The 43617-nt window shown below is 69.1% G+C and carries 45 protein-coding genes and 1 pseudogene (1 of these 46 running past the window's edge); 18 read left to right on the top strand and 28 right to left on the bottom strand.

Annotated features, from left to right (window positions below; genetic code table 11):
* Positions 1–1029 precede the first annotated feature (1029 nt).
* Positions 1030–1431 (top strand): VOC family protein, encoded by a 402-nt coding sequence (locus ITJ67_RS15065; RefSeq protein WP_160074076.1) that lies wholly within the window; start codon positions 1030–1032, stop codon positions 1429–1431.
* 345 nt (positions 1432–1776) lie between these two features.
* Here the strand turns inward: ITJ67_RS15065 and ITJ67_RS15060 are convergent, their stop codons facing one another.
* Positions 1777–3387: an L-lactate permease gene (locus tag ITJ67_RS15060; RefSeq protein WP_194678177.1), complete on the bottom strand. Its 1611-nt coding sequence runs from the start codon at positions 3385–3387 to the stop codon at positions 1777–1779.
* 247 nt (positions 3388–3634) lie between these two features.
* Between ITJ67_RS15060 and ITJ67_RS15055 the strand changes: the two genes are divergently transcribed.
* Positions 3635–4879: a Fic family protein gene (locus ITJ67_RS15055; RefSeq protein ID WP_228502994.1), complete on the top strand. Its 1245-nt coding sequence runs from the start codon at positions 3635–3637 to the stop codon at positions 4877–4879.
* A gap of 52 nt (positions 4880–4931) precedes the next feature.
* Positions 4932–5447 carry an O-acetyl-ADP-ribose deacetylase gene (locus ITJ67_RS15050; RefSeq protein ID WP_194678176.1) on the top strand — a complete coding sequence of 172 codons (516 nt, stop codon included), beginning with the start codon at positions 4932–4934 and terminating at the stop codon, positions 5445–5447.
* Between the two features lie 21 nt (positions 5448–5468).
* Here the strand turns inward: ITJ67_RS15050 and ITJ67_RS15045 are convergent, their stop codons facing one another.
* A complete protein-coding gene (locus tag ITJ67_RS15045) occupies positions 5469–6620 on the bottom strand; it encodes a glycerate kinase (RefSeq protein ID WP_194678175.1) in 1152 nt (383 codons plus the stop codon).
* 101 nt (positions 6621–6721) lie between these two features.
* On the opposite strand from ITJ67_RS15045, the gene ITJ67_RS15040 reads away from it, so the two are divergent.
* The 4 genes from ITJ67_RS15040 (at position 6722) to ITJ67_RS15025 (ending at position 11171) form a co-directional block, all read left to right on the top strand.
* The gene (locus tag ITJ67_RS15040; RefSeq protein WP_160074084.1) at positions 6722–7759 is read left to right on the top strand and encodes a LacI family DNA-binding transcriptional regulator; all 1038 of its coding nucleotides are present in this window, start codon (positions 6722–6724) and stop codon (positions 7757–7759) included.
* A 150-nt stretch (positions 7760–7909) separates the two neighbouring features.
* A complete protein-coding gene (locus tag ITJ67_RS15035) occupies positions 7910–9067 on the top strand; it encodes a Gfo/Idh/MocA family protein (RefSeq protein ID WP_160074086.1) in 1158 nt (385 codons plus the stop codon).
* On the top strand, positions 9064–10287 hold the full coding sequence (locus ITJ67_RS15030) for a dihydrodipicolinate synthase family protein (protein ID WP_194678174.1): 1224 nt from the start codon (positions 9064–9066) through the stop codon (positions 10285–10287). The genes ITJ67_RS15035 and ITJ67_RS15030 overlap by 4 nt, the downstream gene beginning before the upstream one ends.
* Positions 10284–11171: a sugar phosphate isomerase/epimerase family protein gene (locus ITJ67_RS15025; RefSeq protein WP_194678173.1), complete on the top strand. Its 888-nt coding sequence runs from the start codon at positions 10284–10286 to the stop codon at positions 11169–11171. The genes ITJ67_RS15030 and ITJ67_RS15025 overlap by 4 nt, the downstream gene beginning before the upstream one ends.
* Before the next feature lie 232 nt (positions 11172–11403).
* On the opposite strand, the gene ITJ67_RS15020 is transcribed toward ITJ67_RS15025, so the two are convergent.
* The 3 genes from ITJ67_RS15020 to ITJ67_RS15010 all read right to left on the bottom strand — a co-directional run bounded on the left by ITJ67_RS15020 (position 11404) and on the right by ITJ67_RS15010 (position 14185).
* Positions 11404–12228, bottom strand: coding sequence for an ABC transporter ATP-binding protein (locus ITJ67_RS15020; RefSeq protein WP_160074092.1), 825 nt, complete (start codon positions 12226–12228; stop codon positions 11404–11406).
* A complete protein-coding gene (locus ITJ67_RS15015; RefSeq protein ID WP_194678172.1) occupies positions 12225–13274 on the bottom strand; it encodes an ABC transporter substrate-binding protein in 1050 nt (349 codons plus the stop codon). The genes ITJ67_RS15020 and ITJ67_RS15015 overlap by 4 nt, the downstream gene beginning before the upstream one ends.
* Before the next feature lie 62 nt (positions 13275–13336).
* Complete coding sequence (locus ITJ67_RS15010; protein ID WP_194678171.1) at positions 13337–14185, bottom strand: ABC transporter permease; 849 nt, start codon at positions 14183–14185, stop codon at positions 13337–13339.
* 238 nt (positions 14186–14423) lie between these two features.
* Between ITJ67_RS15010 and ITJ67_RS15005 the strand changes: the two genes are divergently transcribed.
* Entirely contained in the window at positions 14424–15716 is a 1293-nt protein-coding gene (locus ITJ67_RS15005) for an NAD(P)/FAD-dependent oxidoreductase (RefSeq protein WP_194678170.1), read from the top strand.
* 99 nt (positions 15717–15815) lie between these two features.
* Here ITJ67_RS15005 and ITJ67_RS15000 read toward each other — a convergent pair whose 3' ends face one another.
* From ITJ67_RS15000 to ITJ67_RS14990, 3 genes are all read right to left on the bottom strand, one after another.
* Entirely contained in the window at positions 15816–15998 is a 183-nt protein-coding gene (locus tag ITJ67_RS15000; protein ID WP_194678169.1) for an antitoxin, read from the bottom strand.
* A gap of 102 nt (positions 15999–16100) precedes the next feature.
* Positions 16101–16865, bottom strand: coding sequence for an NADPH-dependent F420 reductase (locus tag ITJ67_RS14995; RefSeq protein ID WP_194678168.1), 765 nt, complete (start codon positions 16863–16865; stop codon positions 16101–16103).
* Entirely contained in the window at positions 16858–17946 is a 1089-nt protein-coding gene (locus tag ITJ67_RS14990; protein WP_194678167.1) for an LLM class flavin-dependent oxidoreductase, read from the bottom strand. The genes ITJ67_RS14995 and ITJ67_RS14990 overlap by 8 nt, the downstream gene beginning before the upstream one ends.
* Positions 17947–18041: 95 nt before the next feature.
* Between ITJ67_RS14990 and ITJ67_RS14985 the strand changes: the two genes are divergently transcribed.
* From ITJ67_RS14985 to ITJ67_RS14965, 5 genes are read left to right on the top strand one after another with little or no spacing between them, the layout of a single operon-like run.
* On the top strand, positions 18042–18533 hold the full coding sequence (locus tag ITJ67_RS14985; protein WP_194678166.1) for a MarR family winged helix-turn-helix transcriptional regulator: 492 nt from the start codon (positions 18042–18044) through the stop codon (positions 18531–18533).
* The gene (locus ITJ67_RS14980) at positions 18526–19668 is read left to right on the top strand and encodes an NAD(P)-binding domain-containing protein (protein ID WP_323741479.1); all 1143 of its coding nucleotides are present in this window, start codon (positions 18526–18528) and stop codon (positions 19666–19668) included. Before ITJ67_RS14985 ends, ITJ67_RS14980 begins: the two co-directional genes overlap by 8 nt.
* 37 nt (positions 19669–19705) lie before the next feature.
* Positions 19706–19894, top strand: coding sequence for a hypothetical protein (locus ITJ67_RS14975; RefSeq protein WP_194678165.1), 189 nt, complete (start codon positions 19706–19708; stop codon positions 19892–19894).
* 40 nt (positions 19895–19934) lie between these two features.
* Entirely contained in the window at positions 19935–20237 is a 303-nt protein-coding gene (locus tag ITJ67_RS14970) for a cupin (protein WP_194678164.1), read from the top strand.
* A 22-nt stretch (positions 20238–20259) separates the two neighbouring features.
* The gene (locus ITJ67_RS14965) at positions 20260–20862 is read left to right on the top strand and encodes an LppP/LprE family lipoprotein (RefSeq protein WP_194678163.1); all 603 of its coding nucleotides are present in this window, start codon (positions 20260–20262) and stop codon (positions 20860–20862) included.
* Here the strand turns inward: ITJ67_RS14965 and ITJ67_RS14960 are convergent.
* The 3 genes from ITJ67_RS14960 to ITJ67_RS14950 all read right to left on the bottom strand — a co-directional run bounded on the left by ITJ67_RS14960 (position 20859) and on the right by ITJ67_RS14950 (position 23066).
* Complete coding sequence (locus ITJ67_RS14960) at positions 20859–21278, bottom strand: SdpI family protein (protein ID WP_194678162.1); 420 nt, start codon at positions 21276–21278, stop codon at positions 20859–20861. The two genes, ITJ67_RS14965 and ITJ67_RS14960, sit on opposite strands and share 4 nt — an antisense overlap.
* A 412-nt stretch (positions 21279–21690) precedes the next feature.
* Complete coding sequence (locus ITJ67_RS14955; RefSeq protein WP_194678161.1) at positions 21691–22476, bottom strand: SDR family oxidoreductase; 786 nt, start codon at positions 22474–22476, stop codon at positions 21691–21693.
* The gene (locus ITJ67_RS14950; RefSeq protein ID WP_194678160.1) at positions 22473–23066 is read right to left on the bottom strand and encodes a TetR/AcrR family transcriptional regulator; all 594 of its coding nucleotides are present in this window, start codon (positions 23064–23066) and stop codon (positions 22473–22475) included. The genes ITJ67_RS14955 and ITJ67_RS14950 overlap by 4 nt, the downstream gene beginning before the upstream one ends.
* A 149-nt stretch (positions 23067–23215) precedes the next feature.
* On the opposite strand from ITJ67_RS14950, the gene ITJ67_RS14945 reads away from it, so the two are divergent.
* Positions 23216–23581 carry a zinc ribbon domain-containing protein YjdM gene (locus ITJ67_RS14945; RefSeq protein ID WP_160074445.1) on the top strand — a complete coding sequence of 122 codons (366 nt, stop codon included), beginning with the start codon at positions 23216–23218 and terminating at the stop codon, positions 23579–23581.
* A gap of 16 nt (positions 23582–23597) precedes the next feature.
* Here the strand turns inward: ITJ67_RS14945 and ITJ67_RS14940 are convergent, their stop codons facing one another.
* The 4 genes from ITJ67_RS14940 to ITJ67_RS14925 form a co-directional block, all read right to left on the bottom strand.
* The gene (locus tag ITJ67_RS14940) at positions 23598–24680 is read right to left on the bottom strand and encodes a PLP-dependent cysteine synthase family protein (protein ID WP_194678159.1); all 1083 of its coding nucleotides are present in this window, start codon (positions 24678–24680) and stop codon (positions 23598–23600) included.
* 109 nt (positions 24681–24789) lie between these two features.
* Positions 24790–25560 carry an ABC transporter ATP-binding protein gene (locus ITJ67_RS14935; RefSeq protein ID WP_104240539.1) on the bottom strand — a complete coding sequence of 257 codons (771 nt, stop codon included), beginning with the start codon at positions 25558–25560 and terminating at the stop codon, positions 24790–24792.
* The gene (locus ITJ67_RS14930) at positions 25560–26399 is read right to left on the bottom strand and encodes an ABC transporter permease (protein WP_104240538.1); all 840 of its coding nucleotides are present in this window, start codon (positions 26397–26399) and stop codon (positions 25560–25562) included. Before ITJ67_RS14930 ends, ITJ67_RS14935 begins: the two co-directional genes overlap by 1 nt.
* Before the next feature lie 86 nt (positions 26400–26485).
* Entirely contained in the window at positions 26486–27490 is a 1005-nt protein-coding gene (locus ITJ67_RS14925) for an ABC transporter substrate-binding protein (protein WP_194678158.1), read from the bottom strand.
* A gap of 207 nt (positions 27491–27697) precedes the next feature.
* Here ITJ67_RS14925 and ITJ67_RS14920 point away from each other — a divergent pair, with 207 nt between their 5' ends.
* Complete coding sequence (locus ITJ67_RS14920) at positions 27698–29326, top strand: amidohydrolase (protein WP_194678157.1); 1629 nt, start codon at positions 27698–27700, stop codon at positions 29324–29326.
* Here the strand turns inward: ITJ67_RS14920 and ITJ67_RS14915 are convergent.
* From ITJ67_RS14915 to ITJ67_RS14875, 9 genes and pseudogenes are all read right to left on the bottom strand, one after another.
* On the bottom strand, positions 29311–30252 hold the full coding sequence (locus tag ITJ67_RS14915) for a LysR family transcriptional regulator (RefSeq protein ID WP_194678156.1): 942 nt from the start codon (positions 30250–30252) through the stop codon (positions 29311–29313). The genes ITJ67_RS14920 and ITJ67_RS14915 overlap by 16 nt on opposite strands.
* 192 nt (positions 30253–30444) lie before the next feature.
* The gene (locus ITJ67_RS14910; protein ID WP_194678155.1) at positions 30445–31404 is read right to left on the bottom strand and encodes an ADP-ribosylglycohydrolase family protein; all 960 of its coding nucleotides are present in this window, start codon (positions 31402–31404) and stop codon (positions 30445–30447) included.
* 64 nt (positions 31405–31468) lie between these two features.
* Positions 31469–31723, bottom strand: a pseudogene (locus tag ITJ67_RS14905) (2-deoxyribose-5-phosphate aldolase); the annotation flags it as partial.
* Between the two features lie 79 nt (positions 31724–31802).
* On the bottom strand, positions 31803–32894 hold the full coding sequence (locus ITJ67_RS14900) for a zinc-binding dehydrogenase (protein WP_194678154.1): 1092 nt from the start codon (positions 32892–32894) through the stop codon (positions 31803–31805).
* 24 nt (positions 32895–32918) lie between these two features.
* Complete coding sequence (locus ITJ67_RS14895; RefSeq protein WP_194678153.1) at positions 32919–33536, bottom strand: TetR/AcrR family transcriptional regulator; 618 nt, start codon at positions 33534–33536, stop codon at positions 32919–32921.
* A gap of 412 nt (positions 33537–33948) precedes the next feature.
* Entirely contained in the window at positions 33949–34788 is an 840-nt protein-coding gene (locus tag ITJ67_RS14890) for a DUF4352 domain-containing protein (RefSeq protein WP_194678152.1), read from the bottom strand.
* A 96-nt stretch (positions 34789–34884) separates the two neighbouring features.
* On the bottom strand, positions 34885–36336 hold the full coding sequence (locus tag ITJ67_RS14885) for an APC family permease (RefSeq protein ID WP_228502991.1): 1452 nt from the start codon (positions 36334–36336) through the stop codon (positions 34885–34887).
* Positions 36337–36466: 130 nt separating this feature from the next.
* Positions 36467–38131 (bottom strand): DNA/RNA helicase domain-containing protein, encoded by a 1665-nt coding sequence (locus ITJ67_RS14880; RefSeq protein WP_323741478.1) that lies wholly within the window; start codon positions 38129–38131, stop codon positions 36467–36469.
* 79 nt (positions 38132–38210) lie between these two features.
* Positions 38211–38531 (bottom strand): nucleotide pyrophosphohydrolase, encoded by a 321-nt coding sequence (locus ITJ67_RS14875; RefSeq protein ID WP_323741477.1) that lies wholly within the window; start codon positions 38529–38531, stop codon positions 38211–38213.
* A 406-nt stretch (positions 38532–38937) separates the two neighbouring features.
* On the opposite strand from ITJ67_RS14875, the gene ITJ67_RS14870 reads away from it, so the two are divergent.
* Both ITJ67_RS14870 and ITJ67_RS14865 read left to right on the top strand, forming a co-directional pair.
* Complete coding sequence (locus ITJ67_RS14870) at positions 38938–40182, top strand: MFS transporter (protein ID WP_194678150.1); 1245 nt, start codon at positions 38938–38940, stop codon at positions 40180–40182.
* Complete coding sequence (locus ITJ67_RS14865; protein WP_194678149.1) at positions 40179–40955, top strand: MerR family transcriptional regulator; 777 nt, start codon at positions 40179–40181, stop codon at positions 40953–40955. Before ITJ67_RS14870 ends, ITJ67_RS14865 begins: the two co-directional genes overlap by 4 nt.
* Positions 40956–40962: 7 nt before the next feature.
* Here ITJ67_RS14865 and ITJ67_RS14860 read toward each other — a convergent pair whose 3' ends face one another.
* On the bottom strand, positions 40963–41493 hold the full coding sequence (locus ITJ67_RS14860; RefSeq protein WP_160074465.1) for a hypothetical protein: 531 nt from the start codon (positions 41491–41493) through the stop codon (positions 40963–40965).
* Positions 41494–41619: 126 nt separating this feature from the next.
* The gene (locus ITJ67_RS14855) at positions 41620–42165 is read right to left on the bottom strand and encodes an RNA polymerase sigma factor (RefSeq protein ID WP_194678148.1); all 546 of its coding nucleotides are present in this window, start codon (positions 42163–42165) and stop codon (positions 41620–41622) included.
* 337 nt (positions 42166–42502) lie between these two features.
* On the opposite strand from ITJ67_RS14855, the gene ITJ67_RS14850 reads away from it, so the two are divergent.
* Positions 42503–42673 carry a hypothetical protein gene (locus tag ITJ67_RS14850; protein ID WP_160074469.1) on the top strand — a complete coding sequence of 57 codons (171 nt, stop codon included), beginning with the start codon at positions 42503–42505 and terminating at the stop codon, positions 42671–42673.
* Positions 42674–42799: 126 nt separating this feature from the next.
* On the opposite strand, the gene ITJ67_RS14845 is transcribed toward ITJ67_RS14850, so the two are convergent.
* On the bottom strand, positions 42800–43498 hold the full coding sequence (locus ITJ67_RS14845) for a class F sortase (RefSeq protein ID WP_323741476.1): 699 nt from the start codon (positions 43496–43498) through the stop codon (positions 42800–42802).
* Positions 43495–43617, bottom strand: the 3' portion of a protein-coding gene (locus tag ITJ67_RS14840; protein ID WP_194678147.1) for a CHRD domain-containing protein. 600 nt of this gene lie beyond the right edge of the window; 123 of the gene's 723 nt are visible here — the last part of the coding sequence; its start codon lies beyond the right edge, outside the window; its stop codon occupies positions 43495–43497. The genes ITJ67_RS14845 and ITJ67_RS14840 overlap by 4 nt, the downstream gene beginning before the upstream one ends.

The following is a 43617-nucleotide window of genomic DNA, read 5'->3' as shown; positions in this document are numbered from 1 at the left end:
TGTGGCGAACCGCACCCGCGGACTCCTGGGTGCCGGTTCGCCACAGCTGTGTCTGCGGGCACCTGCGTCTGCGGCGGCTGTCTCTGCGGGTACCTGTGTCTGCGGGCGACCCCCGCTCGCGGCCCCTCCCTCGACCTCTCCCTCCCTCTCCCTGCACCAAAGTTGTGGGCAGGTGCGCTCGCCAAGCACCGCAACCGCACTTCGCCACACCTCTGCCCGCGAAGCCCGCCGCTCGAAGCCCGCCGCTCGGGACCCGCCGCTCCGGCTCCCGTGCCACTCGGGTTCCCGTGCCACTGCGCCTCCCGTGCATCTCCGGCTCCCCTGCCGCTCGGGCTCCCGTGCCACTCCGCCTCCCAGATTCTCGGCACTCGAACTCTCTCGCGGCCCCTCCCTCGCTCACTGTCCCGGCACGAGAGTTGTGGGCAAGTGCGGTCGCGAAGCACCGCAACCGCACTTGGCCACACCTCTGCCCGCGAAGCCCTCCGCTCGAAGCCCGCCGCTCGGGACCCGCCGCTCCGGCCCCCGGGCCGCTCAGGCTCCCGGCTTCTCGCCACTCGAGCTCTCCCGCGCGGTCTTTCTCAGCCCCTCCCTAGGCCCCTCCTTCGCGGCCCCTCGCTCGCTGTCCCGGCACCAAAGTTGTGGGTAAGTGCGCTCGCGAAGCACCGCAGCCGCACTTCGCCACACCTCTGCCGGCGAAGCCCTCCGCTCGGAGGCCGCATCTCGGGCCCCCGCTCGGGCCCCCGGATTCCCGCCATTCGAGCTCTCCCTCTCAGCCTCTCTCGACCCTCCCTAGGCCCCTCCCTCTCGGCCTTTCGCGCTCTCGGCCTTCCTCGCTCCCGTTCGCGCTCCCCACTGTCGCGACACCAGAGTTGTGGGCAAGTGCGCACGCGAAGCACCGCAAACGCACCTGGCCACACTTCTGCCGGCGAAGCCCGCCGCTCGGAGGCCGCATCCCGGTGCTTCCCAGCGGGACCGGCGTTAGATGGATGGCGGAGCGCGCAGCCCCGACGCGCGCAGGAATGAGCGACGATGCCCACCTTCACGAACATCCATCACCTCGCGGTGACCGTCCGCGACCTCGAGACGAGCGTCGCCTTCTACGAGCAGGTCTTCGGCTTCGCCCCGGCGACCGAGATCGACGACGAATCGCTGCACCGCAAGCTGTTCGCACTGCCGGGCGGCACGAACCTGGGGCTCACGCAGCACGACGGCGGCACCGACAGGGCGAGTGGCGGAGGGTTCTCGCCGTTCTCGCCGGGACTCGATCACATCGGGCTCACCGTCGAGAGCCGTGACGAACTCGAGGCGTGGGCGAGCCACCTGAGCGAGCACGGTATCGAGCACAGCGGCATCGTCGAGGCGCCGTATGGCTACGCGCTGAGCTTCAAGGACCCCGACCAGATCGCGCTGGAGTTCTTCGTCTCGAAGTAGGTGCCGCGCTGGCGCCTCCGGCGACAGCTTCCCCCGCAGAAAGTTGTGGCTTGGTGCACCTGCTGAGCACCGCAACCGCACCAAGCCACAACGCTGCGCACGGCCCGCCCCGGCCCGGCACACGCCGACCGACACGCACCCAACCGCACACCGAAACCAGCTCGCCCCGCAGCGCACCGCGGCGGACAATGCCCTGCGCATCCTGCGTCCCTGCGCACCCGGCACCATCGCAGAGTTGTGGCAAAGCGCTCCTCGCCTGCTCCGCAACCGCATCAAGCCACAACACTTCGTGCGTCCCGGCGCGTCCCGGCGCGTCCCGGCACGCGCCAGACGGCGCCGGCGCGCTCAGGAGGGCAGCAGCATCGAGAGGGTGTAGCTCCAGACGCAGATGAAGGCGAGCATCCCGAGGCTGTAGCCGATGGAGCTGCGGAGGATCTCCCCCTCCCGCCCGGAGAGACCGACTGCGCCCGCGGCGATGGCGATCGACTGCGGCGAGACGACCTTCGCCGTCGTGCCACCTGCCGTGTTGGCGGCGACGAGCAGCGAGGGCGCGACGCCGATGCGTCCGGCCGTCGCGACCTGCAGGGGCCCGAAGAGAGTGTTGTTGTTGACGACCGAGCCGGTGAGGAAGACGCCGAGCCACCCGATGATGGGCGCGAGGAGCGGGAAGACGGGGCCGACGGCCGCGAGCGCGCTGCCGATGCTCGCGGAGCCACCCGAGTAGTTCGCGATGTTCGCGAGCACGAGGATGAGCGCGATGAGCACCAGCGCCTGCCAGAGCTCGCGGAACGTGGCGGCGAGCTGCCCCCACAGGTCCGCGGCCTTGAGGCTCGGCGTCGTGAGGAACGACACGATGACGGCGAGCAGGATGGCGGTGCCGGTGGCGCTGATGGGGGCGAAGTCCCAGGTGGTCGCGACGGGGTCACCGCTCGAGAGCGCGATCTCACCGGTGAGACCCGGAATCGGGAACTTGATGACCGCGGCGGCGAGCGGCCCGTCGACGGCGAAGAGCTGCTTGAACGCGGGGATGCTCCACACGAGGATGAGGCCCGTGAGGATGTAGAAGGGGCTCCAGGCGACCGCGATCTCGCGCACGCTGTGACGTTCCACGGCCGGCGCCTCACCTCCGCCTTCGCGGAAGATGCGCTTCGGCTGCCAGACGCGGCCGAACACGAAGAGCGCGAGCATCGCCGCGAGGCCCGAGCCGAGGTCGGCGAGCTCCGGTCCGAGGAACCACAGCACGGACGCCTGCACGCCGCTGAAGACGACGCTCACAACGAGGGTCGCCGGCCAGGTCTCGCGGAGGCCGCGCCAGCCGTCGAGGATCATGACGAGCAGGAACGGCACGAGGAATGTGAGGGGCTGCAGGAGCAGCATCATCATGCGGGACATCTCGAGCACCTCGACGCCGGCCACCTGCGCGCCGACGATCACGGGAATGCCGATCGCTCCGTAGGCTCCCGCCGCGACGTTCGCGACGAGGGACAGCATGGCGGCCTTCACCGGCTTGAAGCCGAGCTGCACGAGGAGGGCCGCGCAGATCGCGATCGGCACCCCGAAGCCCGCCGCGCCCTCGAGGAACGCGCCGAACGCGAAGCTGATGAGCAGCACCTGGATGCGCTGGTCTGGAGAGATGCCCGAGATGGAGGCGCGGATCACGTCGAAGCGTCCGCTCGCGACGGCGAGGCGATACAGCCAGACCGCCATGACGATGATGTACGCGATGGGCCAGATGGCGGTGAGGACGCCGAGGAGCCCCGACCCGGCGACGGCGGTCCCCGGCATCCCGAACGCGACGAGCGCGACGAGGATCTCGGCGACGACGGCGATGCTGGCGGCGAGCATCCCCTTCATCTTGAGCGCCGTGAGGCAGATGAAGAAGATGGCGATCGGGATCACGGCGACGAGCGCCGACAGCCAGGGATTTCCGAACGGGTCGATGTCCTGCATCCACATGAGAAGCTCCGTCCATCGTGAGGTCGAGAGCGCTGGGGAGCGTGCGCTGGTCTCTGCTCGTCACAGTAGCGGGCATGGGTCTCGCGGGGCGAGCGTTTCGCCGGCGAAGTGCCGCCCGAACTTCTTTCGGTGCCTCGCACTGTTCGGGGGACCGAGGGACGCACAAGTGCGGCCGGGACAGTTTGCGCTGTCACTGCGATCCGCGGTTAGTGACACTTCCTGGCAGAAGTGTTACTAAGGTTGGGGCATGCCAACATCTGCGGGCGATGCGAACGAGCCGATGCTCGCCATTCCGGCGGTCGGCGTGGCGCTGCACAACTGGCGCCCGTCGGACCCCCGCCTGTTCTCACGTTCCGAGCTGAAGCGCCAGACGGGTGCGTACTCGTCGGCGATACCGACGCGACTCGCAGATTGGTCCCCCACGCTCACGAGCGAGCTCGGAGCAGACCTTGAAGATGCCAGTCGAGCCCTGAGCGACTTCGATCGCCATGCGTCGCTCGTCCTCGGCACGGAGAACACCGCTCTGGCCTCGATGGCGGCGATCCTGCTCCGCACGGAGAGCGCGTCGAGTTCACAGATCGAGAACCTCACCGTGAGTGCCAGACAGCTCGCCCTGGCTGAGATCGGCGCAGGCACCTCCCCGAACTCGCGGACGGTCATCGGCAACGTCCGCGCGATGGAGGCCGCCGTCACGCTGACAGAGCCCCTGTCCGTTGGCACGATCCTGACGATGCATCGCGAGCTGCTCGCGCATCAGCAGGGCATGGAGGCGCACGCGGGCCTCCTGCGCGAGGAGTTGGTCTGGATCGGGAAGGGAAACGCGGGCCCGCGCGAGGCTGACTTCGTGGCCCCGCAACCGGAGCTCGTCCCGCCAGCACTCGATGACCTGCTCCTCTTCGCCGACCGCGCCGACCTGCCCGCGTTGCTGCAGATCGCCGTGGCGCACGCGCAGTTCGAGACGATCCATCCGTTCGTCGATGGGAACGGCCGCACAGGACGCGCCCTCGTGCAGGTCATGCTGCGCGCCAGCGGGATCGCGTCGCACACCACCGTGCCCTTGTCGGCAGGCCTCCTGACCGACCTCAATCGCTACTTCGCGGCACTTGGCGCGTTCCGAGACGGCGACGCCAGTCCGATCGTCCGCACCTTCACTCAGGCTGCGAGGTTCGGCGCCGCGGCGGGTGGGGACCTCGTCGACGCGCTGCGCGCCGAGCTGGCGGCCTCTCGCGAGCTCCTGGCGGGCGTCCGCCCGCAGGCCTCGGCGCTGCGGCTGCTGCCATTGCTCGTCGGGCAGCCGATCGTCGACTCCGCGTTCGTGCAGAGGGCACTTGCTGTGGATGCAGTCACCGCCAATCGCGCCCTTGCTCTGCTGACCGACCGCGGGGTCCTCACCGAGCGCACCGGCAGACGCCGGGGACGGGTCTGGCAGCATTCCGGAATGCTGGGCGCCCTGGACGAGTTCGCGACGGGCATTCGCCGCGCCCGGCGCTGAGCTGTCACCGCATCCACCGTTTCTCTCGACGCTCCTGCGACAGACTGCTCTCATGAGGCGAATCGAGGCAGTTCTCGGAGACATCACGGAGCAGGCCGTCGACGCGGTCGTGAACGCGGCGAACAACGGGATGCGCGGGGGCGGCGGGGTCGACGGCGCCATCCACCGTGCGGGCGGGCCCGCGGTGCTCCGCGACTGCGTGGCCAGGTTCCCGGGCGGCCTTGCGACCGGGGATGCGGGATACACGACCGCCGGCGAGCTGCCAGCACGATGGGTCATCCACACCGTCGGGCCCGACTACGGCTCGGGCCAGCGCGATCGCACGCTGCTCACCTCCTGCTACGGGCGCTCGCTCGAGGTCGCCGACGAGCTCGGCGCCACCTCGGTCGCGTTCCCTCTCGTCAGCGCCGGCATCTACGCATGGCCGCTCGAGGACGCGATCGCCGCCGCCGTCGACACCATCGCGAGCTCGGGGTCGCAGGTCCAGGAAGTGCGCATCGTCGTGCGCGACCCCGAGATCCTCGCCCGAGTGGAGCGCGAGCTCCGAGATCGCGCCGCTGACGTCTGACGCCCTTCCCGGGCAGGTGGGTCAGAACTCGAGCGTGCCCGCCATCCGCTCCCCCGCGACCTCGACCCAGTCGAGCGTCTCGTCCATGGCGCGCTGGCCAGAGCCTGCGAGCTCAGACAAGGACACGATGCTGACGCCGTCCCGAGCGAGCACCGCCCGCTCCTCGGCGCCGAGGCCCACACGGCCAGCGATCACCCCGAAGCGTGCGCCTTCCTCGAGCGCGAGCCTGCGCACGAGCGAGGGGACCTTGCCTGCCTCGGACTGCGCGTCGAAGCTGCCCTCCCCGGTGATGACGAGGTCGGCCCCGCGCAGCAGCTCCCGCAGGCCGACCGCCTCGGCGACGGCCACGGCGCCCGCCGAGACCTCCGCGCCGACCGCGAGCAGGCCGAATCCCGTGCCGCCGGCCGCACCAGCACCGGGATGCGCCGCGAGCGCGAGGACATCGCCGCTCGCCTCCGGTGCCCCGTCGAGCACCTGCGCGAGCCGCGTGAGCCCGGCCTCGAGCAGGGGAACATCGTCGGCGGATGCGCCCTTCTGCGGCCCGAACACCGCAGCAGCCCCGGCCACACCGAAGAGCGGATTCACGACATCGGTCAGCGCGACGAGGCCGTCGGCGGGGAGCCGGACGAGTCCGGAGATGTCGACGCTCTCGAGCGAGTGCAGTCCGCGATTCCCGAGCGGGATGTCGGCGCCAGCGGCGTCGAGGAACCGCACGCCGAGCGCAGACAGCATCCCCGCGCCGCCGTCGGTCGACGCGCTGCTCCCCAACCCGACGAGCACTCGCCTCGCGCCGTGCTCCGCCGCGAACCTGATCGCCTGACCGAGCCCGATGGTCGACGCTCTGGCGCACGACTCGCGGTCGACCCCGTCGAGCAGCGCGATGCCGCTCGTCTCCGCCAGCTCGACGACCCAGGTGCCGTCCGGGAGCTCCACGAGCTCAGCGTCCACGGGGGCACCGAGCGGCCCCTCGACGCGCACCGACACCACTCGCGCGCCTGGGACCGAGCCGGCGATGGCCGCGGTCGTCCCCTCGCCGCCATCGGCCATCGGCACCTCGACGCACTCGTCCCCGGGCCTGGCGCGCAGCCAGCCCCGCCTGATCGCCGCGGCGACCTCGGCCGCCGAAGCGGTGCCCTTGAACGAATCCGGTGCGATGACGGTGCGGCGCTGCATACCCCCAACCTACCGACCGGAACGCGCCCGAGGAAAGCGTTTCCCGCTAGGCTCCAGATATTCAGGGCGGCACGCACCGTCGCGCGCCGGGGAGGAGACACGTGAGTCGACACGGAAACCACGTCACGCTCGGCGAGGTCGCGCAGGCGGCAGGCGTCTCGATCGCAACCGCCTCGCGCGCCATCAACGGCAGCGCTGGCAGGCGCGTGAACGAGGAGATCAAAAAGCGCGTCCAGGAGACCGCCGACCGGCTCGGCTACTCACCCAACCTGAGCGCGCAGGCCGTCGCGAGGGGCGCATCCTCGACCATCGCCGTGGTCGTGAGCGACATCGCCGACCCATACTTCAGCGCCATCGCTGCGGGCGTCATGCGCGGCGCCGAGGAAGCCAACCTCATCGTGACCATCGCCGCCGCGGAGCGGAGCGTCACGAACGAGCTCGAGATCGTGCGCACCCTGCGCGGGCAGCGCCCCCGTGCCATCATCCTCACCGGATCCAGGCGCATCGACGACCCGCAGCAGGCGGCCCTCGAGGAGCAGCTGCTCGCATACGACGCCTCCGGCGGGCGAGTTGTTCTCGTCGCCCAGGCCCCTTCTCCCTTCGACGTCGTCGAGCTCCGCAACCGGGACGGTGCGCAGGAGCTCGCACGCCAGCTCGTGAACCAGGGCGGCCGGAGGTTCGGGATCATCACGGGGCCCCTGGAGCTGCTCACCAACCGAGACCGCGTGGATGGCTTCACCGAGGGGCTCGCAGAATCGGACCTCGGCATCGACGACGACGCCGTCATCTCCACCGCCTTCACCCGCGACGGCGGCTATGAGGCGCTGCGCACGCTCCTCTCCCGTTTCCCGGACACCGACACCATCTTCGCGACCAGCGACCTCATGGCCACGGGCGTCCTCACCGCCCTCCGAGACCTCGGCAAGGAACCCGGCCGCGACGTGTCGGTCGCCGGCTTTGACGACATCGCGCTCGTGCGCGACGTGACCCCACCCCTCACGACCGTCGTCGCACCCCTGAGCGACATGGGCTACCGCGCCGTGCGCCTCGCCCTCGCGGAGCGCGGCAAGGACGGCCCCGTCGTGCTGCCCGTCAACACGGCCGTCGTCATCCGCGAGAGCACTCCGCGCCGCGACTGAACCGTTCGCGCGGGCGTCCTCGAGGCCACCCGCGATCTGGGCCCGCAGACCAGGCCGGCACCCCATCCTCGATCTCGCGCTTGTTTCGGTAAGCGCTTTCCAATACGCTGGTCGAAGTCTCAACGCCGAGACTCAGACGAGAGGATGGATATGACCACGGACAAGCTCGGGATCATCGTCAACGGCGCGACGGGGCGCATGGGCTACCGCCAGCACCTCGTCCGCTCACTGCTCGCCCTCCGCGATGAGGGCGGCATCCCGCTGTCGGACGGCACGCGGCGCCCGATCGAGCTCTACCTCGTCGCCCGCAACGAGGAGCGCCTCCGCGAGCTGGCCGCGAAGCACGGCATCGACAAGTACACGACCGACCTCGACGTCGCCCTCGCCGACGAGGACTTCCCCGTCTACTTCGACGCCCTCATCACGCGACTGCGCGTGCCCGCGATCCGGAAGGCCATCGCCGCAGGCAAGGCCATCTACACCGAGAAGCCCACGGCCGAGAGCTACGCCGACGCGCTGGCCCTCGCCGAGGAGGCGGAGGCGGCCGGCGTCAAGAACGGCGTCGTCCACGACAAGCTCTACCTGCCGGGCCTCATCAAGCTGCGCCGCCTCATCGAGAGCGGCTTCTTCGGCGAGATCCTCTCCGTGCGCGGCGAGTTCGGCTACTGGGTCTTCGAAGGCGACTGGCAGCCCTCGCAGCGACCGAGCTGGAACTACCGCTCCGAAGACGGCGGCGGCATCGTCGTCGACATGTTCCCGCATTGGAACTACGTCATCGAGAACCTCTTCGGCGAGATCTCCTCCGTCTACGCCGAGACGCGCACCCACATCCCCGAGCGTGTCGACGAGGCGGGAAAGCGCTACACGGCAACCGCCGACGACGCGGCCTACGCGATCTTCGACCTCGCTGACGGACCGATCGTGCAGTTCAACTCGAGCTGGACCGTGCGCGTCAACCGCGATGAGCTCGTCGAGATCCACGTCGACGGCACGCACGGGAGCGCCGTCGTCGGCCTCTTCGGCGCCAAGGTGCAGCCCCGCAACGTCACCCCCAAGCCCACCTGGAACCCCGACCTGCGCGACGAGCACGACTACTCCGCGGACTGGATCGAGGTGCCGCAGAACGACGCCGTCGACAACGGCTTCAAGCTGCAGTGGATCGAGTTCCTCCGCTACGTACTCGAGGACGGGACCCACGACTACGACTTCCGCTCGGGAGCCAAGGGCATGCTGCTCGCCGAGGCCGCACTCGAGTCGAACGCGTCTGGCCGCCGAGTGTCGCTCGCAGATCAGGCGGCTGCGAAGTGACGGCGACGCAGGTGATCGACAGCACGCGGACGGCGACCGGCACTCGGCTCGCTCTGCTCTCCCCCGCTGGCGAGTCGTCGCGGGTCGAGCTGCTCGAGGCTCCCGCCTTCCAGCGCCCGACGGGCGGGCTCCGCTCCCGTGAGCTGTACGCGGCGGCGCACGTCATCCCCCGCGCGACGGCAGACAACGTGCCTGGCGCGCCTGCCGACATCGACTGGGATGCGACGCTCGGCTACCGGCGGCAGCTCTGGTCGTGGGGTCTCGGCGTCGCCGACGCCATGGACACGGCGCAGCGCAACATGGGACTCGACGCTCTGGCGACGCGCGAGCTCATCGCCCGCAGCTCCGCGGCAGCGCGCGAGGAGGGCGGCAGCATCGCCGTCGGCGTCAACACCGACTCCCGCACCGAGGAGATGCTGACCCTCGACGAGATCGAGCGTGCCTACCTCGAGCAGCTCGAGTTCGCTGAGGCGCAGGGCGCGCTGCCCGTCATCATGGCGAGCCGCCACCTGGCCCGCGCGGCGCAGTCCCCCGCCGACTACGCCCGCGTCTACACGCGTGTGCTCGGCGCCGTCTCGTCGAAGGCGGTGCTGCACTGGCTGGGCACCGCGTTCGACCCGGCTCTGCGCGGCTACTTCGGCGCCGACGCCTGGCAGCAGGCGTCCGACCTTGTCATCACCCTCATCGAGGAGCACGCCGACAAGGTCAGCGGCATCAAGATGAGCCTCCTGGATGCGGACGCCGAACGGGCCGTTCGCGCCCGCCTCCCCGAGGGCGTCACGATGTTCACGGGCGACGACTTCAACTACGTCGAGCTGATCGAGGACGACGCGGACGGCATCCACTCCGACGCCCTCCTCGGCGCGTTCAGCGTGCTCGCGCCGAGCGCATCCGCCGCCGTGCAGGCCCTCGACGCTGGCGACCCCGATGAGTTCCGGCGCATCCTCGAGCCGACGCAGGAGCTGTCGCGGCAGGTCTTCGCCGCCCCCACCTTCTACTACAAGACGGGCGTCGCGTTCCTCAGCTGGTTGAACGGTCACCAGGATGCGTTCCAGATGGTGGGCGGGCTGCACGCGGCCCGCAGCCTCCCGCACCTCTCGCGCATCGTGGAGCTCGCGAACACGTCGGGCGCACTTGAACGGCCCGAGCTCGCGGCTGAACGCTGGCACGCGATGCTGCGCCTCAACGGCGTCGACGCCACCTCGGGGGTGCTCGCATGAGCGCGCACCCCCGCCTGTCGATCAACCAGGCGACGATCAAGCACGCCTCGCTGCGGCAGGCCGTCGATGCGACCGTGCGCCAGGGCGTGCAGAGCATCGGGCTGTGGCGGGAGCCGGTCGCGGATGTCGGCCTCGCGGAGGCGGCGCGCATGCTCGCCGACTCCGGCCTGCGGTTCTCCAGCCACTGCCGCGGCGGGTTCGTGACGATGCCGGAGGGCGCTGAGCGTCGGGCGGCCATCGACGACAACCGCAGGGCCATCGAGGAGGCGGCGACGCTCGCCGCGGCCGGCGCTCCCGGGTCGTCCGCGTCGTCCGCGTCGCTCATCATCGTGGCGGGAGGCATCCCGGAGGGAAGCCGCGACCTCGCGGGGGCCCGCGGCCGCCTCGAGGAGGCCATCGCCGAGCTCGCGCCCGAGGCGCAGGCGGCGGGCGTCACGCTTGTGCTCGAGCCGCTGCACCCCATGTACGCGTCCGACCGGGCGGTGCTCTCGACCCTCAAGCAGGCGCTCGACCTCGCCGATCGTGTCGGGAGCCCCGCCGTCGGCGTGGTCATCGACTCGTTCCACGTCTGGTGGGATCCGGACGCCGAGGAGCAGATCACCCGGGCCGGGAGAGACGGCCGAATCGCCTCGTACCAGGTGTGCGATTGGGCGACTCCCCTCCCCGCCGACGTTCTGCTGAGCCGCCATCTTCCCGGCGCCGGGATCATCGACTTCGCCGAGCTCACGAGCTGGGTCACCGATGCCGGCTACACGGGCGACGTCGAGGTCGAGGTGTTCAACGCCGAGCTGTGGGCGAAGGACTTCGACGAAGCCGTTGCCGACACGGTCGAGGCCTTCGGAACGCACGTCGGTACCCACCTCGCGCTGCCAGTGCGCGGCTGAGGCCAGCCGCACGAGCCAGCAGAGCGCCTGTCCCGATCTGGGGCAGGCGCTCTGCTGTGTGCCCGCACTGTTCTGCCGGGGCCCGGGGCGGGCCTGCCGGCGCGTAGTGCCGGGGCGCAGTGCCCGCGCTGTTCGGCCGGGGCCCGGCGTGGGCCTGCCGGCGCACGAAGAGGCCCGCCCACCTTGCGGTGAGCGGGCCAGGTGCTTCGAGGGTCGCGGTTCGGCGGGGCGCTCAGTCGCCGCCGAGAGGGCTGCCGAGGAGTTCGCGGATGCGTCCGGCGACCTTGTGGAAGCGCGGGTCCTCGAGCGTCGGCTCGTACTCGCGTTCGCGCGGCAGGTCGACGTCGAACTCCTGGATGATCGTGCCGGGGCGCGGCCCCATGAGCACCACCCTGCTCGCCAGGTAGACGGCCTCGGGCACGGAGTGCGTCACGAGGAGCACCGTCAGGTCGGTCTGCGCCCAGAGTCTCTGGAGCTCGACGTTGAGGTGCTCCCTCGTGAGCGCATCCAGGGCCCCGAAGGGCTCGTCCATGAGGAGGACATCGGGGTCATGCAGGAGGGCCCGGCACAGGGAGACGCGCTGCTGCATGCCGCCAGACAGCTCGTGCGGGAGGGCCTTCGCGAAGTCGGTGAGGCTCGTGAGCTCGAGGAGCTCGTCGCACCGCTTCGACGCTGCCGTCTTGTCGAGGCCTCGCATCTCGGCCTGCAGCAGGATGTTGCCGCGCACGTCCCGCCACGGCAGCAGGGCCGGTCGCTGGAAGACGAACCCGACGTCCTGCCGCGGCGAGGTGACTCGGGAGCCGCGCAGCTCGATGGTTCCCTCGGTCGGCACGGTGAGGCCGGCGACCGCCCGCAGCAGGGTCGACTTCCCGCATCCCGACGGCCCCACGATGGATACGAACTCCCCCTTGCGGACGTGCAGGTCGACGTCGCGCAGCGCCTGCACGCTGCGACGCTTCGTCTCGAAGCGGATGCCGACGTCGTCGATGCCGAGCAGGTAGTCCTGGTGGCCGCCCGCCGAGGAGGGCGCCGTGCGCTCGTTGACCGTCATGCTCATTCTGCCGCTCCGCTCGGCTCGAAGCTCGCGTCGAAGTAGTCCTCGACGGGCTTCGCCTCCTCGATGAGCCCGGCCGTGGAGAGCACCTCGATGGTCGCCTCCCAGTCTGCGGTCGTGTTGACGCCGGGCGCGTTGCCGTCGCTCTCGGGGGATGTGAGGAGCGGGATGGTGTTGTTCCACTGCTCGATGAGCACTTCCGCCGCGGGCATCTGCGGGTCCTTGCCGTCCATGGCCGCGACGGCATCCTCAGGCGCCTCGGTGGCTGCCGCGTACGCCTCGGAGGTCGCGGCGACCATGTTCTCGACGAGGTCCGGGTTGCTCTCGATGAGATCGGTATTGGCGACGAGGCCGTTGCTGAAGAAGTTCAGTCCGACGTCGGAGTACTTCAGGTAGGTGACGTCCTTGCCGCTCTGCGCGGCGATCGTCGGGCCCTGGTCGTGGGCGAAGCCGATGAGCCCGTCGACCTGCTCGTTGATCATCGCGGCCATCTTGCCGGCGGCGTCGAGGTTCTGCTGCGTGACATCCCCCTCTTCCAGGCCGGCGGCTTCCAGGTAGAGCGGGAACGTCGTCGTCGGCGCGTCTCCCGCGGAGGTCGCGATGGTCTTGCCCTTGAGATCGGCGGGCGTCGAGATGCCGGAGTCGGTGAAGACCTGCACGGCGGACGGCGTGGTCTGCAGGAAGACACCGACGCTGCGGATGCTCACGCCCTTGTCGATGTTGGCGAGCACAGCCGGGGTGTCTGCCCAGCCGAAGTCCACCTGCCCTTGGCCGACGGCCTGGGCGGTCTTCGTCGACCCCTGGCCCGCCTGGATAGTGAGGTTGATGCCGTGCGCTTCGAAGATGCCCTGTTCGACCCCGTAGTAGAAGGGGGCGTGCTCGCCGTACGGGTACCAGTTGAGCATGAGCGTCACGTCGGTGAGGCCGGCTTCGCCGTCGGCTCCGGCTGCTCCCGGTTCGGGGGATGCGTTGCCGGAGCACGCGGTGAGGAGGAGCGCGCTGGCGGCGACGGCGGTGACGAGCCCGTTGCGGATTGTCTTCTTTGACATGAGGGGCCTTTCCAGTTGAGGGTCGAGGCGGTGTGGGTCGAGAGGGTGGGAGATGGCTGCTGTCAGCTGTCGAGGTTGCGACGCGACGCGTGCCAGGGCACGAGGAAGCGCTCGGCGACGAGGATGACGGCGAAGAGGAGGATGCCGAGGAGGGACATGATGATCAGGGCGGCGAACAGCATGGCGGTGTCGACGTTGCCGTTGGCCTGCAGGATGACGTAGCCGAGGCCGGCGTTGGCGCCGACGAACTCGCCGACGACGGCTCCCGTGACGGCGAGCGTCGCGGCGACCTTCATGCCGGAGAGCAGCTCCGGCAGCGCGGCTGGGAAGCGCACCTTCACGAACGTCTTCCATCGCGAGGCACCCATGGTGCTCGTGAGCTCCAGGATCTCGGGGTCGATCGTGCGGAGACCGCTGATGCCGGCGATGACGATGGGGAAGAAGGCCATGAGCACGGCGACGAGGATCTTCGGTTCGGGACCGAACCCCATCCACACGATGAAGAGCGGGGCGATGGCGATCTTCGGGATGACCTGCGCGAACAGGATCAGCGGGTAGAAGGTGCGCTCGAGGGTGCGGGAGTAGACCATGATCACGGCGACCGCGACGCCGAGGACCACGGAGAGGGCGAAGCCGATGACGGTCTCGACGGTGGTCACCCACGTGTTGTCCCACAGGTACTGCGGGTTGTCGGTGAACGCCGCGAGAGTGTCGGCGGGCGAGGGGAGGATGTAGGAGGCGACGGTTCCGGTCTCCGTCACCGCCCACCAGGCCGCGAACGCGACGATGAGGAAGATGGCCGGGTAGGTGTAGCCGGAGAGTCCCTTGGCGATGGAGCGTCGCTTCACGGGTGGGGGCGTTGCGTCAGTCGGCGAGCCGATGACTGGGGTGTTGGTGGTTGCGCTCGTCATGCGGAGCTCCTTACAGCGTTGTAAGAGGGGACTCGGTCGAACGCGGCACCCGGTTGAGCTCTCACGGTGGGTAACCGCTTTCCCGATTGCTCCAACATAACGTGGAATGATCCGCGAGACAACCGTCAGTGATGCAGGGAGCGCTTTCCGATTCGCCGCTCGGGCGAGACCAGGCGTAGGCCATTTCCCCGCCCCCGCTCCCAGGCGCCACCCGAGCTCGGTTCGTAGCCTCGAGCACATGAGCGCTTACGACTACTTGATCATCGGCGGAGGAATGGTCGCGGATGCGGCCGCCCGCGGCATCCGCGAACGAGACGAGACGGGCACCATCGGCATCCTGAGCGCCGACGTCGACGAACCCTACGCGCGGCCCGCGCTCTCGAAGAAGCTCTGGGTCGACCCCGACTTCACGTGGCAGCAGACGCCGCTCGGCACGAGCGACGCGACGGGCGCCGAGATCACGCTCGGCACGCTCGTGACGAGCATCGACCGCGAGGCGAAGAGCGTCACGACCGACACCGGCGAGACCGTCAGCTACGGCAAGCTGCTGCTCGCGACGGGCTCGAAGCCCGTCGAGATCGACGTGCCCGAGAGCACGCGCATCCTCTTCTTCCGCTCGGCGAGCGACTACCGGCGCCTGCGCGAGCTCAGCGAGGGGAACGCCCACGCGGTCGTCGTCGGCGGCGGATACATCGGCACGGAGATCGCGGCGGCCCTCGCGCAGAACCACGTGGAGGTCGACCTGGTCTTCCCCGACGAGGTGCTCGGCGCATCCACGTTCCCGCCGTCGCTCGCCGAACGATTCCAGGAACTGTTCGTGGAGCACGGCGTGGGGCTCGTGCCCGGGCGCCGCGTCGAGAGCGTGCGCGCCGAGGTGCGGGCACCCTACGACGAGGCGACCGCGGAGGCAGCCGAGACCGTGGAGTCCGCGACTGGCGCCCCCTCCCCCGCGACCACCCCGGATGGCGTGACCGTCGTCTTCGACAACGGAGCGGAGACGGAGGCCGACTTCGTCGTGTTCGGCCTCGGAGCTAAGCCCGTCGTCGACCTGGCGGAGGACTCCGGCCTCGTGGTCGACGACGGAGGCGTGGTCGTCGACGAACAGCTCCGCACCATCGACCCGTCCATCTGGGCGGCCGGCGACATCGCCGTCTACCCGGACCCGGTCCTCGGCCAGACGCGCGTCGAGCACGTCGACAACGCCACCGAGATGGGGGCGGCCGCGGGCCGTTCGATGGCGGGCGCCGCCGAACCGTACTCGCACACCCCGTACTTCTACTCGATGGTGTTCGGCACGCGGTGGGAAGCGGTCGGCACCCTCGACCCGGAGCTCGACGTGCTGGACGCGGCGCTCCCCGAGTCTGGCGAGTCCGATCAGAGCCGCGTCAGCTACTTCCGCGACGAGTCGGGGGCACCCGTCGGCGTCCTGCTCTGGGACGTCGGCGAGAGCGAAGCACTCCGCGACGCGGCCCGAGCCGTCATCGACGAGGGCGTGACGTCGACCGAGGAACTGCGCACCCGCATCCGCTGACGCCGTCCCACCAGCGCCAGCGACTGCCCACCGGCAGACGCCGAAGGCCCGCCACCTGGGCGGGCCTTCGTGGTCTGCGGCAGTGCCGCGACGGCGGTGCTACTCGGTGCCGGCTGCCGCGTCGGCTCCGTCGCGCATCTTCTGGATGTGCTCGTCGTGCTGGTTGCCGATCGCGGTGTCCGCGTGGTCTCCGGCCGCGTCGAACGCGTGGTCGGTGAACTGCTCACCCTGCTCGCTGTTCGTCGCCTGCGCTGCCTTGTCGCCGATGTTCTCGAATACCATTCGGTCTCCTTCACTTCGTCGGTTCGACGCGAATGCGCCATACGGAGAGTCCAACATCCGCACGTGGATGCGCGGTGTGCGGCAGCTTGGCGCGACTCAGGCTCACGGCCGCCCGGCTGGTACCGTGCCCATCCGTTCCGCGCGGAGGTCCTCGAGCTCGAGGCCCCGCTCGGTGCTCGGGAAGCGCGCGGCGGTCGAGCGCACCAACGCTGCGGAGAAGTTCGCGCCGAAGAGCTCGCTGCCCGGCTGCAGGGAGAAGCTGTCGTGCAGGGTGCCGACGAGCACGGGGTCGAATCCGGCCGCATCCACGAGCAGTGAGGCACCGGCGATGTCCGCGGGGTCGTCGCCCGCGATGCCGATCCCGCGCCTGCCGACGGCGCTTGCGGGCTTCGGCCCCTCGTCGAGGTCGTGGTAGCCCATGTGATTGAAGGCCTTGACGACTCGCGACTCGGAGAGCAGCTCCTGGACGAGCTCGCTTGTTGCCGCGAACGGGTCGTTGAGGTCGTCGCGCACGCCATCGATCTCCCACCAGTAGTTCATGGCGTCGATGACGAGCTTCCCGCGCAGCTCGTCGCGGGCAATGGCCTCGTGCCCGTCAAGCGGCAGCGCCTTCCCGAGCGGCAGCGCGAGGATGACGATGTCGGCCTGCCGGGCCACCTCGGCGCTGGTGCCCGTGGTCGCGCCGGGCACGAGCACGTCGATGATGAGCTCGATCTTGCTCGGGGAGCCGGAACCCGCGATGAGCACCCGGTAGCCGCTCGCGATGAGGAGGCGGGCGAGTACCGTACCGACCTTGCCGGCCCCCAGGATGCCGATCGTGGGCAGGCTCGCTGCCGACTGACCAGGGGTGGGCTGAGCGTCAGACATTGATGTCCTCCTTCGCGAGCAGGGCGCGCACGCGGGGTGCGACCTCGGTGCCGAGCAGGGTGATGGTCTGCGAGCGCGCATCGACTGGCAGGCCGATGACGTCGTATTTGAGGTCGAAGCGGCTGATACGCAGCGCCTCGACCATGCGCACGATCTTCTTCGCGACCGTGTCCGGGGAGCCGACGAACAGGGCGCCCGTCTCGAGCTCCTGGAGGTAGCGGTCTTTCGTGGGCGGGTAGAAGCCGCGTTCCCTGCCCATCATCTCGACCATGGGCTTCCACGACTCCCACCAGGTCTCGGCCGCTTCCTCGTCGGTCTCGGCGACGAGGCCGAGCGCGTGCTGGCCGACGCGATTCGCTGGCATCCCGAACTTCTCGAGCGCGCGATGGTAGAGGTCGACGTGGCCGGCGAATCGCTCGGGCTGGCCGCCGATGATGGCGAGCATGAGCGGCAGACCGTAGCGCGCCGCCCGCACGACCGAGTCGGGGCTGCCGCCGACGCCGACCCACGTGGGGATGCCGCCAGGGCGCATCGTCGGGTGCAGGGTCTGGTCGACGAGCGGCGCGCGGACCGTGCCCGACCAGGTCACCGAGGAGTTGCGCTGCAGCTGCATGAAGAGGTCGAGCTTCTCCTCGAAGAGCTGCTCGTAGTCGGCGATGTCGTAGCCGAAGAGCGGGAACGACTGGGTCTGGGATGCGCGCCCCACGACCATCTGCGCGCGCCCGTTCGAGAGCGCGTCGAGGGTAGAGAACTCGTTGTAGAGGCGAACGGGATCGTTGGTGCTGAGCACGGTGACGGCGGAGCCGAGCCCGATGCGCTCGGTCGCCGTGGCGATGCCCGCGAGGATGACGGGGGTCGCGGAGTCGACGAAACCCTCCCGGTAGTGCTCGCCGATGCTGAAGACGTCGAGGCCGACCCGCTCGGCGAGGCGTGCCTCGTCGACGAGCAGGCGCACCGTCTCGGCGTCGGACATGGGACGGCCGTCGACGCCCGGCACGTCGCCGAACGAGTTGAGGCCGATCTCGAATCCGAACTGGGCTGCATCCACTGCGCTCATCTGCGTGCCCTTCTGCGTGCTCATAGGTCCTCCAAGTAGTTGACGCGTCAATCATGCATCCGAGTAGTTGATATGTCAACTACGTGGCATGATGAGGCGACACGAACGACGGAGGACACATGGGCACGCAGAAGCGAACACAGATCAGCGCCGAGGAGCTGCGGGTCTGGCGCGGGTTCATCGAGACCACGAGCGTGCTGAACTCGCGCCTCGCGAGCCGCATGCAGAGCGAGTCCGCGCTGTCGACGGGCGACTACGGCGTCCTGCTCGCACTGCGCGAGGCTCCCAGCCGATCGCTGCGCTCGTCGGAGCTCGCGGCGACGATCGGCTGGGAGCGCAGCCGCCTCTCGCATCAGCTCGGCCGCATGGAGAAGCGCGGACTCCTGCGCCGCGACCCCTGCGCCGACGACACTCGGGGTTCGGTGGTGAGCCTCACCGAAAAGGGCGCCGCCGCGTTCCGGCGCGGCTCGGTGCCCCACCTCAAGGCCATCCAGGAACTCTTCCTCGACGCGCTTTCGCCCGAGCAGCTGACCCAGGTGGCGTCGATCACGGAGGCCCTGAGCGAGCACCTGGGGCTCGACGAGGCGGAGGGCGGCGCCGACCGTGCCTGAGGCTCTGCGCTCCGCGACGGTCGTCGTCATCGGCGCCGGCCAGGCGGGCCTCTCGGCTGGCTTCCACCTGTCGCGACGCGGCTTCGCGAGCGCCCTCGACGAGCCGGACGCCGAGCACACCTTCGTGCTGCTGGATGCGAACCCGAAGCCGGGCGGCGCATGGCAGCACCGCTGGGAGTCCCTGACGATGGCGACCGTGAACGGCATCTTCGACCTGCCCACGTTCGCTCGCACCCCTGGCAGCGAGGACGAGCCGAGTCGCGACGCGGTCCCCCGGTACTTCGCCGAGTTCGAGCGCGCGAAGCCCCTGCCCATCCTGCGCCCGGTCAGGGTGCTCGAGGTGTCGCGCGCCGACGACGACCCTCAGGGAGCGCTCCTCGTCGCGACCGACGGCGCCGGCCGGTGGCGCGCCGACGCGATCATCAACGCGACCGGCACGTGGAACAACCCGCTGCTGCCGAGCATCCCTGGCCAGGATTCGTTCCGCGGCACGCAGCTGCACACGCGCGACTACGTGTCGGCGTCGGCGTTCAAGGGCCAGCGGGTAGCGGTCGTCGGCGGCGGCATCTCGGCGGTGCAGCAGCTCGAGGAGATCTCGCGCGGGGCGCAGACGTTCTGGTACACGCGACGCGAGCCGGTCTTCCTCGAGAACGGCTTCAACCCGGAGGTGGAGGGGCGCAGCACCATCGCGAAGGTGACGGCCGACGTCGAGGCGGGCGAGCCGTCGAGCAGCGTCGTCTCGTACACGGGCCTCGGCTGGTCGCCCTACGCGGTGGCCGCCCGGGATCGGGGCGCGCTCGAGCGGCGGCCCATGTTCACCGCGATCGAGCCGGACGGCGTGCGCGAGGCCGACGGGTCCTTCACGCCGGTCGACGCGATCCTGTGGGCCACGGGGTTCCGCGCCGACCTCGCGCACCTCGACGGACTCGGGCTGCGCAACACCCGCGGCGGCATCACGATGCGCGGCACGCAGGTCGCTGACGAGCCGCGCATCCACCTCATCGGCTTCGGCCCGTCGCAGTCGACGGTCGGCGCCAACCGGGCAGGACGGGACGCGGTGCGGGCGATCGAGAAGCTGGGGCTGCAGCGGAGCGAGCGCCCCGCGGGCCCACGGGAGCCCTCGGTCAGGCGGTGATGTGCCACTGCCCAGCCTCGGTGCGTACGGTCGCGGCATGACCACCCCACAGAACGCGTCCCCCGCATCCGACGACTCCGCCGGCGGCGAGAACCTGCGCGACATCATCGAAGAGGTCGAGAGCGAGCACGGCCGGGAAGGTGCAGCCGCGATGGCCGACAAGCTCCGCGACCGCACCGAGGAGACGAAGCAGGAAGACGAGGACCCGGCAGAGGAGCAGAACTAGGCGCGTGCGTGGCACGCATTGCAGGCGCTAGCGTCGTGACATGACTCGCCCCAGCGCCACCCCCACCGTCCAGGTCGACGACGTTCGCTTCCGCGTGACCGAGTGGCGGTTCGCGCCCGGAGCGGAGACCGGCTGGCACACCCACGAGCTGCCCTACGTGGTGGTGCCGCAGACCACCGGCACCCTGACGGTCGAGACGACGTCGGCGGACCCGCTCGCCATGGACTGCACGTCGGGTGTCAGCTATAGCCGAGAGCCCGGAGCCCACCACAACCTCGTCAACGACCGGGACGAACCGTTCACGTTCGTGGAAATCGAAGCAAAAGCCGGGCCATCCGCCTGAGTCGCGGTGCTAGGTTGCGGGCATGGCTCCCCGCTTCCTGACACCATCTGTCGTCGCGTGTGCGGCGTTGACGCTGGTCGCGCTGACCGGATGCTCGCCGTCGGCGGCACCCGAATCCGCCGCCCCGACCGTCACGGTCACGCAGACCGTTCCGGCGTCGGCACCGCCGGTCACTCCGGTGGAGACGGCAACCCCCACGCCGGAGGTCCCAGCGTGCTCCGGACTCACGCAGGAGGAAGCCGTCTCGGCGTCGATCGGCTCCATCGCCCCGTTCCCCGGGCTCGAGTCGCACGAGTGGGTCGCCGCCACGCCAGACGCGGCAACGTACGACGAGTGCGCGGAACTCTCCTACGTCGCGGTGACGCTGTCTGGCGGCACCGACTCGACGCCGTGCCACATCATGCTCTTCAACCAGGGCCGGTACCTGGGCACCGCGACCGCGGACGCATACGGCTTCCTGCCCAGCGTCGCCCGCCTGGACGACGCGAGCATCGAGGTGACCTACACGTACACGCTGCCCGGTGAGGCGAACGCCGAATCGAGCGGTCGAGTCCAGGCGACCTTCACGTGGGATGAGGACACGCAGTCGGTGGTCATGGACGGCGACGTGCCACCCACGGACTAGGCGTCAGGCTCGTCTGCAGGCTTGGCGCCGGGCCTGGCGCCGGGCCTGGCGCCGGGAGCTTCCAGCACCGCTTTCGCGGCCTGGACGCCCACGCGAGCGCCGTGGAGCACGAACCCGAGCAGCGCCCCGCATCCGCCGAGCACGATCACCGCGATCCCCCACTCCGGCATCGGGATGAGGACAACAAGGCCGGTCGCCAGCGCAAGGTATCCGGCAATCATCGTGGGGCGCTTCGCCCGCTTGTGCGCTGCGACCCACGCCACATCGCTCGCCATCGTGCTCGGCGTGCGGATGCCCGCGAGCGAGTTCCGCTGCAGCTGACCGGAGGCTGCCGCGCTCGCCATCCAGACCACGAGGAGTCCGGATCCGATCATCACGAGCGAAAGTACGCTTCTGAGCACCAGGGAGTCGTCCATCCGCCCCAGCCTAGCCGGACCGGTCCGCTCGCCCCGCCTCCGCCTCCGCCGCCGCCGCCGATAGGGCACTTTCACCCCACCTGAGCGCTGCACACGGTGCGAAAGTGACCCATACGCGAGACTGTGGGATATGCCCGCCGACAATGGGTCACTTTCACCCCACCCGAGCGCTGCACACGGTGCGAAAGTGACCCATACGCGAGACTGTGGGATATGCCCGCCGACAAGGGGCACTTTCACCCCACCCGAGCGCTGCATACGGTACGAAAGTGACCTATACGCGAGACTGTGGGACATGCCCGCCGACATGGGGCGCTTTCACCCGACCCGAGCGCTGCACACGGTGCGAAAGTGACCTATCGGCGACGGCTGCCGACGCCCGCTGACGCCCGCCGACGCGAGTGGCCGCCAGTCAGACGAGCTCGGGGCGGCGGATGCTCTCCGCTCCGCCGTCGATGAAGATGACCTGGCCGGTCACGTAACCGTTGTCTTCGCTCGTGAGCCAGGCGAGGAGGTTGGACACCTGGCGGGGGTCGGCGGCCGGGCCTCCGTATGGTGCCGGGGCGCCCGCATCCAGTGCCGCTCGGCCCTCTTCGGTCTCGAGGGCCGCTGCGGTCATCGGCGTGAGGATGACGCCCGGGGCGACGGCGTTGAGCGCGATGCCTGCCTTCGCCCACTCGGCGCTCGGTGCGTTCTTGCGCACCCAGCGCGCGATGGAGAGCTTCGAGGTCGTGTAGAGCACCGACGAGCCGGTCGCGTTGGCGGTTGCCCCGAGCGAGTCTGCGTAGGCGAGGGCGGCGGCCTCGTCGCCGGACTCGATGAGATCGAGCAGCTGCCCGTCGATCTCCTCGAGGGCGGCGAGGGACGCGACGACGGCGGCGCGGGGCGCGTAGGACTTCGCGAGCAGCGGCCGCAGCCCCTCCAGGGTCGCGACGGCCCCGAAGTGGTTCACGGCGACGGTGACGGGGGCCGGGATGACGAGGCCCGCGATGGCCAGCACGCCGTCGACGACACCACCGCTGAGCTCGCTCGCGCGGGTGACAAGCACCTCCCGGCCCTCGGCGGTCGTGAGGTCGGCGTTGATGTCAGCGCCCTTGAGGTCGACGCCGATGACGGTGTGCCCGTCGGCGCGGAGCTTCTCGGCGGTGGCCTTGCCGATTCCGGAGGCGGAGCCGGTGACGACGTAGGTACGGGTCATGAGGTTGGGTCCTTGTCTTCGTTGATGAGCCAGGTCGGGAGGAGCGCGAGCAGCTGCTGCTGCACGCGCTCGATGGGTTCGGGGGCGTCGCTGAGCAGCCAGGCGGTGAGCACGGCCAGCGTGCCGCCGGCGACGTAGTCGGCCGCGACCTTCGGGTCGAGGCCCTCCGGCACGGTGAGCTGCATGGTGCCGAGGGCCTGGTCGGCGAACGCGGCGCGGACCGCCCGGTGGGCTTCCGTCGTCGTTCGGCTGCCGAGCACCCCCGCGTAGAGGGTGCGCCGCTTCGCGAACTCGGCGACGAGCTGCGACGTGGTCGCCCTCGCCGTCTCGATGGGGGTCGCGGCTGCGCGGAGGCGCAGGTCGAGCGCCTCGATCTCGGTGAACACCTCGGTGAGGATGCGCACGGCGAGCGCGTCGAGGTCGCGGAACTGCGTGTAGAACGTCGAGCGGCTCACGCCGGCTTCGGCGACGATCGCCGAAACGGTGACCTCTTCGCCGCGAGCCGAGAGGCGCTCGACCGCGTCGATGATCGCGGCCTGCGTGCGGGCGGGACGAGGGTCGGGCGAGCGGGGCGTGGCGGTCGTTGGCACACCACGAGCCTAGCAAGTTTCGGACAGTTGTCCAGAAAATGGACTCGAGCGGTTGAGCACGCAACGCGGGATCGGCGAGGTCAGGCCGCCCGGTGCCCTAACGTGGTCGATGTTCCCTGATCGGCGAGTTCTCCTGGAGGCCACCTTCGATGCCTGAGCAGCTGCCCCCGTGCCCGGAATGCGCGAGCGACCTCGCCTACGAGATGGGTGCCCTGCTGGTCTGCCCGATGTGCGGGCACGAGTGGGCGCCGAGCGACGCTGACGCTGGCACTGACGGCGACGCGGCACCGGCCATCAAGGATGCGGTCGGGAACGTGCTCGCCGACGGCGACTCCGTCACGATCGCGAAGGACCTCAAGGTCAAGGGCGCGGGCGGCGGAACCGTGAAGGTCGGCACGAAGGTCAACGGCATCCGCCTCATCTCCGACGGAGTCGGCGACCACGACATCGATGCGAAGGTGCCCGGCTTCGGGCAGATGCAGCTGAAGTCGAGCGTCGTCAAGAAGGTCGTCTGACCGGCCGCAGCCGGGGTCAGTCGGCCCAGGTGCCCGTGTCGAGGAAGCGGTGCATCCGCTCGAGGTGCGGCTCGAGATCCCACCCCTGGGCCGCAACCCAGGCATCGTCGTAGTAGGTGTTCGCGTAGCGCGCTCCGCCGTCGCAGATGAGCGTCACGACGCTGCCCTGCTCCCCCGCGGCGAGCATGCGGGCGATGATCTGGAACGCGCCGACGAGGTTCGTTCCCGTCGATCCGCCCGCCCAATGCTGCGTCTTCTCCCGGAGGACGCGGATCGCCGCGACCGAGGCCGCATCCGGCACCTGGATCATGTCGTCGATGACCGTCTCGATGAACGACGGCTCCACGCGCGGGCGTCCGATGCCCTCGATCTTGGATCCCCGGCCGGTCGCGTGGGTGCGGTCGCCCGTCTTCCAGGCCTCGTAGAACGCCGACCCCTCCGGGTCGACGACCGCGAGGCGGGTGTCGTGCCCGCAGTACCTGGCGTAGCGACCGAAGGTGGCGGAGGTGCCGCCGGTTCCGGCGCTGACGACGATCCAGCTCGGGATGGGGAAGCGCTCGAGCGACATCTGCGAGTAGACGCTCTCGGCGATGTTGTTGTTCCCTCGCCAGTCGGTGGCGCGCTCGGCGTTCGTGAACTGGTCGAGGTAGTGCCCGTCGACGTCGGCGGCGAGGCGCTCCGCTTCCGAGTAGACCTGGAGGGGCTCGTCGACCAGGTGGCAGCGGCCGCCGTAGAACTCGATGAGCTCGATCTTCTCCGGACTCGTGGTTCGCGGCACGACGGTCACGAACGGCAGGCCGAGCATCCGGGCGAAGTACGACTCCGACACGGCCGTGGAACCGCTCGACGCCTCGACGAGCGTCGTGCGCGGCCCCACCTGCCCGTTCACGATGGCGTACAGGATGAGGGAGCGGGCGAGGCGGTGCTTGAGGGAGCCCGTCGGGTGCACCGACTCGTCCTTCAAATACAGGTCGATGCCCCACTCGCGCGGCAGCGGGAAGACGTGCAGGTGCGTGTCAGCGCTGCGATTGGCGTCGGCTTCGAGCATCCGGATCGCGTTCTGCATCCATCGACGGTCGGCTTCAGCTTCGTGTGACATCTCTTCAGTATGCCGGGCCGAAGCACCCCGAGGCGCCCGCGCCCGCCGCCTCGGGTCGGCACACCGGACAGGTCGCGCGGCCCGAAGTGCGGCGCCCTCAGCGCCGCCGTCAGCCGCGGTGGATGAGGTCGAGGATCTCCGTGTAGTAGCCGTGGAACTCGGGGCTGCCGAGCACGTCGACCTCGCGGGGGCGAGGGAGGTCGATCGCGTACTCGGCCGCGACCTTGCCGGGGCGCGGGGTCATCGCGATGACGCGGTCGGAGAGGAAGACGGCCTCCTCGATGTCGTGGGTGATGAGCATGACCGTCATGCGGTGCCGCTCCCAAACCTCGGTGAGCAGCTCCTGCATGGTGCGTCGGGTGAGCGCGTCGAGGGCACCGAAGGGCTCATCCATGAGGAGCACGTCCGGGCCGTAGGCGAGCGAGCGGGCGAGGGCGACGCGCTGCTGCATGCCGCCGGAGAGCTGCGCCGGGTACTTCGATTCGAAGCCGGTCAAGCCGACCTGGTCGAGCACGTCCCGGGCCCGGTCGATGCGCTGCTTCTTCGTCAGGCCCGGCTCGCCGTCGAGGGCGAAGACGACGTTGTCGATGGCGCTGAGCCACGGCAGGAGCGTCGCCTGCTGGAACACGACGCCGCGGTCGCGGCCCGGCCCGAGGATCTCGTGGCCGCTGAGCGATGCCGTGCCGGAGGTGGGCGCCTCGAGGCCGGCGATGACGGAGAGCAGGGTGCTCTTGCCGCATCCGGATGCGCCGACGACGGAGACGAACTCGCGGTCGCCGAGCACGAGGTCGACGTCGGCGAGCGCGGTCACCTCGCCGAAGCGCTTCGTGACGTCGGAGACGACGACCTTGGGGTCGCGGAGGGCGGTTTCGACGGTCATCAGACACGTCCCTTCAGGTAGCGGAAGAAGCGCCGGCCGAGCCCGCGCATGACCTGGTCGAAGAGGAGGCCGAGGAGCCCGAGGACGATCACGTAGCCGATGATGAGGTCGGTCTCGAGGAAGCGCTGCGCCTGCGTGATGCGGTAGCCCATGCCCTCCGTCGCGGCGACGAGCTCGGCGACCACGAGCCAGGTCCAGGCCCAGCCGAGGCTGATGCGGAGCGCATCCCAGATGCGCGGGAGCGCGGAGGGGAAGACGATGCGGATGAGGATCTTGGTGCGGCTGAGGCCGAGCGTCGCGCCGAGGTTCTGGTACGACATGGGCACGCGCCGCACGGCGTCGGCGACCATGAGCACCTGCTGGAAGAAGGTGCCGAGGAAGATGATCAGCACCTTCTGCGAGTCGTCGGTGCCGACCCAGAGGATGGTCAGCGGAACGAACGCGACGACCGGCATGTAGCGGATGAAGTCCATGATCGGCTCGATCGCGGCCTCGACCCGCGGGATGGAGCCGCAGAGCACGCCGATGGGCACGGCGATGACGCTGGCCAGGAGGTAGCCGACCATGACGCGGTAGGTGCTGACGGCGATGTCCGACCAGAGCTGGCCGTTGACGCCCTGGTCGATGAGCTTCTCGGTGACCGCGATCGGCGACGGCAGGAAGAGGGGGCGGACGAGGCCGCTGGTCGAGATCGCCGTCCATGCCGCGAGCAGCAGGATGAAGGTGATGACGGACGTGATGAGGTACTGGCGCCTGGTGAGCGGTGCTCTGACCGGCTTCCGGCGCGCCCCGGTCGCGGGCTGCGTGCTCGCGACCGGGGCCGTGCTCTGAACTGCCATGGGGCTCTGGTCTCCTGTGGTTGCTGTGCGCCGGTGGCTACTGGTGCCGGGGGTGCTGGGTGCCTGTGCCGTCGCGGTGCCGGTGGCTACTCGGCGCCGCCGACGAAGGTGAGGTCGACGACGGAGGGGAGGTCGGTGCCGCCCGTGAGGATGCCGATGTCGGTGGCGACGCTGTCGACGCTGGGGAGGACGGTCTCGAGGTAGTGGCCGCCGAGCTCGGTGGCGTTCTCCTCGAGGGTGAAGAACTGCACGCCGTCGAAGGCGCTGTCGAGCGACTCGACGTCGCTGCCGATGTTCTCGGCGATGATCGCGCGCGCCGCGTCGGTGTCCGACTCGTAGAAGTCGATGGATGGGCCCCACGCGTCGACGATGCCCTGCACGGTCTCGCCGTTCTCGGCGAGGTAGGTGTTGTCGACGACGAGGACGTCGCTGATGAGGCCGGCGTTCTCGGCCGCCGTGTAGATCTCGGTGATGTCGGGGCTGGAGGAGCGGGCCTCGGAGATGTAGGGCTCGTAGGTGACGGCGACGGGGATGCTGCCGCCGATGAGCGCGGTTGCCGCTTCGGAGGGGTCCATGGGGACGGGCTCGATGTCGTCGAGCGAGAGGCCGTTCTCCTGCAGCGCGTAGCCGAGGAGGAGGTTGCTGACGGAGCCTTCCTCGAAGGCGACCTGCTTGCCGGCCAGGTCGGCGACGTCGGTGACGCTGCCGTCGGAGAGGATGGCGTCGGCCGTGAGGGACGCGTCGAGCAGCAGCACGATGCTGACGTCGAGGCCCTGCTCGATGAACTGGAGCGCGCTGTGGCTTGCGACGTTCGCGACCTGGATGCGGTCGGCGGCAAACGCCGCGGTCATGTCGGCGTCGTTCATGAAGTTCGTGATCTCGACCTCGACGCCGGCGTCGGTGAAGTAGCCGTTCTCCTGTGCGATGTACCAGGGGCCGTAGCCGAGCCAGGGCTGGATGCCCATCCCGACGGCTTCCGCGCCGCCTTCGCTCGAGGCTGCCGAGTCCGCCGTGCAGGCGGTCGTGGCGAGCAGCGCGGCGCTCAACGCGAGGGCGCCCACGGTGCGGAGTGCGTTCTTGGTGGTGGTCATGAGGGTCCTTCCGGGACGGATTCGCTGGGAGCGGCTTTGGTCAAGAATCGGCAGGTCCCGGGCGACAAGCAAATAGCGAGACTCGAAGCTCGAGATCCAAAAGGGAGATGCAATTGACCAGCAATATCGGCGAAATGCATACGAAACATGGGGTGCTCAGTGTGGCGAGGAGCGTCGGTCACCGCGGCCGCGCGAGACGGGAGCCCCATGGACGCCACCCTCTTCACGAACGGCACGCTGTACCTCGGCGCGGGCACCTTCGAGCGGGCGTCGCTGCTGGTCGTCGGCGACCGGATCGTCGACGTGATCCCCGACGGCGGCGAGCTCCCGACCGCCGCGCACCTGGTCGATCTGGCGGGCGGCACGCTGCTCCCGGGGTTCCAGGACGCGCACGTGCATCCGCTGCTCGCCGGGCTCCAATCGCTCGGCATCGACCTCAAGCCCGTGCACGACCGGGGCGAGTACCTGCGGCTCATCGCCGACTACGCGGCCGCGAACCCGACGGCGCAGGTACTGACGGGCGGCGGCTGGTTCGGCGACGTCTTCGAGGGCGGGTTCCCGACGGCGGCCGAGCTGGAGGGCGTCGACGAGCGGCCCATCATGCTGCACAGCCACGACGCGCACGGCATGTGGGTGAACACGGCGGCATTGCGGGCCGCCGGGATCGACGGGGCGACTCCGGATCCGGAGGGCGGCCGCCTCATCCGCGACGGACTGGGCCAGCCGACGGGCATGCTGCTGGAGTCGGCGGTCGCGCTGGTCGAGCACCTCATGCCGGCTCCCGACGAGGCGCTTGTCGAGGCGGCCCTCGTGGCGGCGCAGCGCGAGCTCCACTCGGTGGGGGTCACGGCGTGGCAGGACGCCGCCGTCGGCGACAGCGACCTCGGCCCGAACCCGCTGCCCGCGTACCTGCGCCTCGCGGCCGACGGCCGCCTGACCGCGCGGGTCGTGCTCGCGCAGTGGTGGGACCGGGCGCGTGGCGTGGAGCAGATCGCCGACTTCGAGCGCATCCGGGCGGAGGCCGCGGAGGTGGGGGTGGATGCGGGCACCGTGAAGGTCATGATCGACGGCATGGTGGAGAACCACACGGCGTCGATGCTCGAACCGTTCGAGGGGCACCCGGGAGACGTGGGCATCGCCTTCCTCTCCCCCGAGGCGCTTGTCGAGCTGACGACGGCGCTCGACGCGGCCGACTTCCAGGTGCACTTCCACGCCGTCGGCGACGCGGCGACCCGGCACGCGCTCGACGCGGTGGAGGCGGCGATCCGCCGCAATGGGCGCCGCGGGAATCGCCACCACGTGGCGCACCTCGACCTGATCGACCCGTCTGACCTCGCGCGGTTCGCGGAGCTCGACGTGGCGGCGAACGTCACGGCGGTGTGGGCGCGGCGGGACGAGGAAATCGTGCACCGCAAGCTGCCACTCCTCGGCGCCGAGCGGGAGCTGACGCATTTCCCGTTCGGCGACCTGCATCGTGCGGGGGCGCGCATCGTAGGCGGCAGCGACTGGCCGGTGACGACGCCGAATCCGCTCTGGTCGATTCGCACGGCGGTGACGCGCACGGGACTGGTCGAGGATCCGCACGCGATCGGTGACGGCGTGCTCACGCATCCGCTGCTCGGCGAGCAGGCCCTGCCGCTCGGGGTCGCCCTGGACGCGTACCTCTCGGAGGCGGCCTGGGTGAACCGGCTCGAGGGTGAGACGGGTCGGCTCGAGGCCGGCCGCCTCGCCGATCTGGTGTGGGTGGACGCCGACCTCAGCGACCTCGACGCCTACGGTTCGGCGAGCGTGCGCCGCACCTACGTCGGCGGGGTGGTCGTCTACCAGGCGCCGTGAGGCGCCGTCGCATCCTGCTCGGTGACTGACTTCCGGCACTGGGCGGCGAAGAGTTCGGCCTTCTTGGTGAGCTGCCTCGAGCCTCCGGAGCGGGCGAGCACGAGCTCGAGGGGTGGCAGGTCGTCGGTGATGTGCAGGTGCCGCAGTTCGCCGCCGGAGTAGGTGGAGGCGACGCGCGGCTGCTGGTTGAGGAGCGTGAATCCGTGCCCGCTCCCGACCATGGCGCGCACGGCCTCGAAACTCGCGAAGCGGTAGCGCACGTGGGGGCGGAGGCCGGCGCGCGTGAACCACTGGAGGAAGTAGTCGCGACTGACGGGCATGTCGAGGAGCACCATGGGCAGCTCGGCGAGTTCGGCGAGGCTCACGCTGTCGCGGTCGGCGAGTGGATGGTGCACGCTGACAGCCGCGTAGAGGGGCACTTCGGCGAGTACTTCGCGCTCGACGGCGGCATCCAAGCCCAGGTCGTAGGTGAGGGCGATCTCGATGGCCTGGCTGGCGAGCGCATCCGGGACCTGCTCGGCGGTCATCTCAGTGACGTCGACGAGGAGTTCGGGATGCTCGTCGGCGAGTCCGCTGATGACGGATGGCAGGTAGAAGGGTGCGAGGGTGCGGAAGCAGCCGACGGTGAGGCGGCCGGCGGTGTTCTCGGGGCGGAGGGCGCCGAGGGCGTCGTCGACGGAGGCGAGGATGCCGCGCGCGCGGACGAGGAAGTCGGCGCCGGTCGCGGTGAGCTGCAGCCCCTTGGCACGGCGGCGGATGAGGAGTTGCGCGCCGACGGCGGTCTCGAGGTTGGCGATGGCCGTGGAGACGGCGGACTGGGCGACGAATAGCTCGTCGGCTGCCCAGGTCATGCTGCCGTGCTCGGCGGCCGCCACGAAGTAGCGGAGCTGCGTGAGCGAGACGTCGCTGCGGCCTGGTGAGCGCATGGCCCCTCGTTTCGAATATATTACGGAGATATTGCGAACAGTTTTACATCTCTATTTTAGATGATGATGGTGATGCTGGGCACTCTCCGGCGCTTCGCCGGGCGGGTCCAGGGCATGCGCGGGGCGCGCGCGGAGTACACCGGGGCGCGGGGTCCAGCAGCGTGCGGCGGCCGGAACCCCAGGCTCGCGGCGTCAGCGCGGGACGGCGGCGACGACGAGCGCTTCGAGGTCGCCGCTGCGGAGGCCGGGCCAGCCGTGCACCGTCTCGACGAGTGCTGCGGGGAGCGCCCGCGAGCCGTGGACCGCGCCGGCCAGGGAGCCGGCGATGGCCGCGACGGTGTCGGTGTCGCCTCCTCCTCGAACTGCCCGTTCGAGTGCGTCCGTGAGGGAGCTGGCGCCGGCGATGGCCGCGAGGGCGCCCTGGTAGGCGCGGACGACCCAGCCGTTCTGCTGCGAGAAGTCGCGCGGGTGAGCACCGGGTGCAAGGGCTTCCTCGGTGAAGGCGCGCCAGCGGTCTCGACGCTCGGCGGGGATCGTGTCGAGCTGGCCGAGGAGGTCGAGTTCGCCGGTGAGGATGGCGTGGCGGATGCCGAGGCACCAGAGCACGCAGGCGTCGGCGTTGTCGCTCTCCCAGTGGGTGAGCTCGGCGATGCGGGTCGCGGCTTCGACGAGGTTGCGTTCTTGCCCGTCGGCGAGGTGACCGAGGGCGACGGGTCCGGTGCGCATGAGGGCGCCGTTGCCGCCGCTGCGGCCGGCTCGCGTGTGCACGTCGTGGGCGGCGTCGCGAGCCCGGTCTTCCGTGACGTCTCCTTCGAGGGCGGAGAGCACGGTCCGGGTCTGGGCGCCGACGTCTTTCGCGTCGCGGGCCCACTCGCGCCAGGCGACGACGACGCTGGCGAGCGTTGCCGGGTCGTTCAGGGATGCTCCGCCCGAGAGAGCCTGGAGGATCGGCATGGCCATGGAGGTGTCGTCGGTCCACTCCCCCGCGCCGTGCCCGAAGACGCCGACCCCGTAGACGACGGGTGTGTCGTCCGAGAGCGGCGGCCCGAACTCGTACTGGGAGCCGAGGGCGTCGCCGACGGCGGAGACGAGCACGGCGCCGTGGGCACGGTCGAGTTGGGCTGGCGTGAGTGTCGTGACTCCAGTGTCCAACGAACCGCCGACAAAGCGGTGGCCAGCATCGACTGGCCACCGCTGTCGCGACGGGTCGGGGACGCTAGTAGCCGGCGGGCGCCGCGGGCTCCGCGTCGTCGTTCAGCAGCGCTCGGCTGCCCGAGACGCCGAAACGGGTCGCTCCCGCCGCGATGAAGGCATCCGCTTCAGCCCGCGTCCTGACACCCCCGGAGGCCTTGACCTCGAGCCGGTCGCCGACCGTGCTCTTCATGAATTCGACCGCGTGCACGCTGGCGCCACCGGCGGGGTGGAACCCGGTGGAGGTCTTCACGAAGTCGCCACATGCGCGCTCAGAAGAGCACTTCAGGGGCCGAGCGAAGTGCTCGGCCCCTGACGTGGGAGAGGTTGTTGTCGGCTGCTTGTGGCTTGCCGGGCGGTCAGCTCAGGTCGGTGACGACGACGCGCGCGATCTCTGGATTCTTGAGCGACGCGTATCCGTCCTGCACGTCGGCGAGTGAGATCTCGCTGGAGACCAGGGCGTCGAGTTCGAACCGTCCCTGCAGGTAGAGGTTCGCGTAGAGAGGGATGTCGCGCTTCGCGCTTGTGCCGCCCATGTAGACGCCTTCGACTCGACGTTTCATCGAGAGCAGCTCGACCGGTGAGACGGTGAGCGTGGCGGTGGGGTCGAGCACGCCGATGAGGTAGAGACCTCCGCCCGGGGCCACCATCTGCAGCGCCTGTTGGGTGACGGGGCCGAGCCCGACGAAGTCGAAGACCGAGTCGGCGCCGACCCCCGTGATGCGCAGGACCGCGGCGACGGGGTCTTCCTTGGCTGAGTTGATGACGTGGGTCGCGCCGAATTTCTTGGCCCGTTCGAGCTTCTCGTCGGCGATGTCGATGGCGATGATGGTCGCGGCGCCGGCGGTGATGGCTCCGTTGAGGGCGTTGAGTCCGACGCCGCCCGTTCCGATGATGACGACGGCGTCGCTGGGCTGCACGTTGGCGGTGTTGAGGACTGCGCCGGCTCCGGTGACGACGCCGCAGCCGAGGAGGGCCGCCTGCGGCCAGGGGATCTCGTTCGGGACGACGGCGACCTGGTTCTCGTGCACGAGGATCTGCTGCGCGAACCCACCGAGCGCCATGCCCTGTGCGACCGGCTGCCCGTTCTCCGAGAGGCGGGGCGGCTGGTCGACGCTGCGTTCCGTGTAGCTCGGGTTGGAGCAGAGGGTGACCTTGCCGGCAAGGCAGCGCTTGCAGGTGCCGCAGTACTGCACGAGGCAGCCGACGATGTGGTCGCCGATCTTCACCTCGGAGACGTCAGGGCCGACCCCGATGACGACGCCGGCGACTTCGTGGCCGAGCACCATGGGCGGCTCGTAGCCGAGTGGATGCGTGGCCGCGAGCTCGTCGGAGTGGCAGAGCCCCGAGGCGCGGACGTCGACGAGCACCTCGCGCCCGATCGGGGTGGCGATGTCGATGTCGGCGATCTCGAAGGGTTGTCCGTAGCCGCGGACGATGGATGCTTTCATGAGGGTGCCTTTCTTTGGAGGCCGTCAGCGTTGACGGTGGTTCGTGGGCTCATGCATCCATGGCGGCATGAGCGCGTAGAGATGGTTGGCGATCGTCTCCTCGTCGGCCTCGATCTCGTCGAGGATCCAGGCCGCGAGCAGGTGGGCGGCGGCGCTGGCGATGTAGCGCGAGGCGATGTTCGCGCGGACGCCGCGCGGGGCGCCCACGTCGCTGATGTGGGCGGCGATCGGGGGCTCCATCGCCTCCTGGATGCGGTGCGTTGCCGAAGCGCCAGGAAGGCGGAGTGCGGCTCTGTAGAGCGCGCGGTGCTGCGCGAAGTGCCCGACGAGGCGGCGCTGGGAGTCGAGCATCGCGGCGTGGGGGTCGGTGGTGCGCGCGATGTTCGCCGTTGCTGCGATGTCCACGAAGAGCGGCTCCTGCATCCGAAGCGCGAGGTCGCTGACGTCGGCGAAGTGCGTGTAGAAGACGGAGCGACTGACACCGAGCTCGCGCGTGATCGCCGAGACGGAGACCTCGCGGTTGTCGGCGCAGAGACGCGCGGCCGCGTCGAAGAGCCCCTGACGGGTGCGCTCAGCGCGCGGATCACCGGAGGTCTTGAGGTTCTCGCGGACGACCGCGATGTCGGTGGCTTCGCTGCTCACGATCTGACGTTAGGGCTTTTCTAGACATCTGTCTAGAAGATGATCGCGCTCCTGAGGTTCAGCCGCAGCACGGTGTCGTCAAGCACGACTGTCCCCCGCCCAGAGGGTGCGGTCGATCTGTGGTCAAAAAGGCAGACCTTGCAGCACAGCTCTGACTCGAGCGCTGGGTTCCGACTGAGTCGCCCCACGCCAAGTCCTCGAGGAATCCATCGACTAGGGCCAGTTCTACTCCTGTTCCGCAGCACTCCCGGACCCGATGCCTCTGCTCGAGGCTGCGCTCTGACAGGCTTCTCGTACGGGGAGCCGAGGGCAGCGCCGACAGCGGATGCGAACACGGCACCGCGGGAGCGGTCGAGCTGAGCCGGGGTGAGCGTCATACGGTGAGTTCCTCTTGAACCTCCGACGAGCTCGCTCAGACCAGCTGGACGACGATGTCCTGTCCGTTGAAGTAGTTGGTCTGCAGGTGCACGGTTTCGAGCTGCGCGCCGACGGGGATGTCGATGACGGTGACGCCGCTGACAGTCAGACCGGGGTTCACGGTGCTGAACCAGGAGTCCTCACCGACCGTGCTGAGCGATGACTCAGCCTCGTAGTACGCGTCCCCGATGGTGCCGGAGACACTGTCGGAGTAGAAATCGAACGGCGACGTGCTGCCGTTGAACGTGGTGAATCGAATCTCGCAGAACTGACCGAGCGCGGTCTCTTCCAAGTATCCGCTGGCATATGAGTACGACGTCATGCCGCACGTCACAGCGTCGACGGTGAACGTGACGCCGTAATGACCGGTCACGGTCTGTCCGATACCGACCGGAGCCAACACCTCGGGCTGCGCCTCTGGAGTAGTTTCCGGTTCTTCGACGGATGCGGCGGGGGCTGCGGATTCTGCGACGATCTCCGGTTCCGCGACGATCTCGTCATTCTCGACGCCTGCGCTCCCCAGCGTCGCAATGGATACGATGACGGCGGTGACGAAGGCGACCGTCGAGAGCCCCAGCGAAACACCGGCGACTGCCTTCGCGCGGTGCTTCTGAGCGAGCCCGATGATCGCGAGGACGAGCGCAACCAAGGTGAAGATCCAGGCGAAGAAGGACACCCCTGGAATGATCGCTGCCAGCATTCCCGCGATGCCGAATCCAAGCGCAGTCCAGGAGATCGCGCTCGTGGTGCGCGGCTGAACCGGCGCCGGTACGAAGAACTGCTGCTGCGGCTGGTTCGGGTGACCGTAGTGAGGGGCCGGTTGCTGCATCGACATCGGGGGCTCGCGTTCTCTTGCTGGGAATTTCCTGAATGATAGGCCAGATCGGCCCCCTCAGTACTCCCCGGGGAATCGCACCGGGTTAGACCGCGTTCACGCGTTCTCCTCGACCCGTTCCTTCGCGGCGACCCGTTCCTTTGCCGCGACCCGAGCCGGCAGCAGCATCCCGATGGCGAAGAACCCGGCGAGCACGGCGCCCCAGATGATCGCGGCGACGATGCCGCCGACGAGGAACGGGAAGTTCCAGATCGCGATGATCAGCACCAGGACGAGCCCGATGCCGCCGGCCAGCGATGCGACGGTGACCCACGACGAGGCTGTTCCCTCGGCGGCATCCCGCTTCAGCCGCGCGCGGAAGGCGACGACGGCGAAGCTCGCGAGAGTCATCATGACGATGACGCCCACCGCGCCTGCACCGGAGTACCAGGTGTAGATCTGCAGCACGGGGTCGAGCTGGGCGAGCGCGGAGACGACGACCACGAGGGCGGTGATGATCGTCACCCACAGGGATGCGCGCGACGGGGCCGAGTGCTTCGGGTGCACGGCGGCGAGGGTGCGCGGCAGCACGTCGCGCTCCCCCAACGTGAACAGGTAGCGGGTGACGATGTTGTGGAACGCGAGCATGCACGCGAACATGCTCGTCACGACGAGGACCTGCACGATGTCGGCCATGATCGGCGCGACCACCTCGCCCGCGAGGCCGACAACGACGCCGGCCGGGTCCTCGTTCGAGAGGGCGACCGCGTTGTCGGCGCCGAGGCCCGCGATGACGAGCCAGGACGAGACGAAGTAGAGCGCGCCGACGGCGATCACGGCGATGTAGGTGGCGCGGGGAACGGTGCGCTCAGGGTCGCGGGCCTCGTTGCGAAACACAGCCGTGGCCTCGAATCCGAAGAAGCCGAGGAACGCGAACAGCAGGCCGAGGCCCGGGGTGCCGGAGACGGCTTCGCTGATGCTGAACGGCAGCGTCGTGAGCTCCCGCCCGGATGCGAGCACGCCCACGTCGATGACGACGACGGCGACGACCTCGAGTACTAGGACGACGCCGAGTACCTTCGCGGAGAGGTCGATGTTGCGGTAGCCGAGGAACCCGACGATCGCGATCATGAGGCCCGAGATGAGCCACCAGGGCACCTGCATCCCGGTCCACAGCTCGAGCAGGTTGCCCGCCTGCACGCCGAGGTAGCAGGTCATCGAGACGGTGAGCAGCACGTACGAGAGGAGAGCGATGGATGCGGTACCGAGCCCCAGGCGTCGTCCGAGTCCGCGGTCGACGTACGAGTAGAAGGCGCCAGCGTCGGGCACGTGCGGGGTCATCCACGCGTAGCCGACAGAGAACAGGAGCAGGATCGCGGTCGCGACGAGCACCATGAGCGGTGCGCCGACGGAGCCGGAGACACCGAAGATGATCGGGAAGTTCGCGGCGACCACGGTGATGGGCGCGGCGGCCGCGATCACCATGAACACGATTCCGGGCACGCCGAGCTTGCGGGTGAGCGTGGTCTGGGATGCGGGCCGCTGTGTGCGCGGGGGCGTCTGCGTCAAGAGAGATCCTCTGCTCGGGCGAGCCGAAGAAGGGGGTGGGGCTCGCGCGGGTACCTGAGAACTGTAGTGGGAATCAGGACCCAACCGACCGAAGTAAGCACTCTTCCGGCCTACCCACGCATCGCGCGGCTCAGAATCTCCCAGACCCGGTGAGCGAGAAAGCTATTCGTGCTCGGAGGGCGGGGTCACACTCGTAGATGTACGTCCCCCGCATCCCGCGGGTCATCAGCACCGAGTAGATATTGCGGATGTACTCCAGCAGCTCCGCGTCGCCGTAGGTCTTGCCGAGGACTTTGTTGGCTTCCTTGCCTTTCTTGTCGCGGTATGCAGCCTTGTCAGCCCGGATTTCGCCAGTCATAGGGTCAACCCTCAGGTCGGGCCCGATGATGACGCCCCCGTAGTTCAGGTCGTAGCCCTGCACCGTGTGGATCGACCCGACCTCCTCCAGCGAGTTCGGTGAGTTGATCCAGTCCTTGTCGGTACTGTTCCAGCGCATCCGCTCACCGTCGAGCTCGATGTCGTAGACGTCCGTCTTGCCTTTCGAGACCCAGTCCCACGCGTATCCGGCCACCAGGCGGGAGAGCCCAACCTCCGCATCGCGTTCGCGGATCGCCGCGCGCATCTCCCCCACATCGTCGAAGAACCGCAGGTCGTACTCACCGAGATCCGGAAGTGTGAGCCCCTTCTCCCCTCGGAGCAGCCGCTGCACGAAGCCGATGTAGTCAGTCCCGGCCTTGACGCGCATCTGCGTCATCAGCGGGTAATGGCGATCGTCCCGCCGCACCTCGTCCAAGAGACCGAGCATCACCTCTCGGGGCAAATCGGCGGGACGCACCGACTGATTCACGTCGAGCATGCAGATGCTGTGCCGTGATAGCTCCCGAACCCAATCAAGTTGCGTGTACCTAGGGCTATCTGCGTTGAAGAGCCTCTTGTTGATCTCGCCGAACTTTTTGTTCAGAACGCCGGATGCTTGGTTCGCTCGCTGATTCAGCCGATGCGTCTCATCCACGAACAGAATGTCGAACGGCTCCTGGACCTTCCCGAGGTCGAACGGTGAGAGCACCATGCTCGGATGGAGGTTCGGAGTTTTCTTGAAGACGTTCCTGATCGAGCGTCGAAGCGACTGCTGCGGCACGACCAGCCCCATCCGCTTGCCCTTAAGGACCTTCTTGTTCTCCCGCACGAAGAAGTCCGCGAAGAGGGTGTTCGATTCCCGAGGTTCGTTCTCGTCCCAGTCGCGGATCTCCGCGAGGAGCTTGAGCAGATAGATCGCCACGATGGTCTTTCCTGTGCCAGGACTCCCCTCAACGACGCTCATCGACCTCACATCACGTTTGAGCTCGAGGTCTTCGAACAGCCCCTTCAAGATCTGGTCGGCCGCGATCGTCTGATCACGGGAGAGCGCCTTGAACGGGGACAGCTTGAAGAGGTCGCTGTTCTCAATCTCCGGAATCGTCTGCTCGAAGAGGCCGTCGGCCCGCAGTTGCTCGAAGATTTCCTCGAACGACTCCCGGTAGTCCTCGCGCGAGTAGTAGGCGGAGTCGGCGACGCCCTCGTTGCCGTTCAACACCGTGTATTCGCCGTCACCGGCGAACCAGCGGATGAGATGCGACTCTAGGTCGAGGCAGACCGACTTGTTAAAGGTGTCGTCGAGGATGATCCGCGCTGTGCGCAACCCGGTCTTCGTCTGGCTCGCGAGATGCTGCGCCAGCCGGCTTTCGGCGCTGATGGTCTCGCCGACATAGACCGACCCACGCCGCGCTCCACGGGGGCCGTCGAGCACGTAGACCACGGGCCAGTTCCTGCGCCGCTCGTCCCCTGCAGCCGACCACCGCTGGACCGAATCCGGGCGAAAGCTGACGGGCTCGATCTCAAAGCGCGTCATACTTCGTGCTCCGCCCCTTCGAAAGCTCGACCGGGTACTTCTCTCTCGTCTTCGCGAGCTTCGCACGCACGATCTCGTCGAGATCCAGTCCGAGGCGATCCGCGAGCATGAAGGAGTACGTCACTACGTCGGCGAGTTCTTCTCGCACCCGAGCAAGATCCGCATCCGCGTGCCACTGATAGCACTCGAGCAGCTCGGCCGCCTCGATAGAGATGCTCTTCGCGAGATTCTCCGGAGTGTGGAACTGCGACCAGTCGCGCTCAGCGACAAACGACCGAATCTCATCCGCTGTCTCTTCATTCACCACCGTCCGAACGTACATGACGGTCACGATTCCTGCTGTCACAGTCGTTCAAACACATCGGTCACGCGTTCCCTGATCCCGCGGATTACGGCGCAGATTGTCGGTGGCTGCATCTAGCTTCAAAGCGTGTCGATCGGCACTCTCCTCCAGAAGAAAGGATCCGCCATGCGCGTTTCCGCGTACCACTCCACAAACCCTTCCGACCCCGACGTCCACCACGTCTTCGACAATTGCGTCAGCGGAAGTCAGATTCCGTCTTGGAATCGTGAACAGGGCACCAACGGCTGGCGCCTCTGCGACCACTGCCGCGACATGTAGAACCTGATCGGGGTGCGCTTCAGCGCACCCCGAACTCGGCTGCCCGAACCCACTTGACCCCGCCCCAACGTCATAGTTTCTGCTTGACCGCATGAACTTTCTGCCGGTCACGTACCTCGCGTCGCATGTCCTCTCCCTGCTCGGCAACTCGATCGCCGGCATCGCCCTCCCGCTCATCGTTCTCTCGACGACGGGCAGCGCCCTCGGGGCCGGCACGGTCGCGGCGGCCACCGCCATCCCGGCGGTGCTCGCGGGCCTCTTCATGGGCGTCGTCATCGACCGCATCAACCGGCGCACCTCATCCGTCGTCACCGACCTCATCTCGGCCGCGTCGATCGCCGCGCTCCCGATCATCGACCTCGCCTCGGGGCTCAACCTCGGCTGGTTCGTGCTCTTCGGCATCATCGGATCCCTCGGCGACGTGCCGGGCATGACCGCCCGCGAAGCGCTCCTCCCCTCCATCGTCCGCCACGGCGGCATCAGCGCCGAACGCCTCATGGGTGTGCGCGAGAGCCTCAGCGCGGTCGCCATCTTCGTCGGCCCCGCCGCGGCCGGCACCCTCATGGTGCTCTTTGACGGCTCCACCGTGCTGTGGATCACCGCCGCCACCTCCCTCCTCGCCGCCCTCATCACCCTCCTCATCCCGCGGGCGGTCGGCGTGATCGTCGCCGACGACGGATCGCGCGCATCCAGCCCGACGGGCACCGGATGGGCGCAGCTGCGCGCCGGCTGGCGGGCCCTTTTCCGTAGCCCATTCCTCATCGCCACCACGGCGCTCAGCCTCGTGTCGGTGTTCGTGCTCGCCGGCTTGCAGGGACTCGTGCTGCCCGTCTACTTCACGCTGGTCGAGCAGCCGGGACTGCTTGGGTTCGTGCTCAGCGCGCTCGCCCTCGGTATGCTCGTCGGCGGCGGCACGTACGTGGTCGCCGGCACGCGCGGTCCACGCCGCGCCTGGTTCGTGGTCGGCATGATCGGCACGACCATCGGCATCGGCCTCATCAGCCTCCTCACCTCGGTCTGGGTCGTGTTCGCGGGCGCCTTCGTCATGGGCGCCGCGAGCGGCCTCTTCGGCAGCCTCATGGGCGTGCTCATGATCGAGCGCATCCCTGAGCAGTTGCGCGGCCGCATCATGGGCACCCAGAATGCCCTCACCACGGCGGCCCCGTCGCTCGGCATCATGCTCGCGGCCGTGCTCACCGAGTACACCAGCGTCAACGTCGCCGCACTGGCGCTGCTCGGGGCTTGGGGATGCGCGTTCCTCTACGGCCTCGTCGCCCGCCCGCTTCGTACACTGGAACCCCAGACAACGAGCGTGAACGCGGGTGGTGTGCGGTGAACAGCAGCGAGCTCGCCCGTCGCTCCGGGGTCACGGTGCGCGCCCTGCGGCACTACCACCAGGTCGGGGTCCTGGATGAGCCGCCCCGCTCCTCGAACGGGTACCGGCAGTACGGGGTGCATCATCTGATCAGGGTGCTGCGCATCCGCCGCCTCTCCGCGCTCGGGATTGCGCTCGAGGAGATGCCGCGACTCCTCGACGAGCACGGCGCCGAGGCGCCAGTGGTGCTCGACCGTCTCGACGCCGAGCTCGCGGCCCAGATCGACCGCCTCACCGCGCAGCGCGCGCTCATCGCGCAGCTGCGACACCTCCCGACCACGCCGGACCTGCCACCGGAGCTCGCCGCGTACATGGGCACGCTCGCCGGCCACCTCTCCCCGGAGCTCGAGCAGATGGACCGCGACCAGACGGTGCTGCTCGCGCACCTCGTCGGCGAGGAGGGCATGCCGCACCTCGTCGGCTACTACGAGCAGCTCAGCGTCCCCGCGCTGGTGCCGCAGATCGTGGCCATCACGGCTGACTTTCACGGGCTCGGTGAAGAGACGAGCGAGGCAGCATTCGACGAGTTCGTCGAGCGATTCGTGGCGACCTTCGCGCAGGTCGTCGAGTCGCTGCGGACGGATGCGCCAGACCTCGACCTGTCGGACGCGGCCGGCCTCTTCGACGAGTACTCCGAGTCGGTGCTCAACGCGACGCAGCAGCGCGCGCTCGCACTCGTCGGGGAGCGGCTGGACGGGTCGGCTGACGATGCCAAGGCGCGGGATCCCGCCTAGCGGCGCCTCAGAGCTTCCCGTACGCCTCCATCGCGTCGGTCAGCCCCCGCGCGAGGATGTCCTTGCCGAAGGCGTCGGAGTTCTCGTCGAACTCGCCCTCCAGCTCGAGGTCGGCGTTGAGCGTCAGCGTGAGGTCGTCGAACCTGGCGACGTAGCGGCCCGAGGCACCGGCCTGGAAGAACACCTCGACCTCGACGCCGCTCACCTCGATGAGTTCCGAGAGCTCGTCGGCCTCGGTCGGCCCATCCACCCACAGCAGCAGCGTCGGCGCCGACTTCATGCCGTCGCGCCACTCGCAGTCAGGGTCTGGCGAGAGCGTCTGCCCTGAGGACGGCGACACGAACCCCGCCGCCTTCAACGTCTCGTCGGAGATCGCCGTGCACGGGTCGATGTCGGCGTAGCCCGACTCGACGAGCGCCTCATCCGGCGTGACCTCGACGCCGTTGCGCGTATAGGTCACGTCGCTCACGCACCCCACGAACCCGCCGAGCGACACGGCGGATGCACTCAGCACAGCCAGCAGACGCGTCGCTCTCATGGACCCGAGCCTAGAGAACAGCCCCGCGGGCCACAATCATTCGATGCGTCCTGCAGGCAGCCTCATCAGGTGCGCAGGCAAGGATGCGCCGGCAGCCGCGACAGCCGAATGCACCCCGAACGTGCGTCAGCGCCAGTCGGCCATGGCGATCGCGAGGGCCTTGCGGGCCCGGGCGATCGAACCGCGGACGGTGCTTACGGGCAGCTCGAGTTCGTCGCCGATGTCCTGGTAGCTCATCGACTCCAGCTCGCGCATCACCCAGCAGCGCCGCTGCTGCTCGGGGAGTCGCGACAGCGCGATGTGCAGGGCGGCGGAGAGTAGCGCGAGCTGCGCGTTAGTCGTCGGCGACTGCGTGTCGGAAGCGGCATAGTCGCCGTCTTCGACGCTGTCGTGCTCGCGTCGGCGCCTGAGCATGTCGACGCTCCGGGATGCGACGATGCGCAGCATCCAGGACCGCACGGCGGCCAGATCCTTGAGGGTCGAGATCTTGATCCACGCGTCGGCGAGCGACTCCTGCACCACGTCGTCGGCCTCGGCGTCAGAGCCGAGGCGACGTCGCGCGCAAACGTACATGAGGGTCCGGTACCGCAGCACGAGCAGGTCGAAGGCACGCGCGTCACCGAGCGAGGCGAGCCCGGCGAGGAACTCATCGCTGTCGTCGGCGTCCGCCACACTCCGAAACTGCGCGAGAGCCTGCGAGCGACCACGAGTCTTGGCGCGGGATTCAGCGGATAGCTCCCGTGGAGAGTCAAGGGCAAGCATGGACACGGACCTCACCTCCGGCTGCCCGACGTGAGCTCAGGCGCGCCACTCTTGGAGGGCTCCCCACCCCTTCGAGTGGCCCGCGGAACCCGGGCGCATCGCCGCGCCTGCCATCCATTCGGAGCGGACGAGAGATGGGATTGCGAGCCTTCGAGTGCTGAGGCGTGACCGTGACCTCCGGTTGCGCCGCCCTCACTCAGATCGTCTTTTGGCTTGCTACTGGGGTTTAGTTAGTTAGACTAGCTATATGTCCGATACGAGCGTCGACCACGAAGTCGAGAACCGACAGGCAACCCCCGCCGACGGCTTCTGGGACGCCTACCAGCGCAGCACGATGCCACGAGAAGCCATCGCCATCTGCGGCGTGGTGGTCATCATCAGCACCGGAATCGCCACTGCGATCTCCACCTTCTTCTAGGCGCGACGGGACCCGCCGGAGCGACTGACGAGACGCGGAGGCTGGGCAATCGGCCACCCGAAGCGACGAGCCACGGAGGGATCCTGAGCAACCGGCCAAGCGGCGAGCCGAAACCCGAGCCGAGCGCTAGACCGCCGTCGCGAACACGACGACGTTCTTGTCGTAGTGCCCCACGTCGCGGTCGAAGTAGCCGCCGCACGTGATGAGCCGCAGCTCGTCGCCCGGCACCGCGCCGAAGACGCGCGCCGTCGGGAACTCAGCCTTCTCGACCGTGACGACCTCGGTGACCTGATAGCTAGTGACGCCACCTTCGACGTCGCTCACGCTCACCACGTCGCCAGCGGCGAGCTCGTCGAGCCGGAAGAACGCGGCGGGGCCGGCGAGACCGTCCACGTGGGCCGCGATGACCGTCGGCCCGCGACCGCCAGGCTTGCCGCCACCCGTGAACCAGCCGATCTCGTCGAAGTCCACGGGCACCTCCATCTTGCCGTCGGCGGCGATGCCGAGGTCGATGAGCGTGTCCTCGACGCCGATCGCCGGAATCGACACCGCCGTGGGGGCGACGCCTTCCGGGAGCACCTCGACGCCACCCGCCGGGGGTGCCGCCGGGGTCTCGACCTGCGCCGGCGGGGTTGCCTCCGGCGCGGATTCCGGAGCGAACTCCGAAGCGGACTCGACCGCAGTCGTTGAAGACTGGACACCCTCGGAGGGCGAGGCGTCCCCGCTCGGGGCGGCCGCGCATCCGCTCACGAGGAGCGCGGCCGCCACGACGAGCACCGGGACGCGCAGCACGCGCCCCGGCACCCGAGCGGAGTTCCTGGTCACTGACCCGCTGCGCGAGCCTTGCGCGCAACCGCGAGCCCAGCGACGCCGGCAACGGCGAGGCCGCCGAGACCCAGGAAGCTGAGCGTCATCGCGTCGAGGCCACCAGCGGCTGCAGCTCC

This window comes from Pseudoclavibacter sp. VKM Ac-2867, from assembly GCF_015351275.1.
Lineage (GTDB): Bacteria > Actinomycetota > Actinomycetes > Actinomycetales > Microbacteriaceae > Pseudoclavibacter.
This window is presented reverse-complemented; position numbering and strand designations above follow the sequence as displayed.

What these genes read in the sequence shown, in the direction of transcription:
- ITJ67_RS15060 (WP_194678177.1), bottom strand. Translation starts at nt 3,387, where the DNA reads ATGTGGATGCAGGACATCGACCCGTTCGGAAATCCCTGGCTGTCGGCG.
- ITJ67_RS15035 (WP_160074086.1), top strand. Translation starts at nt 7,910, where the DNA reads ATGACCACGGACAAGCTCGGGATCATCGTCAACGGCGCGACGGGGCGC.
- ITJ67_RS14965 (WP_194678163.1), top strand. Translation starts at nt 20,260, where the DNA reads ATGGCTCCCCGCTTCCTGACACCATCTGTCGTCGCGTGTGCGGCGTTG.
- ITJ67_RS15005 (WP_194678170.1), top strand. Translation starts at nt 14,424, where the DNA reads ATGAGCGCTTACGACTACTTGATCATCGGCGGAGGAATGGTCGCGGAT.
- ITJ67_RS14975 (WP_194678165.1), top strand. Translation starts at nt 19,706, where the DNA reads ATGACCACCCCACAGAACGCGTCCCCCGCATCCGACGACTCCGCCGGC.
- ITJ67_RS14860 (WP_160074465.1), bottom strand. Translation starts at nt 41,493, where the DNA reads ATGAGAGCGACGCGTCTGCTGGCTGTGCTGAGTGCATCCGCCGTGTCG.
- ITJ67_RS14915 (WP_194678156.1), bottom strand. Translation starts at nt 30,252, where the DNA reads ATGCGCTCACCAGGCCGCAGCGACGTCTCGCTCACGCAGCTCCGCTAC.
- ITJ67_RS15055 (WP_228502994.1), top strand. Translation starts at nt 3,635, where the DNA reads ATGCCAACATCTGCGGGCGATGCGAACGAGCCGATGCTCGCCATTCCG.
- ITJ67_RS14960 (WP_194678162.1), bottom strand. Translation starts at nt 21,278, where the DNA reads ATGGACGACTCCCTGGTGCTCAGAAGCGTACTTTCGCTCGTGATGATC.
- ITJ67_RS15015 (WP_194678172.1), bottom strand. Translation starts at nt 13,274, where the DNA reads ATGTCAAAGAAGACAATCCGCAACGGGCTCGTCACCGCCGTCGCCGCC.
- ITJ67_RS15045 (WP_194678175.1), bottom strand. Translation starts at nt 6,620, where the DNA reads ATGCAGCGCCGCACCGTCATCGCACCGGATTCGTTCAAGGGCACCGCT.
- ITJ67_RS14870 (WP_194678150.1), top strand. Translation starts at nt 38,938, where the DNA reads ATGAACTTTCTGCCGGTCACGTACCTCGCGTCGCATGTCCTCTCCCTG.
- ITJ67_RS15050 (WP_194678176.1), top strand. Translation starts at nt 4,932, where the DNA reads ATGAGGCGAATCGAGGCAGTTCTCGGAGACATCACGGAGCAGGCCGTC.
- ITJ67_RS15000 (WP_194678169.1), bottom strand. Translation starts at nt 15,998, where the DNA reads ATGGTATTCGAGAACATCGGCGACAAGGCAGCGCAGGCGACGAACAGC.
- ITJ67_RS14850 (WP_160074469.1), top strand. Translation starts at nt 42,503, where the DNA reads ATGTCCGATACGAGCGTCGACCACGAAGTCGAGAACCGACAGGCAACC.
- ITJ67_RS14920 (WP_194678157.1), top strand. Translation starts at nt 27,698, where the DNA reads ATGGACGCCACCCTCTTCACGAACGGCACGCTGTACCTCGGCGCGGGC.
- ITJ67_RS14900 (WP_194678154.1), bottom strand. Translation starts at nt 32,894, where the DNA reads ATGAAAGCATCCATCGTCCGCGGCTACGGACAACCCTTCGAGATCGCC.
- ITJ67_RS14955 (WP_194678161.1), bottom strand. Translation starts at nt 22,476, where the DNA reads ATGACCCGTACCTACGTCGTCACCGGCTCCGCCTCCGGAATCGGCAAG.
- ITJ67_RS14985 (WP_194678166.1), top strand. Translation starts at nt 18,042, where the DNA reads ATGGGCACGCAGAAGCGAACACAGATCAGCGCCGAGGAGCTGCGGGTC.
- ITJ67_RS15025 (WP_194678173.1), top strand. Translation starts at nt 10,284, where the DNA reads ATGAGCGCGCACCCCCGCCTGTCGATCAACCAGGCGACGATCAAGCAC.
- ITJ67_RS14970 (WP_194678164.1), top strand. Translation starts at nt 19,935, where the DNA reads ATGACTCGCCCCAGCGCCACCCCCACCGTCCAGGTCGACGACGTTCGC.
- ITJ67_RS14940 (WP_194678159.1), bottom strand. Translation starts at nt 24,680, where the DNA reads ATGTCACACGAAGCTGAAGCCGACCGTCGATGGATGCAGAACGCGATC.
- ITJ67_RS14995 (WP_194678168.1), bottom strand. Translation starts at nt 16,865, where the DNA reads ATGTCTGACGCTCAGCCCACCCCTGGTCAGTCGGCAGCGAGCCTGCCC.
- ITJ67_RS15065 (WP_160074076.1), top strand. Translation starts at nt 1,030, where the DNA reads ATGCCCACCTTCACGAACATCCATCACCTCGCGGTGACCGTCCGCGAC.
- ITJ67_RS14945 (WP_160074445.1), top strand. Translation starts at nt 23,216, where the DNA reads ATGCCTGAGCAGCTGCCCCCGTGCCCGGAATGCGCGAGCGACCTCGCC.
- ITJ67_RS15010 (WP_194678171.1), bottom strand. Translation starts at nt 14,185, where the DNA reads ATGACGAGCGCAACCACCAACACCCCAGTCATCGGCTCGCCGACTGAC.
- ITJ67_RS14930 (WP_104240538.1), bottom strand. Translation starts at nt 26,399, where the DNA reads ATGGCAGTTCAGAGCACGGCCCCGGTCGCGAGCACGCAGCCCGCGACC.
- ITJ67_RS14925 (WP_194678158.1), bottom strand. Translation starts at nt 27,490, where the DNA reads ATGACCACCACCAAGAACGCACTCCGCACCGTGGGCGCCCTCGCGTTG.
- ITJ67_RS14935 (WP_104240539.1), bottom strand. Translation starts at nt 25,560, where the DNA reads ATGACCGTCGAAACCGCCCTCCGCGACCCCAAGGTCGTCGTCTCCGAC.
- ITJ67_RS15020 (WP_160074092.1), bottom strand. Translation starts at nt 12,228, where the DNA reads ATGAGCATGACGGTCAACGAGCGCACGGCGCCCTCCTCGGCGGGCGGC.
- ITJ67_RS14890 (WP_194678152.1), bottom strand. Translation starts at nt 34,788, where the DNA reads ATGTCGATGCAGCAACCGGCCCCTCACTACGGTCACCCGAACCAGCCG.
- ITJ67_RS14990 (WP_194678167.1), bottom strand. Translation starts at nt 17,946, where the DNA reads ATGAGCACGCAGAAGGGCACGCAGATGAGCGCAGTGGATGCAGCCCAG.